The 55687-nt window shown below is 66.2% G+C and carries 55 protein-coding genes, 3 tRNA genes and 1 pseudogene (1 of these 59 cut by a window edge); 30 read left to right on the plus strand and 29 right to left on the minus strand.

Features of this window, described 5'->3' with window-relative positions:
- From KYX69_RS18460 to KYX69_RS18485, 6 genes and pseudogenes are all read left to right on the plus strand, one after another.
- Nucleotides 1-292 (plus strand): annotated as a pseudogene (locus KYX69_RS18460) (hypothetical protein); the annotation flags it as partial.
- Nucleotides 293-298: 6 nt separating this feature from the next.
- Nucleotides 299-979, plus strand: a complete 681-nt coding sequence (trbF, locus tag KYX69_RS18465) for a conjugal transfer protein TrbF (protein ID WP_300499987.1) — start codon at nt 299-301, stop codon at nt 977-979.
- Nucleotides 979-1980 (plus strand): P-type conjugative transfer protein TrbG, encoded by a 1002-nt coding sequence (gene trbG, locus KYX69_RS18470; protein ID WP_300499989.1) that lies wholly within the window; start codon nt 979-981, stop codon nt 1978-1980. The genes trbF and trbG overlap by 1 nt, the downstream gene beginning before the upstream one ends.
- Entirely contained in the window at nt 1977-3185 is a 1209-nt protein-coding gene (locus tag KYX69_RS18475; protein ID WP_300499992.1) for a TrbI/VirB10 family protein, read from the plus strand. The genes trbG and KYX69_RS18475 overlap by 4 nt, the downstream gene beginning before the upstream one ends.
- Nucleotides 3182-3400: a DUF2274 domain-containing protein gene (locus tag KYX69_RS18480; protein WP_300499994.1), complete on the plus strand. Its 219-nt coding sequence runs from the start codon at nt 3182-3184 to the stop codon at nt 3398-3400. The genes KYX69_RS18475 and KYX69_RS18480 overlap by 4 nt, the downstream gene beginning before the upstream one ends.
- A 363-nt stretch (nt 3401-3763) precedes the next feature.
- Complete coding sequence (locus tag KYX69_RS18485) at nt 3764-4363, plus strand: hypothetical protein (protein WP_300499997.1); 600 nt, start codon at nt 3764-3766, stop codon at nt 4361-4363.
- A 25-nt stretch (nt 4364-4388) separates the two neighbouring features.
- Here KYX69_RS18485 and KYX69_RS18490 read toward each other — a convergent pair whose 3' ends face one another.
- Nucleotides 4389-5261, minus strand: a complete 873-nt coding sequence (locus tag KYX69_RS18490; protein WP_300500000.1) for a DUF4238 domain-containing protein — start codon at nt 5259-5261, stop codon at nt 4389-4391.
- 264 nt (nt 5262-5525) lie between these two features.
- On the opposite strand from KYX69_RS18490, the gene KYX69_RS18495 reads away from it, so the two are divergent.
- From KYX69_RS18495 to KYX69_RS18505, 3 genes are all read left to right on the plus strand, one after another.
- A complete protein-coding gene (locus KYX69_RS18495; protein WP_300500003.1) occupies nt 5526-6074 on the plus strand; it encodes a hypothetical protein in 549 nt (182 codons plus the stop codon).
- The gene (locus KYX69_RS18500; protein ID WP_300500005.1) at nt 6074-7390 is read left to right on the plus strand and encodes a CsgG/HfaB family protein; all 1317 of its coding nucleotides are present in this window, start codon (nt 6074-6076) and stop codon (nt 7388-7390) included. Before KYX69_RS18495 ends, KYX69_RS18500 begins: the two co-directional genes overlap by 1 nt.
- Nucleotides 7391-7481: 91 nt before the next feature.
- The gene (locus tag KYX69_RS18505; RefSeq protein WP_300500007.1) at nt 7482-10547 is read left to right on the plus strand and encodes a hypothetical protein; all 3066 of its coding nucleotides are present in this window, start codon (nt 7482-7484) and stop codon (nt 10545-10547) included.
- 99 nt (nt 10548-10646) lie between these two features.
- Here KYX69_RS18505 and KYX69_RS18510 read toward each other — a convergent pair whose 3' ends face one another.
- A complete protein-coding gene (locus KYX69_RS18510; RefSeq protein WP_300500010.1) occupies nt 10647-11546 on the minus strand; it encodes a LysR family transcriptional regulator in 900 nt (299 codons plus the stop codon).
- Between the two features lie 780 nt (nt 11547-12326).
- Between KYX69_RS18510 and KYX69_RS18515 the strand changes: the two genes are divergently transcribed.
- The 4 genes from KYX69_RS18515 to KYX69_RS18530 all read left to right on the plus strand — a co-directional run bounded on the left by KYX69_RS18515 (nt 12327) and on the right by KYX69_RS18530 (nt 19025).
- The gene (locus tag KYX69_RS18515) at nt 12327-12884 is read left to right on the plus strand and encodes a sigma-70 family RNA polymerase sigma factor (protein WP_300500013.1); all 558 of its coding nucleotides are present in this window, start codon (nt 12327-12329) and stop codon (nt 12882-12884) included.
- 41 nt (nt 12885-12925) lie between these two features.
- Entirely contained in the window at nt 12926-13888 is a 963-nt protein-coding gene (locus KYX69_RS18520; protein WP_300500016.1) for a FecR family protein, read from the plus strand.
- A 98-nt stretch (nt 13889-13986) separates the two neighbouring features.
- On the plus strand, nt 13987-16917 hold the full coding sequence (locus KYX69_RS18525) for a TonB-dependent receptor (RefSeq protein ID WP_300500019.1): 2931 nt from the start codon (nt 13987-13989) through the stop codon (nt 16915-16917).
- Entirely contained in the window at nt 16914-19025 is a 2112-nt protein-coding gene (locus tag KYX69_RS18530; protein WP_300500022.1) for an Atxe2 family lasso peptide isopeptidase, read from the plus strand. The genes KYX69_RS18525 and KYX69_RS18530 overlap by 4 nt, the downstream gene beginning before the upstream one ends.
- On the opposite strand, the gene KYX69_RS18535 is transcribed toward KYX69_RS18530, so the two are convergent.
- From KYX69_RS18535 to KYX69_RS18580, 10 genes are all read right to left on the minus strand, one after another.
- The gene (locus KYX69_RS18535; protein WP_300500025.1) at nt 19014-20669 is read right to left on the minus strand and encodes an asparagine synthetase B family protein; all 1656 of its coding nucleotides are present in this window, start codon (nt 20667-20669) and stop codon (nt 19014-19016) included. The two genes, KYX69_RS18530 and KYX69_RS18535, sit on opposite strands and share 12 nt — an antisense overlap.
- Nucleotides 20670-20761: 92 nt before the next feature.
- On the minus strand, nt 20762-21412 hold the full coding sequence (locus tag KYX69_RS18540) for a lasso peptide biosynthesis B2 protein (protein WP_300500028.1): 651 nt from the start codon (nt 21410-21412) through the stop codon (nt 20762-20764).
- Between the two features lie 64 nt (nt 21413-21476).
- Nucleotides 21477-21608 carry a benenodin family lasso peptide gene (locus tag KYX69_RS18545; protein ID WP_300500031.1) on the minus strand — a complete coding sequence of 44 codons (132 nt, stop codon included), beginning with the start codon at nt 21606-21608 and terminating at the stop codon, nt 21477-21479.
- Between the two features lie 60 nt (nt 21609-21668).
- On the minus strand, nt 21669-21800 hold the full coding sequence (locus KYX69_RS18550) for a benenodin family lasso peptide (RefSeq protein ID WP_300500034.1): 132 nt from the start codon (nt 21798-21800) through the stop codon (nt 21669-21671).
- A gap of 79 nt (nt 21801-21879) precedes the next feature.
- On the minus strand, nt 21880-22011 hold the full coding sequence (locus tag KYX69_RS18555) for a benenodin family lasso peptide (protein WP_300500037.1): 132 nt from the start codon (nt 22009-22011) through the stop codon (nt 21880-21882).
- Nucleotides 22012-22104: 93 nt separating this feature from the next.
- Nucleotides 22105-22683 carry a GntR family transcriptional regulator gene (locus KYX69_RS18560; protein ID WP_300500039.1) on the minus strand — a complete coding sequence of 193 codons (579 nt, stop codon included), beginning with the start codon at nt 22681-22683 and terminating at the stop codon, nt 22105-22107.
- Entirely contained in the window at nt 22680-23564 is an 885-nt protein-coding gene (locus KYX69_RS18565) for a phytanoyl-CoA dioxygenase family protein (protein ID WP_300500042.1), read from the minus strand. The genes KYX69_RS18560 and KYX69_RS18565 overlap by 4 nt, the downstream gene beginning before the upstream one ends.
- 9 nt (nt 23565-23573) lie before the next feature.
- Nucleotides 23574-24200: an acyl-homoserine-lactone synthase gene (locus KYX69_RS18570; RefSeq protein WP_300500045.1), complete on the minus strand. Its 627-nt coding sequence runs from the start codon at nt 24198-24200 to the stop codon at nt 23574-23576.
- Between the two features lie 81 nt (nt 24201-24281).
- Complete coding sequence (locus tag KYX69_RS18575; RefSeq protein ID WP_300500048.1) at nt 24282-24968, minus strand: LuxR family transcriptional regulator; 687 nt, start codon at nt 24966-24968, stop codon at nt 24282-24284.
- 703 nt (nt 24969-25671) lie between these two features.
- Nucleotides 25672-25746 (minus strand) — tRNA-Thr (locus KYX69_RS18580).
- Nucleotides 25747-25846: 100 nt separating this feature from the next.
- Between KYX69_RS18580 and KYX69_RS18585 the strand changes: the two genes are divergently transcribed.
- Nucleotides 25847-25984, plus strand: coding sequence for a hypothetical protein (locus KYX69_RS18585; RefSeq protein WP_300500051.1), 138 nt, complete (start codon nt 25847-25849; stop codon nt 25982-25984).
- A 3-nt stretch (nt 25985-25987) separates the two neighbouring features.
- Here KYX69_RS18585 and KYX69_RS18590 read toward each other — a convergent pair whose 3' ends face one another.
- On the minus strand, nt 25988-26359 hold the full coding sequence (locus KYX69_RS18590; protein ID WP_300500053.1) for a VOC family protein: 372 nt from the start codon (nt 26357-26359) through the stop codon (nt 25988-25990).
- Nucleotides 26360-26420: 61 nt separating this feature from the next.
- Nucleotides 26421-28223 carry an aminopeptidase P family protein gene (locus tag KYX69_RS18595; RefSeq protein ID WP_300500056.1) on the minus strand — a complete coding sequence of 601 codons (1803 nt, stop codon included), beginning with the start codon at nt 28221-28223 and terminating at the stop codon, nt 26421-26423.
- Nucleotides 28224-28448: 225 nt separating this feature from the next.
- On the opposite strand from KYX69_RS18595, the gene KYX69_RS18600 reads away from it, so the two are divergent.
- Nucleotides 28449-29135 (plus strand): L,D-transpeptidase family protein, encoded by a 687-nt coding sequence (locus tag KYX69_RS18600; RefSeq protein ID WP_300500059.1) that lies wholly within the window; start codon nt 28449-28451, stop codon nt 29133-29135.
- A 157-nt stretch (nt 29136-29292) separates the two neighbouring features.
- On the opposite strand, the gene KYX69_RS18605 is transcribed toward KYX69_RS18600, so the two are convergent.
- Both KYX69_RS18605 and KYX69_RS18610 read right to left on the minus strand, forming a co-directional pair.
- Nucleotides 29293-29961, minus strand: a complete 669-nt coding sequence (locus KYX69_RS18605; protein ID WP_300500062.1) for an alpha/beta hydrolase — start codon at nt 29959-29961, stop codon at nt 29293-29295.
- A gap of 108 nt (nt 29962-30069) precedes the next feature.
- Nucleotides 30070-32334, minus strand: a complete 2265-nt coding sequence (locus tag KYX69_RS18610; RefSeq protein ID WP_300500065.1) for a penicillin acylase family protein — start codon at nt 32332-32334, stop codon at nt 30070-30072.
- A gap of 86 nt (nt 32335-32420) precedes the next feature.
- Between KYX69_RS18610 and KYX69_RS18615 the strand changes: the two genes are divergently transcribed.
- Nucleotides 32421-34481, plus strand: a complete 2061-nt coding sequence (locus tag KYX69_RS18615) for a S9 family peptidase (protein WP_300500068.1) — start codon at nt 32421-32423, stop codon at nt 34479-34481.
- 103 nt (nt 34482-34584) lie between these two features.
- Nucleotides 34585-35148 (plus strand): thermonuclease family protein, encoded by a 564-nt coding sequence (locus tag KYX69_RS18620; protein ID WP_300500071.1) that lies wholly within the window; start codon nt 34585-34587, stop codon nt 35146-35148.
- 7 nt (nt 35149-35155) lie between these two features.
- Here the strand turns inward: KYX69_RS18620 and KYX69_RS18625 are convergent, their stop codons facing one another.
- Nucleotides 35156-35491 (minus strand): hypothetical protein, encoded by a 336-nt coding sequence (locus tag KYX69_RS18625; protein ID WP_300500074.1) that lies wholly within the window; start codon nt 35489-35491, stop codon nt 35156-35158.
- Nucleotides 35492-35655: 164 nt separating this feature from the next.
- On the opposite strand from KYX69_RS18625, the gene KYX69_RS18630 reads away from it, so the two are divergent.
- The 8 genes from KYX69_RS18630 (at nt 35656) to KYX69_RS18665 (ending at nt 44378) form a co-directional block, all read left to right on the plus strand.
- Nucleotides 35656-36861 (plus strand): hypothetical protein, encoded by a 1206-nt coding sequence (locus KYX69_RS18630; protein WP_300500077.1) that lies wholly within the window; start codon nt 35656-35658, stop codon nt 36859-36861.
- Nucleotides 36862-37091: 230 nt separating this feature from the next.
- Nucleotides 37092-39398, plus strand: coding sequence for a TonB-dependent receptor (locus tag KYX69_RS18635; protein ID WP_300500080.1), 2307 nt, complete (start codon nt 37092-37094; stop codon nt 39396-39398).
- 470 nt (nt 39399-39868) lie between these two features.
- Complete coding sequence (locus tag KYX69_RS18640) at nt 39869-41803, plus strand: ribonucleoside-diphosphate reductase subunit alpha (RefSeq protein WP_300500082.1); 1935 nt, start codon at nt 39869-39871, stop codon at nt 41801-41803.
- 55 nt (nt 41804-41858) lie between these two features.
- Entirely contained in the window at nt 41859-42173 is a 315-nt protein-coding gene (locus KYX69_RS18645) for a hypothetical protein (RefSeq protein ID WP_300500085.1), read from the plus strand.
- On the plus strand, nt 42170-42361 hold the full coding sequence (locus KYX69_RS18650; protein WP_300500088.1) for a hypothetical protein: 192 nt from the start codon (nt 42170-42172) through the stop codon (nt 42359-42361). The genes KYX69_RS18645 and KYX69_RS18650 overlap by 4 nt, the downstream gene beginning before the upstream one ends.
- Nucleotides 42358-42564, plus strand: a complete 207-nt coding sequence (locus KYX69_RS18655) for a hypothetical protein (protein ID WP_300500091.1) — start codon at nt 42358-42360, stop codon at nt 42562-42564. Before KYX69_RS18650 ends, KYX69_RS18655 begins: the two co-directional genes overlap by 4 nt.
- Before the next feature lie 21 nt (nt 42565-42585).
- Nucleotides 42586-43638 carry a ribonucleotide-diphosphate reductase subunit beta gene (locus KYX69_RS18660; RefSeq protein WP_300500093.1) on the plus strand — a complete coding sequence of 351 codons (1053 nt, stop codon included), beginning with the start codon at nt 42586-42588 and terminating at the stop codon, nt 43636-43638.
- The gene (locus KYX69_RS18665) at nt 43635-44378 is read left to right on the plus strand and encodes a DUF3800 domain-containing protein (protein ID WP_300500096.1); all 744 of its coding nucleotides are present in this window, start codon (nt 43635-43637) and stop codon (nt 44376-44378) included. The genes KYX69_RS18660 and KYX69_RS18665 overlap by 4 nt, the downstream gene beginning before the upstream one ends.
- Here KYX69_RS18665 and KYX69_RS18670 read toward each other — a convergent pair.
- Together KYX69_RS18670 and KYX69_RS18675 are read right to left on the minus strand one after the other, a co-directional pair.
- Nucleotides 44375-44695: a type II toxin-antitoxin system RelE/ParE family toxin gene (locus tag KYX69_RS18670; protein WP_300500099.1), complete on the minus strand. Its 321-nt coding sequence runs from the start codon at nt 44693-44695 to the stop codon at nt 44375-44377. The genes KYX69_RS18665 and KYX69_RS18670 overlap by 4 nt on opposite strands.
- Nucleotides 44658-44834 carry a CopG family transcriptional regulator gene (locus tag KYX69_RS18675; protein WP_300500102.1) on the minus strand — a complete coding sequence of 59 codons (177 nt, stop codon included), beginning with the start codon at nt 44832-44834 and terminating at the stop codon, nt 44658-44660. Before KYX69_RS18675 ends, KYX69_RS18670 begins: the two co-directional genes overlap by 38 nt.
- A 111-nt stretch (nt 44835-44945) precedes the next feature.
- Between KYX69_RS18675 and KYX69_RS18680 the strand changes: the two genes are divergently transcribed.
- Both KYX69_RS18680 and KYX69_RS18685 read left to right on the plus strand, forming a co-directional pair.
- A complete protein-coding gene (locus tag KYX69_RS18680) occupies nt 44946-45263 on the plus strand; it encodes a LysR family transcriptional regulator (protein WP_300500104.1) in 318 nt (105 codons plus the stop codon).
- A 383-nt stretch (nt 45264-45646) separates the two neighbouring features.
- Nucleotides 45647-45970, plus strand: a complete 324-nt coding sequence (locus KYX69_RS18685; RefSeq protein ID WP_300500107.1) for a hypothetical protein — start codon at nt 45647-45649, stop codon at nt 45968-45970.
- 6 nt (nt 45971-45976) lie between these two features.
- Here the strand turns inward: KYX69_RS18685 and KYX69_RS18690 are convergent, their stop codons facing one another.
- The 4 genes from KYX69_RS18690 to KYX69_RS18705 are packed head-to-tail and all read right to left on the minus strand — an operon-like array spanning nt 45977 to nt 49956.
- Nucleotides 45977-47584: an NAD(P)/FAD-dependent oxidoreductase gene (locus tag KYX69_RS18690; RefSeq protein ID WP_300500110.1), complete on the minus strand. Its 1608-nt coding sequence runs from the start codon at nt 47582-47584 to the stop codon at nt 45977-45979.
- Nucleotides 47581-48423, minus strand: a complete 843-nt coding sequence (fghA, locus tag KYX69_RS18695; RefSeq protein ID WP_300500113.1) for an S-formylglutathione hydrolase — start codon at nt 48421-48423, stop codon at nt 47581-47583. The genes KYX69_RS18690 and fghA overlap by 4 nt, the downstream gene beginning before the upstream one ends.
- A 6-nt stretch (nt 48424-48429) precedes the next feature.
- The gene (locus KYX69_RS18700) at nt 48430-48819 is read right to left on the minus strand and encodes a VOC family protein (protein ID WP_300500116.1); all 390 of its coding nucleotides are present in this window, start codon (nt 48817-48819) and stop codon (nt 48430-48432) included.
- A gap of 24 nt (nt 48820-48843) precedes the next feature.
- Nucleotides 48844-49956 (minus strand): S-(hydroxymethyl)glutathione dehydrogenase/class III alcohol dehydrogenase, encoded by a 1113-nt coding sequence (locus KYX69_RS18705; protein WP_300500119.1) that lies wholly within the window; start codon nt 49954-49956, stop codon nt 48844-48846.
- A gap of 113 nt (nt 49957-50069) precedes the next feature.
- Between KYX69_RS18705 and KYX69_RS18710 the strand changes: the two genes are divergently transcribed.
- Nucleotides 50070-51764: an ABC transporter ATP-binding protein gene (locus KYX69_RS18710; RefSeq protein ID WP_300500121.1), complete on the plus strand. Its 1695-nt coding sequence runs from the start codon at nt 50070-50072 to the stop codon at nt 51762-51764.
- A 136-nt stretch (nt 51765-51900) separates the two neighbouring features.
- On the opposite strand, the gene KYX69_RS18715 is transcribed toward KYX69_RS18710, so the two are convergent.
- On the minus strand, nt 51901-52524 hold the full coding sequence (locus KYX69_RS18715; protein ID WP_300500124.1) for a DNA-3-methyladenine glycosylase 2 family protein: 624 nt from the start codon (nt 52522-52524) through the stop codon (nt 51901-51903).
- Nucleotides 52525-52587: 63 nt separating this feature from the next.
- Here KYX69_RS18715 and KYX69_RS18720 point away from each other — a divergent pair, with 63 nt between their 5' ends.
- Nucleotides 52588-52905 (plus strand): 2Fe-2S iron-sulfur cluster-binding protein, encoded by a 318-nt coding sequence (locus KYX69_RS18720; protein ID WP_066682426.1) that lies wholly within the window; start codon nt 52588-52590, stop codon nt 52903-52905.
- A gap of 22 nt (nt 52906-52927) precedes the next feature.
- Here KYX69_RS18720 and KYX69_RS18725 read toward each other — a convergent pair whose 3' ends face one another.
- Both KYX69_RS18725 and rlmB read right to left on the minus strand, forming a co-directional pair.
- Nucleotides 52928-53695, minus strand: coding sequence for a hypothetical protein (locus KYX69_RS18725; RefSeq protein ID WP_300500127.1), 768 nt, complete (start codon nt 53693-53695; stop codon nt 52928-52930).
- A gap of 33 nt (nt 53696-53728) precedes the next feature.
- Entirely contained in the window at nt 53729-54487 is a 759-nt protein-coding gene (gene rlmB, locus KYX69_RS18730) for a 23S rRNA (guanosine(2251)-2'-O)-methyltransferase RlmB (RefSeq protein ID WP_300500130.1), read from the minus strand.
- A 94-nt stretch (nt 54488-54581) separates the two neighbouring features.
- Between rlmB and KYX69_RS18735 the strand changes: the two genes are divergently transcribed.
- Nucleotides 54582-54667 (plus strand) — tRNA-Tyr (locus KYX69_RS18735).
- Nucleotides 54668-54686: 19 nt separating this feature from the next.
- Here KYX69_RS18735 and KYX69_RS18740 read toward each other — a convergent pair.
- The 3 genes from KYX69_RS18740 to KYX69_RS18750 all read right to left on the minus strand — a co-directional run.
- Complete coding sequence (locus KYX69_RS18740; RefSeq protein ID WP_300500133.1) at nt 54687-54911, minus strand: hypothetical protein; 225 nt, start codon at nt 54909-54911, stop codon at nt 54687-54689.
- 85 nt (nt 54912-54996) lie between these two features.
- A tRNA-Gly gene (locus tag KYX69_RS18745) sits at nt 54997-55070 on the minus strand.
- Between the two features lie 95 nt (nt 55071-55165).
- Nucleotides 55166-55687: the 3' portion of a tRNA (guanosine(46)-N(7))-methyltransferase TrmB gene (locus KYX69_RS18750; protein WP_300500135.1), read on the minus strand. Its footprint extends 159 nt past the window's final position; 522 of the gene's 681 nt are visible here — the last part of the coding sequence; its start codon lies off the right edge, out of view; the stop codon is at nt 55166-55168.

The raw sequence follows: 55687 nt of genomic DNA on the forward strand, positions 1-55687 counted from the left end.
GGATTCGGGCGGCGTGCCCAAGCCGCAGACCGGCACCGGGCCGGTCGAGCGCGACAGCGGCGGGGTCCCCAAGCCGCAGGCCGAGACGCCGCAGCCGGCAGCCGCGCCGGCTTCCGAGGAGGCATCGGCGACCGCGCCAGCCGAGGCGCCGCGCAGCGAGCCCCCGGCCTGGGCCAAGTCGATGCGGCGCCATCAGGCGATGGTCCACGGCGCGACCGTCGCGACCCATACGCTGCGCGGCGGCGACAGCCGGGGTCCCGGCGCTTCCGTCAGCGTGACCGACAAGGAGTGAGTTGCAATGTTCCGACGATCGACTGTGCGCTACGGCGCGACGCCCGAGCCCGAGACGCCCTATCAGCGCGCCGGGCAGGAATGGGATGACCGGATCGGCTCGGCCCGCGTCCAGGCACAAAGCTGGCGGCTGGCCTGTTTCGCGGCGCTGGCGCTCCTCGCGCTCTCGATCTCCGGCCTGATCGGCATGGCGATGCGCGGGACGATCACGCCGTGGATAGTGCAGGTCGACAAGCTCGGCGAGGCCCAGGCGGTCGCGCCGGCCGATGCCGCCTATCATCCAAGCGACCCGCAGATCGCCTATCACCTCGCGCGCTTCATCGAGAATGTCCGCACCATTCCGGCCGACCCGGTGGTGCTGCGCCAGAGCTGGCTGCGCGCCTATGACTTCACCACCGCCAAGGGCGCGCTCGCGCTCAACGATTACGCCCGCAACAGCGACCCGTTCACCCAGGTCGGCAAGGTCCAGGTTTCGATCGAGGTGTCGAGCGTGATCCGCGCCTCGGACAACAGCTTCCGCATCTCGTGGACCGAACGCCGCTACCAGGACGGCAGCCTCGCCGCGACCGAACGCTGGTCGGCGATCGCCACCATCGTGATCCAGACCCCCCGCACGCCCGATGCCCTGCGCAAGAACCCGCTCGGCGTCTTCGTGAATGCCCTCAACTGGTCGAAGGAGCTCTCGTAATGATCCCTTATCGCCGGGCCATATGGCCCCTGCTGTGCGCGGCACTGCCGCTCGCCGCCTGCTCGCCATCGCATGCGCAGGTCCCCGCGCGCGGGTTCGACGCGGCGCCGGCCGCGGTGCCCGAGCCCGACCAGCCTCGCCCGGTCGAGATCGTCCGGATTCCCGACCCCCTGCCATTGCCCGGCCAGCTGAAGCCGTTGCCGGCGCCGGTATCCCCCGAAGCCGCCGATCCGAAGACGCGGGTGGGCACGGCGAACGCCGCGGCGCGCATGCAGCCGGTCCGCGAGGGTTTCCTCAACGCGATCCAGCTCTACCCCTGGGCCGAAGGCGCGCTCTATCAGCTCTATGCTGCACCAGGCCAAGTGACCGACATCGCCCTGCAGGAGGGCGAGCAGCTGGTCGGACCCGGCCCGGTGGCCGCAGGCGATACCGTCCGGTGGATCATCGGCGACACGGTGAGCGGCGCAGGCGCAGGCCAGCGGGTCCACATCCTCGTGAAGCCGACCCGGAGCGGTCTCGTCACCAACCTGGTCATCAACACCGACCGCCGCACCTATCATGTCGAGCTGCGCTCGACGCCCGACACCTATATGGCGTCGGTGTCCTGGACCTATCCACAGGATGCGCTGATCGCGCTCGCGGCGCGCAACCGGGAAGCGGCGGCGGTGGTGCCGGGGGTGTCGGGCGTCGATATCGACGCGCTCAATTTTCGCTACGCGATCGAAGGCGACCGTCCCGCCTGGCGTCCTCTGCGCGCCTTCGACGATGGCCGGCAGGTGTTCATCGAACTCCCGCCGACGATTGGCCAGAGCGATCTGCCACCGCTGTTCATCGCCGGAGCGAAGGGGCAGGGCGAGCTGGTCAACTACCGTGTCCGTGGCCGCTATCTCGTCGTGGATCGCCTGTTCGACGGCGCCGAGCTGCGCCTCGCCGCCGGCAAGTCCGAGCAGCGCGTGCGCATCCTCCGCCAGGTCGGGACGCGCCGGGAGAAGTCGAAATGAGCGCGCCTGCCGAGCCCGCTCCGCTGGGTGCGGCCGATCTGCGCCTGCGCGGCGACCCGCCGCGCGTGATGCGATTGTCGCGCAAGGCGCTGGCCGGGGTCGGGCTGGTGGCAACTGCCGGCATCGGCGGCGCGCTGATCTACGCGCTCCAGCCGTCGGCGCCCAAGACCCAGACCGAGCTCTACGCGACCGACAATCGCACAACCTCGGACAGCCTTGCCGGTGCGCCCAAGGACTATTCGCAGGTTCCCAAGCTCGGGCCACCGCTTCCCGGCGACCTGGGCCGGCCGATCCTGTCGGCGCAGCAGCGCGGCGTCGATGTTCAGCCGCCGCCTATGGGAGCGCCGTCTCCGGCCCCCGCGTCCGGCGCGAACGCGGCACAGTCGGCAAGGGAGCGCGTGCGGCAGGAACGCGATGCGGCGCGCACCAGCAAGGTATTCATAGGCGGCGAAAGCACCACCGCGGCGACCGCTACCGGTGCCGCGCCGCCCTTGGCACTGGCTTCAGCCGCTACCGCCGTCTCGCCGCCTGCGCCATCGGCTGCCGCCGGCACCGACCAGGCCGCGAAGCGGGATTTCCTGCGCCCCTCCGACAGGGGCGCGACCGAGAGCAGCTACCGCGTATCGCAGCCCGGCTCGCCTTATACCGTCCAGGCGGGAAGCATCATTGCCGCCGCGTTGATCACCGGCATCCGATCGGACTTGCCGGGTACGATCACGGCCCAGGTCACACAGAACGTGTATGACAGCGTGACCGGCAGTCACCTGCTCATCCCGCAGGGCAGCAGGCTCATGGGCGAATATGACTCGCAGGTCTCGTTCGGCCAGAACCGCGTGCTGCTTGCCTGGGATCGTCTCATCCTGCCCGACGGCCGATCGCTCCAGCTCGACCGATTGCCCGGCGCCGACGCCGCCGGCTATTCGGGGCTTGAGGACCGCGTGAACCAGCATTGGGGCGGCATGCTTCGCGCCGCGCTGATCTCGACATTGCTCAGTGTCGGCACCGAGGTCGGAAGCAGTGACGATGACGATCTCGTCCGGGCGCTGCGGCAGGGCAGCTCGCAGTCGATCGGGCGGACCGGTCAGGACCTTGTCCGCCGCCAGATGGGCGTGCAGCCGACGTTGACCATCCGGCCCGGGGCCCAGCTGCGCGTGCTCGTGACTCGCGACATCGTGTTTTCCTCGGGCGATGGAGGCTCGAAATGACGTTGAGATTGGGACCGATCGCCGACGACAAGCCGGTCAAGCTGTCGATCGACATGCCCGCCGACGTCTATCGCGACCTGACCGCCTATGCCGAGGCCCATGCCGCGCAGACCGGCCAGGCATCGCAAGGCCCTGCCAAGCTGATCGTGCCGATGCTCGCCCAGTTCATGGCGGCCGACCGCGAATTCGCGAAGATCAAGCAGGCGGCGCGCTGACCTTTGGTCCCTACTGTGTGTCTGGGACGGCATAGGCCCATGACGGAATGATCCTCGCCCATCCGTCGTGAACGTCGCTCACGACGAACACCCGGTCCCGATGGACTTCGACCCAATCCGCATTTCGGTCCGGCCTGTATTTCAGATTGCCACGAACGAGGATCGCGGCGCGCCGGCTTTCCAAATTCTTGATGTCGGTCGTTCGTCAGATCGATGAGCCGGTTCATATGCGTGGCCCGGCTCGACGAAATATGCTCGAAGGCGAAATAGTCTTCGGCGAAGGGCGGCAGCTCGGCGGGCAATGGCAGGGCCAGCAGCGAACTGGCGCTGCGCTTCTCAGATCTCGATGCTGCGCTTGAGGCGATGGCGCGCGCGGCAGCGGCACCGCGCCGCGCCTCGGTCAGCATGCAGTACCGCAATATCGATCGCGGCGAGGAGGGCGACACTGGGGTAAAGGGCGCCAAGAGTTTCTCGGCCGACCTGTGCCTGATCGTCGACCCGATGCTCGACGGCATCTCGCTGGGGCGGCGCGTCACGCTCGTCCAGGCAAAGCGGCTACACCGCAACAAGAAGGCCAAGGAGCAGCCGGCCTGGCAGGCCTCGTTCGCGATCGACCGCAAGCAGCGGCTGGCGCTTCAGGCACAGACGGAATGGAGCGTTTACTTCTTCCATGCACCGCCCCTGGGCGGGCGCGGCGTTCCCGTGATCCCGACCCAGCTGGTCGCCGACCTTTCCGAGCACAAGGGAACCGGCACCCGGCTGCGCATGGAGGTCGTCGCCGCGGCGTCGCGTTCGCTTGCCGATTGGCTGACCTATGACGCGCTCTCGCTCCGGGTCGGCGACCCCTATGCGGCGCTTGTCGAGAAGGCCGAGGGCGAGCCCGGTTGCCTGCCGCGGCGGCCATTGGACCTGCCCACCGTCGAGGTGCGGGTCGGCCTGACGCCGCGCAGCGGAGATCGCTGACCTGGGCGTCGGCTGCCTGCGGCACTCACGCGGCCGGCATGATCGACCCGAACGGCGTGACATTGGCGCCCATGATATCGAGATTGGCCTCGATCATCGCCAGCGCTTCGGGCCCGTTTGAGGCCCAGAGCCTGTCGGTCGATGCGGCGATCGAGGTCCGGTTGATCCGCGCGATCAGGTCGGCGGCGGGCAACTGATCGAGAAACTGCTCGGTGGCGGCCGACCGAGCGCCGAAAAAGACCCGGTGAGGTCCGACAGGCAGCTGGATCATGAAGCCCGGCTGGTGAAAGCCGCCTTCCCAGTGAATCGGCAAATCCGACAGAAGCAGGCTGGGATCCGCCGGATCGAACTCCCGGAACCACCAGCGCAGCCCGGCGAACGCATCCATCACGCCGTCCTGGCGGATCATGCCCGGCAGCCAGTGGAGCAAAGGCGCCGCATCGAGCGCGCCGGGGAAATGCTCGGCGAACCATGCCTCGGTCGATGGCCAACCTTCCGGCAGCGTATCCTTGTCGCGCTCCGCAAGGACTGATTTCAGCAGTGCGAGGCCTTGCTTGCGCAAATGCGCCAGCACGTCGGGCTGTCGGATGCGGAGCGAACTGAGGAAGAGCGTCCAGGCACGATGATCGTCGGCGCTGATCTCGGCATGCTGCTCGAACTTTTCGAGCACCTTGGCGGCATTATTGTCGATCGGGCTGAAGAAGCTGCGCTCGAGATGATCGGGCGAGAGCCCCAGCGAGGCCGCGACGATGGCGTAGAGCCCGTTCTCGTACCCGGTATATTCGGGCGTCCTCGCGCTGCACACGACACGACCGTAGCGGACGCTGAGATTCTGCACCTTGCCCTGGGCATTCGCCCAACGCCGCAGCAGAAATTGAGGAACATAATGGTGCTTCACACCGCGAGGATGACGACCCGTCCATCGTCTCGCAAGCGGGGGCCGCAGCGGGACCGATAGTGACTGCGACTCGCGGCGCGTGCCACTTGGTACCGCGCCTGATGCGCAACTGCCCGAGGCGTTCGCGCCCGCGTCGCCCCGCCGCGGCTTTCTACTTCCACGCCAGGGTACGACCGGTGCCGAAAGCTGTTGCGGCTCCGGATTTCCGTCCTCTTTTCCTTGCCCCCGACGCCGCGCTTCCGCGCCGGCAAAAGGAGCATCGTCATGTTGAAGGGGTTCGATTTCTTGGTTCGGCGCCGGCTGCGCCTGGGTGCAGCTGCAATGCTGCTCGCCTCGCTGGCCGCAACGCCGGCATTGGCGCAGGAGGTCGGCGAGAACCGAGCCTGGCAGTTCGAGGCACCCCAGGATCTGGCCGCGCGGGCCGCCGTGGCCGACCTGATCGCCCGGGCCCGCGGGGGACTCTACGCGGCCCCCGTCTACAACACGACGATCGCACGTCAGTATAATTGTTCGGTGGCGGCGAGCGCGGTGGGCAACAGCGGCGCGCAGAGCGCAGTCGCCAAATCTCCCACGGTGACCGGCGCCACTTCGGCCGCGACCGGCAACCAGAATTCCGCCTCTGCCGGGGATCGCGCCGATCTCGCGCTCGATCAGCGCAACCTCGGCCCGGTCGCCTCGACTGCGATCGGGTCCACCGCCGCGACCGCCGACGGACCTGCCTGGCAGGCGCTCAACTCCTCGCAGTCCAATTCGGGCGACCAGCGCGCGAGCGTCCAGGACAGCACCGCGTGCGGCTTTGGGGCGATCAACTGATGCCCGCGCATCCTGCCCGCGCGCGCAGCCGTTCGCGCTTCCTGATCTCAAGCCTGCTGCTTCCAGCGCTGGGCGGCTGCGTCAGCCTGACCCAGCAACGCCTGGCGCCCGGCGAAGAGCCCGTGCTGACCGGTGCCGCCGCACGGGACAACCGCACGCCGATGGACCCGGCGTTCGCGTGCTTCAATGCCCAGCTCTCGGCAGCTTCGCGGCCCCGTCTGGTAATCGCGGTCGGCGACGTCCGCGACTTCACCGGCAAATATTCGGTCAACGAAGGCACCGCGATCACCCAGGGCGGCGCGCTCATGGTCTCCTCGGCGCTGGGCAAGCTGGCCGGCCCGGTGACGCTGGCTGAGCGCTTCGATCCGACGATCGGCGAACGCGAGCTTGGCTATACCGATCGCCGCCAGCTCGGCGACGGCAGCGCTCATGCGGTGCGCGGCGCGGACGGCGCATCGAGCGTGCCGTGGTTGCCCTATTATGGCGGGAGCATCGCCGCCTCTGACTATTACATCGTCGGCGGCATCACTGAGCTCAACTACAATATCCGCTCGGGCGGCGCGGAAGTGCGTGTGGGACAGGTCGGCCCCAAGCTGCGCACCTATACCCAATCGGTCGCGATCGATTTGCGCATCGTCGATACCCGTTCGCTGCTGGTCGCCAGGACAGTCAGCCTGACCAAGCAATTCACCGGCTATGAAGTCGGCTTCAACACCTTCCGCTTCTTCGGCTCCGAGCTGTTCGACGTGAATGTTGGCGCCAAGGGGCAGGAACCGTTGCAGCTCGGTATCCGCACCGTGCTCGAGGAAGCGACGATGCGGCTGGTGGGCGCGGTCGCCGGCGTCGATCCTGCGGGCTGCATCGCGATGCAGTCATGGAACCCGTCGGTCACGCTTCCGCCGATCCGCTTCGCGGAGCGATCCGCGCCGCCCTCCGGCGGCGCGGCCGAAGGCGCCGCGCTCAATAGCGCGGCGCGGTCGAGGCCGGGAAGCGGCGAGGGCGTTGCGCTCATGTTCGAGCCCGGATCGTCGGTCCTCGGCGGCGCGGCGCTGGCCGCGCTCGACCGCGCCGCCGGGGCAGCCCGTGCGGCCCCGGTCGAACTTAGTATTTCCGGGCGGGACATCGAAGTGCTCGAGCCGGCCAAGCGCGATGCCCTGACCGACCAGCGAATCGCTGCGGTCGTCGACGCGCTTGCCGCGCGCGGCATCGCCCGGGATCGCGTCGCACTGCGCTGGCGGCCCGCGCCGTCCGACACGAGCGTCCATCCCGGCGATCCCGGCGCGCAGGACCTGGCGCGGTTGCGCGTCGGCGGCTGAGCCAAGCCACCCCTCGAACCCGGGAGGCGCCGACACCGCAGCCGATTTCCCCGACCGAATGCCTTCCCCCAAGAAAAGCCGGAGTATCCTCATGTCCCACATTTCCCGTTCGCGCACCTCGCTGATGCTGGGTGGCGCCACCTTCGCCCTCGCCGCCATGCTGGCGGTCTCGCCTGCCGCCGCCCAGTCCGCCGACCAGGTCAACGGCACTCGCGTCGCCACCACCCATCAGCGCGCCGACCATAGCCGCGCGCTCTCCGACACCAGCGGGTTCGAAATCGTGATGGCCGCCCCAGCGGCCGAGGCGTCCGACACCGCACTGAGCGCGAACAACGTCAGCGCGTCGGTCCGCGCCAATCGCGCAGCCAGCGACCTCGAGATCGACGCGGCCGATCCGAGCAGCGGGCCCATCGCCACGCATCTAGCTTCCGAGAACAGCGGCATCACCGCCGATGGCGACGCTCTGCTGATCACCACGCAGCGCGGCGCCTCGTCGATCGCCAGCGCCATCAGCATCGGCGGCATGCTCGGTCTCAACACCGACACCAGCCGTGGCAGCAGCGCCGTGGTTTCCGACAACCGTCTCGACGCGCAGGCGCTCGGCAACGATGCCACGGCGTCATTGTCGCTGGGCGGCCTCGAGGCGCCGGCCGCAGGCGGCATCCTCGGCTTCCAGTCGAACGACAGTCGGTCGGCGGTCACGGCGACCGACCTCGCCGCGGTCCGGATCGGCGTCGGCGCAGCCACCGGCAGCGACATTGCGATGACCGGCAACCTCGTCCGGGCGCTCGGCTATGGCAATGCCTTCGCCAGCGACTTCGCGGTGACCGGCGCGACTGCCCCCGCCACGGGGAGCGGCGGAGCCGCCTCGCTGGTCCCGAGCCCGGCCACCGGTGACCCGGCTGTGTCGGCGACCTTCGCGACTCTCAGCCACCAGGAACAGGGCGGCACGGTCACGGTCCGCGCCGGTGACGATGAGGGGTCGGACCCGTTCCATCTGGTGGTCAATGGCGCGCTCACCCAGTCGAGCGCCCGGCACGAGGGCGATACCCTCCTGGCCGGTGGCTATGGCAACCATTCCGCCAACGCCATGTCGCTGCGGATCGGCTCCGTGTCGGGGACCGGCGCCGTCGCCAACCTGACCAGCGTGCAGCGCGCCGGCGATGCCGATGTCGAGGCGGGCACGGTCGGAGGCATCCGCACCAACATCCTCGGCGTCGCATCGGATTCGCAAGCGTCACTGTCGGACAATGCGGCGCGCGCCGTGGCGATCGCCAACCTCGCCGAGAGCAACCAGCTGGGCGTCGAGGCGGCTGCGATCGACACGTTCGGCCTGCCGGGATCGGGGCCCGTCGGTACCGCTTCGACCGGGTTCGACAACAGCGTCAGCGTCACCGCCGCGTTCGGCGTCCAGAATGTCCAGGACTTCGGGCAATCGCGCATCGGCGCCGTCTCGACGAGTGCGCTCAAGCTCGGCGTGCTCGGTCCCGTCGAGCGCTCGGCGCTCACTGCCGACGGCAATTCGGTGAGCGCGGCCGCGACCGGCAACGGCGCGACCAACACGCTCGGCCTCGCAGCGTCGGCGCTGCGCACCAGCGCCGATCTCAACAATGTCCAGAGCGGCAATGGCGAGATCCAGGTCAAGGCGGGTAACGCGGATACGCCGCTCGGGGTCGTGATCGCGCTGCCGGCGACCGTGCGCGACTCCGACCTGTCGGTTCGGGACAACGGGCTCTCCGGAACCGCGATCGGCGATTCGGCGTCGAACGCGATGACCGTGAACGGCACCCTCTTCGCCAATGGCAGCGGCCATGACGACGCGGTCGCGGGGCCACTGCCGGAAGGCTATGGCGCCGCCGCCGATTATGCGCTCGCCAGCAGCCAGACGCTCGGCCTGTCCGGATCGCAGGCCGATGCGGTCGGCATCAACAGCGCCGTGTCGGGCCGGTTCGGCATGCTCGGCGACTTCCGCACCTATGGGTCGCGCTACGTCGTCGAGGGCAATGACCTCGCCTCGACGATCATGGGCAACACCGCCGCCAATCGCCTGTCGCTGGAAGCGGTCGGTCTCGGCGGAACCGATGTCCGTGCGCCGGGGGCGGCGCTGTCCTCGGCGCAATATGGCCAGGTGATCGGGCGGGCTGCGGCCGACCAGGCCCTCGTCGCCCCGGGTTCGCTGTCCGGCTCGAGCGTATCGCTCAAGGACAACAGCAACCAGGCCTATGCCGGCATCAACGAAGCCGACAATCGGCTCTCGGTCGATGCGGCCTCCTCGGGCGCGCTGACCGGGCGGAGCGCGCGGGTCTCGATCGTCAGCAGTCCTGGAATCTCGGGCGACTTCGTCCTCGGCAACCTCCAGTTCGCCGGCGGCAGCATCGCCGCCGACGCCACCACCATGATCTCGAACGGCGATGCCGGGATCGGGCTGGCCGCGTCGCGCTTCGAGATCGGCGAGAATATGACCGTCGCCGAAGCCGTGGCGAACCGGGCTGCGAACCAGGTCGAAATCGATACGGTCGGCGGCGAAGGTGTGGCGGGCGGCCTCGGCAGCATGCAGATGAACACGGCGGGGGTCGCGGCGACCGCGTCGCTCGACGCCGGCTATCGCGCCTCGTCGCTTCCTGCGACGATCGATGGTTCGTCGCTCTCGATCACCGACAACGCAGCCCGCGCGCTGGCGAGCGGCAATGTCGCCGACAATGTGCTGGACGTGCGCGGGACCATCCTGCTCGCCGGACCCGCAACGGCCGAGGCAAGCCGGTTCGAGATCTGGGCGGAGGCGGGCGCGCCGCTGCTCAACGCCCAGACCAACTATGGCAGCGTGACCGCCGTGTCGCACGGCCTGACCGGCGCCGCGTTCAACGGGCCGCTCGCCGGCATGAGCCAGGCATCGATGACGATCGACGGCAACAGCGTGACGGCGGCGGCCACGGGCAACAATGCGACCAACACGCTCGGTGTGTCGCCGGGGAGTCCCGCCAGTGCGGCGATCGTCAGCAGCCAGGTCAACTACGGCCCGGTGTCGGCAATCGCGACGGGCAGCCTCACCATGCCGCTGACCGCGATGTCCGGCAGTCGCTTCGCGCTCACCGGCAATCAGGTGAGTGCGATCGCCGTCGGCAACCAGGCGACCAGCACGATCACCAGCCTTCGCTGATCCGCTCCGGCCGTCCCGCGCCCCCTGGGACGGCCGGCAAGCGGGAAGGGTCGCCGCGCTTCCCCCCTGCGCGGCGGCCCTTCGAACATCTGGCGCCATTCAGTGCGCCGGCAGCGGCCTTCCATAGCGGCGCGCCAGCATCTCGAGAAAGTGCCTGAGGGCAGCGCTGTTATTGTCGCGGCGCCAGTGGATCGCCTGCTCGAGATAGGTGGGGCCGAATGCGTCGTGCACCGGGCGCAGCATCAACTCCTCGTCCTGGCGCGCGACGCCGGTCGTGACGATCACGCAGCCATTTCCGGCGAAGGAGAAGAGGTTTTCGCGGCGAACGTCCTGGACCTTGACGCTGGGCCCGAAGCCGGCCCCCGAAAGCCGCGATGCGACCAGATCATTGAGGAAGGGCCCGGGATCGACCTTGCTGACGATGAAGGTCGCGCCGCGCAGGTCAGTCCAATAGAGCGGATCCCGCGCGCAAAGCGGATCGCTGCGATCGAGCCCGATCATTACCTGCTCGCTCCAGAAGGACAGCGAGCGGATTCCGGGCCGTTGCGCCTGGCCGCTGATGACCGCGACGTCGAGCTGGTCGCGCTCCACGGCGCGGAGCAGCCGCGACCGGCTTCGCTCACGCGCCGCCAGCTCGACGTCGGGCCAGGCCGCGCGAAAATCGCGAATGACCGCCGAAAGGTCGCCGCTGCCAAGCGATCCGTGGAATCCAAACCGCAATTGGCCGGCCGCACCGCGCGCGATCGCCGCGCAGTCGCGGTCGAGCGCGTCGATATCCTCGACGATCTGGCGGGCCTTGCGGAGAATGCTGAGGCCCGGGTCGGTCGGCACCACACCACGGCTCGAACGGCGGAACAGCGCGACGCCGAGCCGGTCCTCCAGATACAGGATGTGCTTGCTGAGCGTCGATTGCTTTACGCCGAACCGTCCCGCGGCCTGGCTGAAGCTGCCGCTGTCGGCCGCCGCCAGCGCATAGCGAAGCAAATGAACTTCGATCATCCCCGCTCCCGCGCGCGCCGATGGACCGTGCTCCGGCTGGCGATCGCGCAAACGCTACAATCCGGCGTGTAGCGTCATGAAGCCATTCCAAGAAATGGGGTGGTTATGTGCCTGGATCAGTCGCTTGAGGACCGGCCACTTCAGCATGGTCAGGCCGGTCAGCGGAAATCTGCCACGTTCTTGCTCGCCTTGCCATGCCTGAACCTTCTCAAGGTCGATGCAATTCAACACTGCTCGGTGGAACGCGGGAGACCAGCGGTGCGTGCTCCGCGCCTTCTTGCAAAGGCGTCGGGGTCCGCGCGCTTTTTGGGCCCGCGTGGCACGCTTGCGATCGGCCGGAGGTCACGGCGGCGGCTGGCCCACAGGCCCGCGCGCACGCCGCCGCGACGGCCGTCCGCCTGCAAGGGTGCATCCCTTTCTCAATGCCTTCGGCGCGGGCGACCTGACGGTCGCCATGACGGGGCAGATTTGTCCGAAGTGGTTGCGATTGTTGGATTTCCCAATTGGCTTGCCTTTTGAACCGTTCCAATCCTAGTCTTGGAACGCGCCGCTGAAAGTGCGGCGCCGAGGCGTGAGAACCTCGTTTGAGATCCCTATCCAGGCACTCGCGGCCGGGTGGTCGACGCGCATGTTCAGGCCGTTCGCGGCTAAAGGCGTCGGCGCAAGTCCTCAAACTTGTTCTCAACACCCGGCTTTTGCCGGACCGCTTCGCATTCGAGGAACGGGGCGTGGTGCCATGGCTGAGCGGAGCGATGAAAACTTGGGATGCCGGGGGGACTGATGTCGCCGCCCAGCCCCTCGAACCTGCCTGCGCACGGCGACACCGACGGGGGTAGCGCGGCGCCGCTCGCGCTCGAGATGATCTACCGCAATGAGCGCCACGCGCTGGTCCGGTTCATCACCCGCTTCCGGTCCAACCCGGACGATGCCGGCGACCTTGCCCAGGAGGCCTTTCTACGCCTGGCCCAGAGCGAGCAGTCGCGCAGCGAGCCGATCGCGCGTCCGCGCGCCTTTTTGCGTCAGGTGGCTCGCAACCTGCTGCGCGACCGTGCAAAGAGCGCGTTCGGCCGGGGCGAGCTGCTGCATGTTCCGTTTGATGAAGACGCCATTTCGGCGGCAAATGAAGTGGCCCGACTTGAAGCTCGCGATAGTCTCGCGCGCGTCGAGGCGGTAATGCGTCGGATGAAGCCCAAGACTCGGGAAATATTCATGGCGCATCGCCTGGACGGTCTAAGCTATAACGAGATTGCCGAACGGACGGGAATGTCCGTATCGGGTGTCGAGAAACAGATGGCCAAGGCAATGACGATGCTTCTTCAGCACGCGGGCAAGGACTGATGCCTAGTCCGGGAACGGAGGATAGCCTCAGCGTAGCGGACATGAAGCAAGCCGGGATCTGGTTCGCGCGGATGCGCAGCCCCGACGCGGAGAAGTTTCGCGCCGAGTTCGAGCGCTGGCACGCGGCTCATCCAGCACATGCCAGGGCCTATGAGGAGGCCGGCGCGCGCTGGCTGACTGCAGGCGGGATCGCCGACACGGAGATGGGGCGTAATCGCCGGCTTCCCGAACGGCGGCCCCCGATTTGGGAGATGCCAGGAGCCCGCCCAGCCTTTGCGGCGATCGCATTGGTCCTCGTCGTCCTTGGTGGCCTGTGGTTCTTCCGCTCACCCAATGAGGGTGGGGATACCCCGCAGATGGCGGCAGCCCAGCCTCAGTCGACACGGGTCGGCGAGATCCGCAGCGTGAAGCTTGCCGACGGAACGACAGTGACGCTCGACACGGACAGCGCAATCGAGGTGCGCCTGACGAAGGATTTGCGCCAGGTCCGGCTGGTGCGCGGACGCGCGCGCTTCGATGTCGCGCACGACGCCGCGCGCCCGTTCCGGGTCGAGGCAGCCGGTCGGACCGTCACTGCGCTCGGGACGATGTTCGATGTCGGGTTCGAGCCGGGAGGAGTGCGGGTCAGCCTGCTTCGCGGTTCGGTCGAAGTCCGCGGCATCGCGCCCGCGGGGGGCGTCGCCGCGGTCACGCGGCTCGCGCCCGGCGAGTGCTTCACCGACCGCGCGCGCCGCGCGGAGGTGGTCAAGGCATCGCCCGGGCTACAGCAATGGGTCTCCGGGATGCTCGACTTTGACGGCGTGCCGCTGGGCGACGTGCTCGAACAGACCAACCGCTACTCCCAGCGCAAGATCCGCCTGGGCGACCCTTCGCTGGCCGCGCAGCGCTTGACCGGCGGGTTCCGGCCGCTGCCCGTCGACGAACTCGCCGCCGCCCTCGCCGCAGCCTTTTCGCTGCGGGTCGAGCAATCGCCGCAAGGTGATCTGATCCTCCGGCGCGCATGATCGTCATCGCCACGAAATAATTTCGGGCGGGTTTTCCGCGCAACCTCGTCTCGCACCCCAGACCGCCCAATCGGCGGCGCATGAATGGGGAGCGATACATGAGAGTGGGGAAATTGGGTGCGCTGGCGCTTGCCGGCACGGCGATGGTGATGATCGTGCCGTCGGCGCTCGCGCAGGAGGACGCCCGTGACTTCGACATGCCGAGCCAGGACCTCGGCATCGCCTTGCGGGCAGTCGCGCAGCAATCGGGCACCCAGGTCATCGTGCCGACTGAGCTGGTCGCCGGGCTTCGCGCGCCCGCGCTGAAGGGCCGTTACCGAGCCGATCAGGCGGTGTCGCAGCTGCTGCGCGGCAGCCGCTTGCGGGTGGTCCTGGTCGGGACCACGCTGGTCGTGCAACGAGATGATGTCGGCCAGGAGGGAAACGAACCCACTGAAGGTGGTGGCGAAATTCTCGTCACCGGCACGCGAATCCGCGGCCAGGGCCCGGTGGGGGTTCCGGTAATCACGGTCGATCGCAAGGCGATGGCCGACAATGGCTTTTCCACCACGCAGCAGATCGTCCAGTCGATCCCGCAGAACTTCAGCGGCGGCGCCATTGAGGGAATGAGCGGGCTGATCACCGGCGCCGGCAATGGGAATGTCAGCCGCGGAGTCGGCGTCAATCTGCGCGGTCTTGGTCAGGGTTCGACCCTCGTCCTCATCAACGGGGACAGGCCGCCACTGGGCGGGTTTTCGGGCACCTTTTCCGACCTTTCCGTCATCCCCGCCTCGGCGATCGAGCGCGTCGAAATCGTGCCGGACGGCTCTTCGGCGATCTACGGCTCCGATGCAGTGGCTGGCGTAGTCAACGTCGTCACCCGCGACAATTTCCGCGGTGCCGAAACCAGCTTCCGGATCGGGACTGCCGACGGCGACGCGCAGGAATATCAGTTCAGCCAGCTGTTCGGGGTCAAATGGTCCAGCGGACGTGCGGTGGTCGCGTATGAATTCTACCGTCGCGACAACCTCTCCGCCGACGACCGGCCCTATATCACCGACGATCTGCGGCCCTTCGGCGGCGGGGACTATCGCGGCAATTATGCGAGCCCTGGCACGATCGTCGCGGGCGGCGTCAACTTCGCGATCCCGCGCGGGCAGTTCGGCAACGGCCTCACCCCGGCGCAGCTGACACGGGGGGCGATCAATCGCGGCGATGGGTGGGACGGGGTCGACATTCTCCCGGAGCAAGAGCGTCACTCGTTGTTCGTGTCGCTCAGCCAGAATCTGACCAGCAACCTGCGCTTCTACGTGCGAGGGCTCGCGACCTTGCGCAATTTCGACGTCGCGGTCCGCAGCGGAACCGATACGCGCCGCACGGTCCCGGTCACCAACCCTTACTACGTCGATCCGATCGGGACGCATCTGCCGATCGGCGTCAACTACAGCTTCGTTCGGGACCTCGGCAACGAGCGCTATCGCGGCGACGTGCGTGCTTATGGCGGGACCGCGGGCCTTGAACTCACGCTGGGGACCTGGTCGGTCGACGGCCATGCGACCTGGGGCAAGCAGGACGAGCGCTACGACTATCTGAACCGCGTCAACTCGGCGCGCCTCGCGCTGGCGCTGGCAGACACCAATCCGGCGACGGCCTATAATCTGTTGGGCGACGGACCCTCGACCAATCCGGCAACGATCGAGTCGATCCGGGGCTACACCAAGCGTCGCTGGGACGCCGTGGTCTGGTCGGCGGCGGTGCGCGCAGACGGGCCGCTCTTCGCCCTGCCGGCGGGTGACGTGCGTCTCGCCGTAGGCGGGGAGTATCGCGAGGATCGCTACCGCGACCGCGAGAATATCTCCTACACCTCGACACTGGCGCCTCGCGCCAATGCGCTGACTCCGCTTCCCGGGCCCCGGATCGTCAAAGGCGCCTATGCCGAACTGCGGATCCCGGTATTCGCGGAGGCGATGTCGGTGCCGCTGTTCCGCCGCCTCGATCTGTCGGCGGCGGTTCGGACCGAGCATTACAGCGATTTCGGCAGCACGACGAACCCGAAGGTCAGCATGGCCTGGGAGCCGCTCGGTGGCGTCACGCTGCGCGGCAGCTTCGGCAAGTCCTTCCGCGCGCCTGGAGTCACCGAGTTGCGCCAGGACCCGGATACCTTTGGTCAGTTCGCCTATCCGGTGGTCGATCCCCAATCGCCAACCGGCATGTCCAACATCATGGTCATCCGCGGCAACGACCCCGACCTAGGGCCCGAGCGCGCAACCACCTGGACGCTGGGCGCGGACCTGAAACCTGCGGCATTGCCGGGGCTGCGGGCAGGCGTCACCTGGTTCAGCGTAAATTACCGCGACCGGATCGCGTCGGTCGCGTCGAGCGTGACCAACTATCTCATCAACCGAGACATCTATGCGCCGATCCTGACCTTCAACCCGCCGGCGGCGCGGATCGCCGAGCTGTTCGCCTCGCCCTATTATCTCGACCTGACCGGCATCCCGAGCACCGCGCCGATTGTTGCGATCGCGGACGCGCGGACGCGCAACCTGTCGATCGTGAAGCAGTCGGGGCTCGACCTCGACCTGCAATATGATTTCGGTCTCGGCGGCGGGAACGCCTCGGTCGGCGCGAACGCGACCTACATCTTCGGGATCAATCAGCAGCTGACGGCGACATCGGCGCCGGTCGATGTTGTCGATACGGTCGGCAATCCAATCGATCTCAGGGTTCGGGGGCATGCGACCTGGAACAAGGGCGGCTTCGGCGCGGCGCTGTTCGTCAACTATGCCGATGGATATCAGAACCGGACCGTAACCCCGGCGCAGCGCGTCTCGTCCTGGACGACGTTCGACCTCAACCTGAGCTACACCTTCCAGCAGCCCTCGGGTCCGTTCAAGGGGCTTCGGGTCGCGCTCAATGCGAGCAACCTGTTCGATTCCGACCCGCCATATGTGAGCTATGTCGTGGGCACCCTCGCGGTTGGCTTCGATGGCGAGAATGCGAATCCGATGGGCCGCTTCGTCGCGCTGCAGGTCACCAAGTCGTGGTGAAGCACCTGATCGGCTCGGCCGCGCTTGGCCTGATCTCCTGCTGGACCATGGCGGCGCACGCAACGCCCATGGCCTGCAGCGAGCGCCTGTTGCCGCCTCCCCCCGAGGCGGCAACAGGCCAAAGGCCGATCGCCGCCCGCGATCTGATCGAGTTGCGCGACTTCGGGATGATGTTCGACACCGCCAAACGGCCATCCTTCAGCGTCTCGCCGGATGGTCGTTATGCCGCGCTGATCTTGCGGCGCGCCGATCCAGAGAGCGACAGCTATTGTTTCGGCGTGATGCTGGTGCCTCTGGACGGGCGAACGCGGGCAAGGCTGCTCGACGTCGGGGGTGAGTTCATCCAGGCGATGACCGATCCTTACGGCGTAACCGGCGTGCCCTCGGGCCTTCCGGTCACCGAGCCGCCGGTCTGGTCGCCCGACGGATCCTCGCTTGCCTATCTGCGCCGGGACAAGGGTCAGACCCAGATCTGGCAGGTCGGACTGGATGGTGGGCCTGCAAAGCAGGTTACGAATCTCACGACCGAGCCGCGCAGCCTCGCCTGGAGCAAAGACGGAAGAAGCCTGCTGTTCACGACGCGCAGGATGTTCGATGCCCAGGTCGCCGAGATCGATCGCGAAGGCCGGTCCGGCTATCTCTATGACGACCGCTTCTGGTCGGTCGCCTATGCGCGTCCGACACCCCGGCTGCCGCTGGCGACCGAGATCAACGCCCTCGATCTCGCTAGCGGCAAGAGCCGGATTGTCACGAGCGATGACGCCGCCGCGATGAAGGGCGAGGCCGCGGCACGATTTCCCGAGGACGCCGGGGCGACCGCGATCTCCCCGACCGGAGGACGCGCATGGGTGGCAAGCGAGCATGCCGATATGCCCCGCGGCCCGACCTTGCTGCGCGTCGAGGTAGGCGGCAAGAAAATAGTGTGCTCAGGCGAAGCGTGCCGTGAGCCGATCGCCGGGCTCTGGTGGACCGGGCAGGATACGCTCTTCATCCTGCGCGGCGGCAACGCGGACAATGGCGGCCGCACCGCGCTTTATCGGTGGCGCCCCGGCGTCGAGCCGGGCCCGCGCCGGCTATTCGAGACCGAGGACTTTCTGCCCGGATGTGGGCTTGCGGCCGCGGCGCTCATCTGTGCGCGAGAAACTGCTACGGGGCCTCGCGTCCTTGTCCGCTTCGATCCGGCCACAGGCCGCAACGCCGTGGTCTTCGATCCCAACCCGGAATTCGCTCAGGTGCAGCTGGGCAAGGTCGAGCGGCTGACCTGGACCGATCGCGACGGCGTCCGGACCTATGGCGATCTGACACTGCCGCCGGACCACAGGGCCGGTGAGCGCCATCCCCTCATCATCGTCCAATACATCTCACGTGGGTTTCAGCGCGGCGGACAGGGCGACGAATATCCGATCCAGCTGCTCGCGGCGCGCGGCTATGCCGTCCTCAATTTCCAGTGGCCGGCCGAAGCTCCCGAGGCCGCGGCCAAGGCCAGCGACGATGCCGCCCAGCGCGTCAAGGTCAGAAACTGGTCTGGACGGCGCCGGATCTTCACGGCACTCGACGCCGGGATCGACACCGCCATCGCAAAAGGGGTCGTGAACCCCGAGCTGGTCGGCATCACCGGCCTGAGCGATGGGGCGAGCACGGTCCAGTTTGCGCTCAACAATTCGACGCGCTTCAAGGCCGCGATCATCTCGACTTGCTGCGATGATCCCAACGTCGTGTTCAATGCCGGCCCCGGCTATGGCAATACCGTGGTGAACGGTGTGGGCTACCCACCGGCGGGCGCAGATGGTCGCGAATTCTGGCGAGCCCAGTCGCTCGCGGTCAACGCGGTTCACCTTCGGGTGCCGCTGCTGATGAATTTGCCGGATGGCGAATTCCGGATCGCCCAGGAGGCCTTTGCTGCGCTGAAGGCGCATAACGCACCGGTCGAGATGTATGTCTATCCGGACGAGTGGCACACCAAGAACCATCCGGCGCATCGCCTGGCCATTTACGGGCGGAACATCGCCTGGTTCGATTTCTGGCTGCTCGGCCTTGAATCGGACGATCCCTCGCGCGCTGCCGAGATCGCGCGGTGGAGGGCTTTGCGGGCAGCGTCAGCCAAGTGACCGTCCTTCCCAGTGGCGGACCCATGCCTCGACTTCCACGAGCGCCATCACTTCTGGGAGCGCCTCGCTGTCCGCCATCGTTCCCTCAAGAAATCTCGTGATGCGCTCCCGATCGAGCAGCCCTTCCCGCGCGAGCGCGCCGTCGAGGAGCATTTCGCGAATGATGGTCATGTTCGCCCGGATCATCCGGTAGGCGAGGCTGCTGAACGAGACTTTGGTGCGGCGGTCGATAACGGATGCGGGCAGCCGATCCCGAAACGCTTCGCGCGCTACGGTACGGTTGTTGCCGCCGGCGCACCAGAACCAGGTCGGGATGGAGATGCAGATCTCCGCGATAGGCTGCGACATCAAAGGCGCGAGCAACGGCGCCATCGCTTCGCGGCCATAGCCTTCGAGCTGGTTCTGGATTCCAATGATCGACCAGACGTGCTTGCACTTGCCCGGCGGAATTCCGGCGGGAGCCGCGAGCCAAGGATTTCCCTCGGGCCATGGCAGGCAGTCTCGCACATGGGGTGCCAGAAACGCATTGGTCATCGGCTTGGGCATGGCGGAGTGATTTCGGGGCCAGCGCCGGGCAGCGGCCGCGAATACCTTCCAGACGTTGGTCCGCGTCATCTGGGCGATGTCGCCAGCGGTTTCGAACACACCCTTGCCAAGACCTTCGGCAGCGAGGCGATCAATCAAAGGAAATGCCGAATGGGTGAGACAGAACATGCTGTCCCCGCCACCGCCGCCGAAAAAGGCATCGGTGCGGAGCTCGGCGGCCAGCACCTGGATCGGCCGATCGAGCGCTTGGGAGAATGAGCGCGCGCATGGTCTCGGCAAATCCTGCGCATCGCTGTGGCGGATGTCGACGGTGGCGGCGTCGGCGACCAGTTCGGTAAGGGGATATCCCAGGAGCTCAGCGACCGCCCGCGCCCAGGGCAGCTCGCTCGCGTCGCCGGGGGCTGGGCCGAAGGTGAGACAATGCGCTTCCGATTGCCCTGTGCGCATCCCGGCGGCAACGATCGAGGAATCGAGGCCGCCGGAAATCTCGATCAGCGGCCGTTCAAAGCATCCGGCCCACGCCCCGAGCGTCGTCGATGCCACATCGCGAAGCAACGCGATCGCGTCGGCCCTATCGGTGACGCGCACCGCAGGCTCGGCGAATGTCCAGGGCGACCAGGCGCAATGCGTCGAAGCGCCACGATCGTTCAGATCGAACACAATCCCAGGGAGAACTTCGCTGATACCGCGAAGGCAAGTGCGCGCCGGCCGGAAGTCTCGGAATACCAGCGACTGGGTGACGATCGTCCAGTCGATGACAGGTTCGAGTAGCGCTGGGCCAAACAGCAGATTCGGCCGGGACGTGAGGACATGCACACCCTCGATCTCGGCGTAATAGCAAGGGACTGTCCCCGAGGGATCGCGAATGACCTCGACCCGGTCGCCCAGCGCCCGGATCGCGACGTAGCCGCCCCAATAGGATTTCACGAGTTCCGACGCCGAGAGTTGGCCAAGCTTCGCTGGTTCGATGACTCGCGCGCTACTCTCCCGGTCGAACAGATGCCCGAATAGGATGCCGCCGCCATTCGGCAGGACTACATGCGCAGCTCTGGCATCTCCGATCACGAGAAGGCCCGGTCCCTCGACCAGGTCGACCATCGCATGCGATCGCAGCCTTTCGGCGAGACCGCGCGCGCGCTCATTTGCCTCCGGGCCCGGGACTACCACGCACGCCAGATAAGCCCCTCTGTTCATATCGCGAGGATCGGCGTGAAGCCCGATACATGATCGAAGCTGTCGTTGAGGATGGTATCGGCCGTCTGGAGCCAGCAATGGGCCGCGAACGGTTCAGGCGCGATGCCGAACACGATCTGCGACCCAATACCCCTCCGCGCGAGCCACTGTTCGAGCGCAAGCGAATCGAGCAGGCAGTTTCGTGCGATCGGGACCATCCGCCGGGCACGCTCGAACGCCTGGGCCTCGATGAGGGCCGCCGGACCACGCCGGGGCAGAGGGCCCCGCGTTCGGATGCCGGTCAGTATATGGTTCAGCGAGAAGACGCGCAGCGACAGTCGCATGCCCGCAACACTCACCGCGACCCGAACGGGATGTTCCTTCCCAGCTGCGGGCGCGTCGGTTTGCGCGAGACTGGTCGGGATCGTCACGCGCTCCTTGAGCACGTTGGTCGGCTCCGGATCGCCCTGTCGCAAGATGCGCGCGCGGACCAGCGTGTCGGTCACGGTCTGGGGAACGACGCCCGCATAGTTCCGATTGAGCCAGGCCAGCATCTCCCCGGCGGAAGCGGCGGGCACGCGAAAATAGCGGTCCTGCCGGATATCCAGCAAGAACAGCGCTTCGGATGCGACGCAGGCCGTCGCGTGTGGCAAGATTCGCCAGAGCATTCCGGATGCCGGATCCCTTCGGTGGTGCGGCGCCAGCTCGCTCGGAGCCGGCCGCCGCGGGCGGTCAGTTGTCCGAAAGGCCTTCGGGCAGGATGTACCCGACGATTTCGAACATGCCGGTGCAACTGCCCTGCGTCTCGACGCTGGCCGCGCCAAGATCGATCAGGTCAGCGACCTGCGCCTCTTCGCTTTTCATAATGGCTCTCCGTCTTGGTGGATGGCTGGCCCGGCGCGCAGCCGGGCCGCCGGCTGCGGATCAGTCGTCCGACAACCCATCGTGCTCGATGAGTCCGATGACGTCGAAGCTGCCGGTCATCGCGCCCTGGGTCTCGGTGCTGGCCGCGCCGAGATCGACGAGATCGACCGCCTGGTCGTGTTCGGTTTGCATGGGAGTCACTCCGTCTTGCGTTGGCTTGGGGTGATCGAGTTGCGCCGGCCCGGCGCGGAGCCGGGCCGGCGCTCTCGGATCAGTCGTCCGACAGGCCTTCGCGCGGGATGAGGCCGACGACGTCATACTTGCCGTCGAGGGCGCCCTGGGTCTCGACGCTGGCGACGCCGAGATCGATCAGGTCGATGGATTCGTTGGGTTCGCGGTCCATGGTCATTCTCCTGTCGCGAGATGCGACCAAGAGAAGATTCGCCAAGCCGGCGGTTATAAGAAGTTTATAATCGGATTATAATCGAACGGCCGATCAAATGGCTTCCCGCCGCCGGATTAGCTCTGCGACCGCCTTCATCCTGCGAAGATGATAGCGCCGAATTGCTTGGGGGAGCGCGCTGTCGAAGACGGAAAGCTCGTCGAGTTCTCCGATGATGGGCTCAAGAACCTCCGACTCGATGAATCGGAACGGATGCAGACGGTCGCCAACGCTCGAAATCGCCAGACGGATCTCGCGGTTCGGTGCCATCTCGCCGATTCGTTCGAACAGCAGCGCCGTTCTTCCGGCGATCGTTTCATCGTCCGGCTCGTCGATCACGAGCGGGTTTCGCGCGGTCCGCACCGCCATGAGCACCAGTGCGGAATGCCACTCGTAAAGGTCGCGCAGCCCCGCTTCACTGAGCCGCGGAACATGGAACCCCTCGCCGGCGCTTGCCTCGACGAGGTGCTCGCCGACCAGCCGTTGCAGGACGTCGCGTACCGGCGTCATGCTGACGCCCAGCTCCTCTGCGAGCCGATTGGCTTCCAGGCGCGCGCCCGGTGCATACCGGCCCTCGCGCAGCATGCGCTTCAACGTCGCGTAGCTGCGCTCCATCGCCTGGAGCGGACTCATGCGTCGACCTCCTGGCCGAGCCGGTGGGCCGTGACGGCCTCGGCCTGGTCGGGCCGGAGCGCGTCCACCGCGCCGATGTGCTCGGGGAGGTTGCCGGTAAGGAGGAGGGACGGGCATACGCCCTCATAGTTGCCGAGGTTGGGGCGGTGCTGACGGTAGCCGACCAGGGCGGCGAGCTCCGGCGCGAAGCCGCGCGCGACAGCGGGGGGATAGGCGAGCCACTGGTTTTCATAGGGCTTGAGCCATCCGAGGCAGTAGCTGACTACGACCGCCTTGCGGATCTCGTCGCTCCGATTGGCGCCGGCGCCGTGGAGCGTCGAGCCGAGGAACAGGAACGCGTCCCCGGGTCCGAATTCGGCGACGACCGAGCGCTCGGGCATCGTTTCGTTCAGCGCCTCGCGCCCGTGGCTGCCAGGATAGAGGACCGTGCCGCCATTCTCGACTGTGAAGGGTGTCAGCGGCCACATGACGTTGACCAGATACTCGACCTCGCCCTTCACACCCTGCCACATATCCTGATCGCGGTGCGGAAATTGGGCGGGCGCCCCGGGATGCAGCGCGATGGCCTGCATCAGGTTCAGCTGAATCGTATCGCACCACGGCGAGAGCGTGCGATCGGCGACGGCCAAGATCAGCGGTTCGAGAGCGAGGTCGGCGGCGTGTGGCGAGCGCTTCAACAGGCTCCCGAACCGCTTGGTGCGACCGCCATAGAAATCGCCCTCGCAAAAGGGCGTCGCCTCATAGGTCGGCGCGAGATCGGCGGCGAGCGCCTCGATTGTGTCGCGCGGCAAGGCATTGGGGATCGCGCACCACCCCTGAGTCCTAAGCAATTCGAGGGCGGCGTCACAGCCGGCGGGCGTGGCGGTCGGATCTTCGGTCATGGCAGTACCTCAGGCGTTGGCGGCGCGGCGCGCCGGCATTTCGTGCGCGATGATCGGCGACCACACGCCGCCCGCCGCAAGCTCGGCCGGCGTCGCCGGCGTGATCGTGATCTCGAGGGCTCCGAGCAGCGATCGCCCGCTGGGTAGGGGTTCGCCCAGCGCCCGGCATTGCCAGCCAAAGCCCAGTATCTGCTGGAGCCAGGCCATCTCGGCGACGCCGGTATAGGTATCGATCCCGGTCTCGAGGGCGTGCGTTGCCAGGGCCGAGACAAGCTGGTTGCGCCTATGGCGCCGCTCCGGAGCGCGCAGCTGCCGGCCCAGGCAGAAGCGGGTAATCTCCCAGACGCGCGGCCCGCGCGGGACATTACCGTCGCAGAGCGCGGGGAACAGCGAGTCCAGGATGTGCGGCCGGGTCGTGGGCAACAGCCTCGCCGAGGCCAGATGCTCATGGTCGAGGTCAGTCAGGATTAGGTAGCGGGCATGCTCGTCATCGAACTGGTCGATTTCGAATCGGCCGTCCAGGGCCGGCAGGTCCCATTTGAGCAGATCGATGAAGACGCTTTTCCGGGCGGCGAACATCGACTGGAAGACCATGTCGCCGATGCTGTTGACGGTGGAGTCGACGAGAAGAACCATGGAGCAAACCCCTCGAGGTGACGAGGGGACAAGCATCCCGATCAGGCACTCGGCGGGGTATTCCAAGAAATGGGGATAGCGTCAGTGCCGCAGGATGTCGGAGAAGCTGATCAGACCGTCGAACAGGGCGCGGACGGCCAGCAAGGCGCGCTTTTGGACGCCGTACCGTTCCCGCGCATGCTTCAGGTGCTGGATGACCGTTTCGTGCCCCACGCCCAGGATGACCGATATTTCCCAGTCGGTCTTCCCGCGCGCCGCCCAGAGCACGCAATCGCGCTGCCGGTCGGTCAGGATCGGTGCGCTCTCTACCGCGAAGTCACGCGCGCCGGACAGCCGCCTCGCAGCCTCGAAGGCGAAACCGCCGATTAGCTGGCAGACGAACTGGAATTCCTCTGGAAAGGCGTCGCCGGCGCCAACGGCGAACGAGCAGGAGCCGAGCGTCTCGCCGGGTATGCTCGACGGGATCGTGAATCCGTCACCGATGCCGACGCGGTACGCCTCATCCAGGACGATGCGGTCCTCGGGTGTCATCCTGATCATGTCGGGGACGTTCGCCCAGGCAAAGCCTACGCTGGCGAGGTGGCAGGCGCGATGAATTGGGTCGCATTTTCCCAGGCCGTTCGCGTCGAACCAATCCTGCCAGCTGGAAGGGTAGTTGTGGATTCGAACTGCGGCGCCGTCCTCGCGGCGAAAGTCGATATGGTGGGTCAGCGCGAAGTACCGAATGCCCATCGCCTCGCAGCAGTCGATCAGCGCGCCGCGGAGCACATCGACACTCGTTGCGGAGCGCGCGCTTTCCACGAATGTTTCGGCAATCGCGAACCTAGGCATACCCACCCCCGCCGATGCGGAAATGGGGTCCTCAACCCGCCAGTTCGCAACGCGGCGCTACAGGGCTCGTGGGCGAACTACTTCTCAAGGAAGTCACCTGAGCTGATATGAGCGAGTTTTCACCAAATTCTACGACGAATGTCAAATCTCGCTTTGTATTCAACACTTAGTGCGTTTGTCGTAATCTTCGCACTCTGTGCATTACTGCATAATTTACCTTCGCAAGGGGCGGGCTTCGTCTCGTTGGACTCTCAATAGTCCCCTAACGGGATGGGCATTTCTCCAATCCGGAATGAGACATCTTCCAAATGCCGAATATTCGATCCGTGCTGGTCACGTGGCGCCCAAAGTTGAATGGTTGGCCGCTGCGTCGATCGACCGAAGGAGGCGTCGTCGCGCGATGAACTTCCAGGCATTGGATGCTGCCAGTGCCGCGGCCCGAATCGGGGGATCCTGTCGCGGGGTGCCTCGGCCCCATCGGACCCTGCACGTTCCGAAAATGTCCCCGGGACGGCCGCCGGGCCTACGCCAGAGCAGGGAAACTTTCGCCGCCCGCTGCTTCCGATATGCTTCCAAATTCGCCAATGACCCGCGACGCCCCCTGAGGGGTGGCGCTAAGTCATTGTTTTCTATCGGGGAATGGTGCTGCCGGTGAGGATTGAACTCACGACCTCAGCCTTACCAAGGATGCGCTCTACCACTGAGCTACGGCAGCACTCGGCGCGGGCGGAAGGTCCGTTCCACGCTGGGAGGCGGCCCTTTCGCGCGGGAGCGCCCCATTGTCAAGGCGCAGCGACCCGGTTTATCGCCGCGCCATGACCGACGCCGACAAAAAGGCCCGCCTCGCCGCCGCGCTCCGTGAGAATCTGCGCAAGCGCAAGGCGCAGGCACGGCAGGCGGCGGACCTGCCCGCGCCGCCACCGGCCCCGCCATCGCCCGACTCCGGCAACTGAGCGTTACCCCTTCATGATGAAGGCATTGAGCTTGTTCCCGTCCGGATCGCGGAAATAGGCGGCGTAGAAGCTGTCACCGCGCGGTCCCGGTGCGCCTTCGCAACTCCCGCCCTGTTCCAGCGCGATCGCGTGGAGCCGGTCGACCTGCGCCTCGTCCTTCGCCTCGAACGCGACCATCACGCCATTGCCGACGCTCGCGGCATTGCCGTCGAACGGCTTCATCAACGCGACCCCCGCACCGCCGCCCGGCGTGCCCCAGGCGATCGCGCCATCCCATTCCATCATCCGCGCGGTGCCAAGCTCCGCCGCGATGGCATCGTAAAATACCGCCCCCCGTGCGAGATCATTGGTCCCCAGCGTCACATAGCCGATCATATCGTCCTCCCGAATCGTTACGGATGGAACATATTGCGAACATCGCGGCGCTGCAAGCGCGTCAGCGCGCGTTGATCGGCCGGCACTTGCCCTCCAGCCACACCCGCTCCTCGGGCGACAGCTGCGGGCCGAGGATCTCCAGCACGCGCGCATGATAGGCGTCGAGCCAGCGGCGCTCGTCCTCGGTCAGCAACCCCGGCTCGATCAGGTCGCGCTCGATCGGGCAGAAGGTCAGCGTCTCGAATCCCAGCATCACCGATTCGGCGCCGGGAATGTCCTTCTCGACCACCAGCACCAGATTCTCGATCCGGATGCCGAACTCGCCCGCCTTATAGTAACCCGGCTCGTTCGACAGGAACATGCCCGCGCGTAAGGGTTCGGCCGGGCCGCCGCCGGGATAGTTGGGAGCGGCAATCCGCTGCGGTCCTTCATGCACCGACAGATAGGCGCCGACGCCATGCCCGGTGCCATGGCCATAGTCGCAGCCGACTTCCCATAGCGGGCGGCGCGCAAAGGCGTCGATCTGCCCACCGGTGGTCCCCGCCGGAAACACCGCCGTCGCGATCGCGATATGGCCCTTCAGCACGCGGGTGAAGCGGTCGCGCATCTCCTGCGTCGGCTCGCCCACCGGGATCACGCGGGTGACGTCGGTCGTGCCATCCGCATATTGCCCGCCCGAATCGACGAGATAGAGCTGGCCCTGCTCGATGGGCAGGCTCGACTCCTGGGTCACCTTGTAATGCGGGATCGCACCATTCGGGCCGGTGCCCGAAATTGTGTCAAAGCTCAGGTCGCGCAGCACGCCCGTTTCCTCGCGGAACGCCTGCAGCCGCGCGGCGGCCGACCATTCGGTCACCCCGCCCTTGGGCATCTCCGCCTCGGCCCATTTCAGGAACCGCGCGAGCGCCGCACCGTCACGCGCCTGTGCCGCCTTGTGTCCGGAAATCTCCACCTCGTTCTTGATTGCCTTGGCCAGCACCACCGGATCGCGCGTCGCCAGGATCGTCGCGCCACCGCTATCCAGCGCATCGAAGATCGCCGCGACCGACCCGGCCGGATCGGCGGCGACCCGCTTGCCCGCAAACTGCTCCAGCGCCGGGGCAAAGGCCGCGCGGTCATGCACCCGCACCGCATTGCCGAGATGCTGGGCGACATCGTCCCCTACCTTGTCCTTCGCCACGAACAGATCGGCAGTGCCGTCGGCATTGACGATGGCATAGGCGAGCGCGACCGGCGTGTGGCTGACATCCGCCCCGCGCACGTTGAACACCCAGGCGATCGAATCGAGCGCGGAGAGCACCACGGCATCCGCCTTGCGCTCGGCCAGCCAGTCGGCGATCTCGGCGCGCTTGCTCGCGCTGGTCCGGCCGGCGGCATCGTCGCGCTGCACGATCAGCTTGGCGTCAGACGGCGCGGGCTGGTCGTCCCACACCGCGTCTATCGGATTGCGGCTGACCGCGACGAGCTCTGCACCGCGCTCGGCTAGCGCCTTGCGCGCCTCCTCGACCCAGCCGCGCGTGTGCAGCCAGGGGTCGTACCCGATCCGCCCGCCCTGCGGCGCATGGTCGCGCAGCCAGTCGGCGATGCTGACCTGCGGGACCGGGACATAGTCCCAGTTCGCCCCATCGACCTGCTGGCGCACCTGAATCGTATAGCGTCCATCGGTGAAGATCGCGGCAGCCTCCGGCAGCACCACCGCGCTCCCCGCGCTCCCCTGAAACCCGGTCAGCCAGCCGAGCCGCTGAGCATAGCCGCCGACATATTCGCTCATATGCTCATCGGTCAGCGGCACGACGAACCCGTCGAGCTGGTCGCGGGAGAGCTGCTCGCGCAGGGCCTGAAGGCGGGCGGCATGGGTCGACATGGGATCGGTCCTCGAATGCAATGGGGCAGCAACTCCGCCCGATATGGGAAGCGGATCGCGCGCCGATAAGCCGCTCTCGTGGCGCAACTGGGCGGGGTTGAAAAGGGGTGACGGCGCAGAGGTTAACAACCCCGCGCCCTGTCCCACCCCGATACGCGGTCAAATCGAGGGGTGGTCAGATGCGGCCCGATCCACGATCTGGCGTTGATGAACTGGAGGAGATTGATGCGCGCAGGCGGATGGATGGTGCGGACGGGAATCGTGGCGGCGCTTGGCGTCGGTGCGATGGCTGCAGCGGCGCTGATCCCCGCGCCCGAACCGGCCCGCAGTGCTGCCCCGGTGACAGCGGCGCCCGCGCCCGCGCCCAAGCCGGTGGTCGCACCTGCACCCGCGCCCGCCCCAGCTCCCGCCGCTGCGGCACTCCCGCCCGCCGCCCCGGCGCTGGAGGCGATGACGGTCAAGCGCATCCTCGACATTCCCGGCCCGATCAGCTTCGGCACCTATTACTGGAACACCGACGGCGTTCCCGCCGACGGCCCGCTCGTCATCACCGTCGATCTGGAAGCGCAGACCATGTCGGTGTTCCGCGACGGGTACGAGATCGGCGCGACCGCGATCCTCTATGGCATGGACGACAAGCCGACCCCGCTCGGCGTGCATGAGATCAAGCAGAAAAAGGTCCACCACATCTCGAACCTCTACGGTGCACCGATGCCGTACATGATGCGCCTCACCTGGGACGGCGTCGCGATCCACGGGTCGGAGGTGGAGGAGGGCCGCGCCACGCATGGCTGCATCGGCGTGCCGACGGCGTTCGCCAAGCTCGTGTTCGCGCAGGCCAAGCTCGGCGACAAGGTAATCATCACCCGCGGCAAGCGGCTCGGCATGGGCGGCGTGGTTACGCCGGATTAAGACTTTCCTCCCCCGCCAGGGGGAGGTGGCACGCGCAGCGTGACGGAGGGGGAGGGCGGCTGCGTCCCCACGGCTCTAGCGACGGTGCTTCCTCCCCCTCCGTCGCCTTCGGCGCCACCTCCCCCTTGCGGGGGAGGATTAGGGGCGATCCGGCACCCTACTCCCGCCCCAGATAATGCCGCTGCGCCGCATCCGAGGCATTCACCGCCAGCAATGCATGCCGCTCCACCGGCCGCGGCCGCCCGTGCCGGTCGCTCGCCGCGTCCAGCACCCGGTCGAGCATCCGCTGACCCTCGCTCCACCAGCCCAGATCGCTGTCGGCGTTGAGATGCCCTTGCGCGCCCGCATCGACGAACACGCTGCCCCAATTGGCGGCCAGGTTGCGCGAATGGTCGATATGCGCCCAGGGATCGTCGCTGCTCGCGACCAGGATCGACGGAAAGGGCAGGGGTTTGGACGGCGACGGGGCAAAGGCGCTCAGCGCCCCATGCGTCCCGCCATCGACATCCGCCGGCGCGACCAGCAGCGCACCCGCCACCGGCGTGCCATAGGTCTGCCCCGCCAGTTCCGCCCACCAGGCGACCGCGAGGCAACCGAGGCTATGCGCGGCCAGCACCACCGGCCCCTGCACCGCGCGGATCGCCTGATCCAGCTTGGTAACCCAGGCGTTACGGTGCGGCGTATTCCACATCCCCAGCTCGACCCGCTGGGTGTCGGGACGCGATACCTCCCACAGGCTCTGCCAGTGTGACGGCCCCGACCCACCCAGGCCGGGCACGGTCAGAACGATGGGCGATCGCGCGTCATGCGGTGAGAACATGGACATGCAGTGTCTCCAGCGACGGCGGCTCCCTTGCTGTCCAATTTATTCCTACTCATTTAGTATGCAATAGGCTTGCGGCGAAGCGAACGCGGCGCGCGCCCGGTCGCCGGGTTACTCGCGAATCGTCACCGCCTCCCCGACCTTCGCCGCTGCAATCTGCGCCGGGGTGAACGGGAAGCGCACCCACTCCTTGCGCGAATACAACCGCGTCTGATCGCCATACCAGGGCGATTGCGGGTCGGGCGATTGCGAGTAGGACAGGATCGTATCCGCCACCGGCCCTGCATCATCGAACCCCACCACCTGCACATAGCTCGACCCGTGGCGCGGCGTGACCCCGCCCGGTGCCGGCACCATCATCTGCACGTTGAGCACGCCCAGCGCGCCGTCGCCGCCATGGATCGGGATGCGATCCGTGATCCGCCGGGCAAAGGCGACATCGCCCCAGCGCGCGTCGAGCGCGATCCCTGCCTTGGTCACCTCGTCCGCCGCAGCCTTGAGCGCCGCGATCAGCTTGTCGCCCGTGTCGCCGCCGGTGACCAGATCGCGGGGGGTCTGGATCGGGTCCTTGGCATCGAACGGCACCGCCCAGATGCCCGGCACACTCCGCGCCTTCATCCAGAAGCGGTCGAACAGCCACGCCGCGCGGCTGTCGAGGTCGTAGCGCCCGTCCCACTTCCCCAGCGCCGCGCACGCCTCGGCCACCTCTGCCTTGCCCGCGCACAGGGCGAGCAGGGGTTTCAGCGCCAGTTCGCCCGCATGGCTCTTGTTGGCGAACGTCATCGCCTTCGCCCGCTCGTGATCGACCTTGCCGCCCGCAATCAGCGCGCGGGTCTCGATAAAGCCCGACCGGGTGCGCAAGGACACTGGCTTTTCCGCCTCGCCCAGGATCGGCGACAGCACGGCATGGGGATGGTCGGCATTGCTCAGCCAATAGCTGTCATTCATGTTCGCGACGTAATCGCGCCGCGCCTGCACCGCCTGATCGCTGGCGGGCATCAGCCCCGGCACCGGCGTCCCCGCCGCCGCATCCCACGCACAGGCTGATTTCGACCCGTCGAGCAGGATCGCGGTGCGCGCCACCACCGGCGACAGCGGCGTCGCGCACGCCTTCGCCTTGTCCGCCGACACGTTTGGCACGGCGGTTACATCGGCGTGCAGCGCGTCGCCATGCCGGTCGGCGACGATCGTATTGACCCATGGAATGCCCAGCGTCTCGCTGACCGCCGCGCGCACCTCACCAACGTTCCTTGCCGTCGCGATCCGCACCCAGGTGCCGATCCCGCGCTGGTTGCCCGCATTGGCGTCGCGCATCGCAAAGGCGGTGGTCTTGCTCCACGTCGCCATCGCCTGCGGGATCACGATGACCTGACCAAAGCGGGTCGAATACAGCGTCCGCGTCACCGGCGCCGCGCCATCGGGCATCGGCACGGTGACGGTCTTCGCGACCATCTTCTCCGACTTGCCGTCGACCAGATAGGCGGTCGGATCATTCGGATCGAGCGTCAGCTGATACAGCGTAAAGTGCCGCGCCGCCGTAACGGTATGCGTCCAGGCAATGTCCTTGTTAAAGCCAAGCGTGGGGAAGGGCGACCCGGCAATCCCGACTCCTGCCGTGTCCATCTTGCCCGGAATCGTCACGTGCATCTGCCAGAAGCGGCTTGGCCCGTGCCACGGGAAGTGCGGGTTGCCGATCACCATCCCCTTGCCATTGGCGGTGACATCGCCGCCGAATGCCCAGCCATTGCTGGCCACCTCGAACTTCGCGGGATCGGGGAGTGCCATGCTCACCTTTGCCGCCGGTTCGGCCCCGGGCGGCACCGCATTCGCGATGGCGGGCGCGAAGTTGAGCGAACTGGCGAGCAGCATCTGCTTCTCGTTCAGCCGCAGCATGTCGTCGGCGGTGATTGGCCGCACCCACGCCTTGCCGCGACATTCTGCCGGCACCTTGTCCGGCCCGAGATCCTTGAGATAGCGATTATACCCCGCAACCCATCCCGCAGTCAGCGCCAGCGCAGCCGCCCCCTGCGCCGTCGCCCCGCGCCGCAGGGCTGGCAAGTCGATCGCCGAGCGAAAGAACAGGTCCGACGACAGATTGTCTACGTTCTGGAAACCGATCGTCGAGTTGTTCTTCGGCCCGAAATGCAGCGAGCGCTCGCCTGCCACCGTCGCAAACTCCTCGGCGATCATGCACAGATTGTCCTGCGCATAGGCGTACCCCACGCCATAGCCCGCCCCGCGCCAGTCCTGCGCGACGATATGCGGCACGCCGTGTGCCGTCCGGGTGATCGTCGCGGCGTAACGATACTTCGCATCCGCCGCCCCGCCCCACAGCATCGCTACGCCCACAGCCGCCAACAGTATCGCCTTGCCCATCCGGTCCTCCCGTTTTCGCAACCCTAGCGCGGCTTACGTCCACGGCAACCGTTTGCGCCGCCGCGCCGCTCGGCTAGAGCGATGCGATGAGCCAGACCAAGCCCCCCGTCGCCGCCACCCGTCCCTATAGCTTCGAGCGCCACGGCGTGACCATCGAAGACCCGTGGCACTGGTTGCGCGACCCCGGCTACCCGGAGGTCAAGGACAAGGACGTGCTCGCCTATCTCGAGGCGGAGAACGCCTATTATGAAGGCGTGATCGAGCCGCTCAAGCCGCTCTCCGAAACGCTGTTTCAGGAGATGCGCGGCCGCATCAAGGAGGACGACGCGACGGTCCCGCAAAAGGACGGCGCCTATCTCTACTGGACCGACCACGAAACCGGCGGCGAATATCGCCGCTGGTGGCGGAGGCCCGTTGCTGGCGGTGACGCCGAACTGATCCTCGATGAGCCCAAGCTGGCCGAGGGCAAGGAGTATTTCGTCCTCGGCGGCTTCTCTATCAGCCCCGACGACCGCTATCTCGCCTATGCCTTCGACGACAATGGCTCGGAACGGTTCGAGGTGCGGGTCAAGGACCTTACGACCGGCGAGCTGCTGGCCGACACCATCCCCGGCGTCCTCTCCGACCTCGTCTGGACCTCGGACTCAAAGGGCTTTCTCTACGGCGTCGCCAACGACCAGTGGCGCACCGACAATGCCCGCTGGCACAAGCTCGGCGACCCGGTCGAAAGCGATATCGAACTCTATCACGAGGATGACGAAGGCTATCGCGTCGGCGTCGGCGAAACCCAGTCGCGCAAGTGGCTGGTCATCTCGACCGGCGACCATGTCACCAGCGAAATTCGCCTGCTCCCCGCCGACAATCCGCTCGCCGAACCGATCCTCGTCGCCCCGCGTCAGACCGGTCGCGAATATGATGTCGAGGAGCATGACGGCACGCTCTACATCCATACCAACGACACCCACACCAACTGGCGCCTCGTCACCGCCCGCCTCGACGCGCCGGGCGAATGGCACGAGCGGATCGCCCCGTCCGAAACCTTCTACATGACCGGCGTCACCACCTTCGCCGACTATTTCGTGGTCGAGGGGCGCGAGGCCGGGCTCGATCAGATCGAGATCCACCAATATGCCGACGGTCCCGGCAAGCGCATCGCCTTCCCCGAGGCAAGCTATGTCGCCAGCCTTGGCGACAACCCCGAATATGCGATGGCCAAGCTGCGCATCGGTTATGAATCGATGGTTACGCCCGGCACCGTCTATGATTACGACGTCGCCACCGGCACGCTCGAGACGCTCAAGGTCCAGATCATCCCCTCGGGCTATGACGCCAGCAAGTACGCGACCGAGCGGCTGCACATCGCCGCGCGCGACGGCACCGACATCCCCTGCTCGATCGTCTACCCCAAGGACTTCCCGCGAGACGGCACGGGGAAGGTCTATCTCTACGCCTATGGCGCCTATGGCTACGCCATCCCGCCCGGCTTCTCGACCGCGCGCATGTCGTTCCTCGATCGCGGCGTCGCCTTCGCCATCGCGCATATCCGCGGCGGCGACGATCTTGGCCAGCAATGGTATCTCGACGGCAAGCTCGAAAAGCGCACCAACACGTTCAACGATTTCGTCGATGTGGCGAAAGGGCTGATCGATCGCGGCTACACCCACAAGGGCGGCATCGCCATCGCCGGGCGCAGCGCGGGCGGCGAACTGATGGGCGCGGTGATCAACTCCGACCCCGACCTGTGGGGCGTGGTCGTCGCCGATGTGCCGTTCGTCGACGTGCTCAACACCATGCTCGACGACAGCCTGCCGCTGACACCGGGCGAATGGCCCGAATGGGGTAACCCGATCACCGACAAGGCCGCGTTCGACCTGATCCGCAGCTACAGCCCCTACGACAACGTCAAGCCGCAGGATTACCCGCCGCTGTTCATCTCCGGCGGCCTCAACGACCCCCGCGTCACCTATTGGGAACCCGCCAAATGGGCGGCCAAGCTCCGCGCGACCAAGACCGATTCCAACGTCCTCGTCCTCAAGACCAATATGGGCGCAGGGCATGGCGGCAAGTCCGGCCGCTGGGAAAGCCTGCGCGAAGCGGCGGACGAAAACGCCTTCATCCTGTGGCAGCTCGGCCTCGCCAACGCCTGACCGCATCGCTCCATTATGGCGGGACTCCCCGCCACGCCGGATTCAGTCCTTAAGGATTTGATCAGCAGCGCCTTTTACCCTCGTCTCCTAAGGAGACGCTGGCGTGAAACATCCTCTGGACCTGCATCGCGATCGGCGCACCTGGCACGGGTGGAAGCAGGAGCGGGGGCTGCGCCGTCGCCGGTCGTCGGCCCGTTTCGGGCGCAACGAACTGGCCGGGACGCTTCTCGCCGGGATCGTCGGCGGGCTGGCATGGACGATGCTTCCCGCCGCAACGTCTGCACCCGCACCCGCAGCACCCCTGGCCGCAGCAGCCACCAGCTTCGGCTTCTGCCACCGCGGCGGCGGCACCAATTGCGTGGTGGACGGCGACACCTTCTGGATGGCCGGGGAAAAGATCCGCATCGCCGATATCGACACCCCCGAAACCCACCCCGCGCGCTGCCCGGAAGAAGCCCGGCTCGGCGCGGCGGCGACGCAGCGGCTTCAAGCGTTGCTCAACAGCGGCACAGTGACCCTCCACCCGATCGACCGCGACACTGACCGCTATGGCCGCAAGCTGCGCCGCGTCGAAGTGGACGGCCGCGGCGTCGGCGACACGTTGGTCGCCGAGGGACTGGCCCGCCCTTATCGTGGCCGCCGTACGGGGTGGTGCGACCAGAGCTGAGTGCCGATCACGGCTTGCGCCGCGCGCTCGCAATGCTCCGCAACGCCTCGATCCGCGTCTGCAGTCCCGCACGCTCGGACTCGGACAGGCCGTCGCGGGCATAGCGTTCCTCCAGCGCCGCGATCCGCCGGCCCTCGCGCCGCAACTCCCGCGCCTCCTTGCGCGACAATTTGTCGGCATCGCGCGCATCGCGGATCGACTGGTCAACCTGATGCAGCTCGCGCGCCACCCCGGGCAGCGCCGGTCGCGGCGCGGGCCAGCCGACATTGCTCCCGGCAGGATCGCGAATCTGCGCGGCGGCGGGGGTGGCAAGCAGGATAACGGCGATCATGAACAGGCGCATGGAACGTCTCCTCGCCGTTCTTTCGATGCGCAAGCCTGTCTATTTGCTGAATTCTCTGTATCTCAACAGGGCGGGATAATCTGTTGCAATCGCGCGACGACCTGGGTCACATTGTGTTTCGCTGGCCGGTCACGCCATCGGCCCTAGCGTGCAAGGGGGCTGCCATGGCGAAAAGCGACCGCGTCAACACGGTGACGAAGCCAAGCGAAATCTACGTCTTCAGCCATACCGGACAGGTCAAAGGGGCGCATCGGTGGAGCGATACCCATGTGTCCAGCTCCGGCGGCGGCGGCTGGGTCGGGCCGCACGGCGGCAGAGTCGAGGCAGCTCAGGTCCACTCCAACGTTGTTCAGCGCGGCAAGTTCTTCCTGTGTGAGGACAACGGTGCCGAACATGAAATCCATTCGCTCTTCGGTGTGCGGGATGGCCAGCGGGTGATCGCTGCATGGGGCGGCGACACCCATAGTCGGCGCGGCTATCTGATGGGCCTCCACAATCTCGCAACGGGCGAGCGGCTCATCATGGATCGCGAGGTCCGCCGCCTCACGGCATCCTTCGGCGGCTGTGCGCTGGCGATTGCCGCTCTGGTTGCTGCGGGTGTCGGGGCGATGGTGCTGGGGTCGCTGCTCATGGGCATGATGACCGGTGCCGACGTCGATCTGCTGGGGGCCAAGGGCGGGCTGTTCTTCCTGTTCGGCGGCGCCGTGATCGGCGCTGCGCCACTCGTCTATCTGCTCGTTCGGCATCAGCAGCGCGCAAGCTGGATCACCGATGCGACGCGGCGGGTGCTGAACTCGGAACTCGATTCGGCCATTGCTGCAGAACGCGGACAGGTTGCACCTCCGGCACCGTCGATCGACGACAATCCACCCGCGGCCACGACCGCGCTTGTCGCAGCCGTGGCATGTGCGGTGCTCGGCGTCGTCCTGGCGTTTCAGGGGGCGGGGGCCCAGAACGCGGTCGGCCCCGACAATCTTGTGCCGACCAGCAAGCTCGCTCCGTTTCTTCCGGCCGAGGTTGACGGGGCAACCCAGACGAATCAGCGCGTCGGTGCCAATTACTGCACGGCGGACGGATGCTATGAACTCCTGATCGCCGACATGGGCCTCCAGGCCAAGACGCAGCGCTATGGCAGCTACGAAACGAAGGATGGCTGCAGCTACGAAAAAGTGCGGATCGAAAACGATGTGCGCACGCAGGAACTGTATAACTGCTACAAAAAAGAGCTCGAATATGCCGAAATTTCCGGCCGGCGCATGATGATCGGAGCGGTCAGCAAGGACTTGCCGCTCGCGACGCTCAAGGCTGCGGTGCGGGCGGTCGATGCAGAGGCCGTGTTGGCGGCTTCAAAGGACTATCGGGTAGAATAACGCGGTCGGTTCGTCGGCAACCGGCGACATCTGAACGCTGCTATTCTCGACCGCTGTGCGATAACAGTCGCGCAGCGCGTCAGCTAATGGCGGCGTAACGACTCGCACCCCACCGTCCCCAAATCGTCACCAAACTCTCCCCGCTCCGTCATCGAAATCGCGTCGCCGTGCAACAGATCGGGGGCAGGGGGCGTGCACCACAAACCACGTCCATCGGGGGAATCCAGATCATGGCATCGCGCCTTTCCGGCGTCGCAATCGCGGCGCTGCTCACCACCGTGTCCGGCACCGCGCTCGCACAGGAAGCGCCCGCACCACGCGCGGCGGTCGAGGACGGCAACGGCGACATCATCGTCACCGCGCAAAAGAGCGAGCAGCGCGCTGTCGACGTGCCGATCACGATCAGCGCCAATAGCGGGGAGCGGATGCGTGAGCTGGGCGTGCAGGATCTGGACGAGCTGTCCAACTATGTCCCCGGCCTCAACGTGCAGGAGCAGAGCGCGAACAACCCCGGCATCGTGATCCGCGGCATCACCTCGGACTCGGGTTCGGCGCAACAGGGGCCGCGCGTCTCGCTCTATTATAACGGCGTGGATATCTCGCGCTCGCGCGGCTCGTACCAGGCGATCTACGATCTCGAGCGCGTCGAAGTGATCAAGGGTCCGCAGGCGACGCTGTTCGGCACCGCCTCGACGATCGGCGCGATCAGCCTGATCTCGGCGCGTCCGGAAGCCGGCTTCTCGGGTGAGCTGACCGGCAGCTACGGCAATTTCGACGCGTGGCGCGTCGCCGGTTTCGTCAACGCCGGCAACGACGTGTTCGGTGGCCGCATCGCGTTCGAAGTGAAGAAGCGTGATGGTTATGTCGAAAATCTCGCCCCCAATCAGGACGATCTCTATGCGCAGGACCAGGTTGGCGTGCGCGGCTCGCTGCGCTGGACGCCGAGCGATGCGTTCACCGCCGACCTGATCCTGACCTATGACCAGCAGCGCAACAGCGGCACGCCGTTCATCTCGCGCGCCCTCCCGACCACGGCCGGCCCGGGCAATCCGTTCGGCGTCGCGCATCTCGGCGGCTCGCCTGTCTCGGCGACGGCGCTGGGGATGGACAAGCTCGGGCTCAACCGTGAAGTCTATGACGCCAACCTCACGCTCAGCTGGGACATCACCGATCGCTGGTCGCTGACCCTGGTCAATGGCTATCGTGAGTTCGACAGCCTTGAGGTGTTCGACGCCGACGGTTCGGCCGCCTGGTATCTGGAGTTTGCCGAGTACGCCAAGGGCTGGCAGGCGAGCCAGGAAAGCCGTTTCGCCTACACCAGCGACCGGTTCCGCGGCTCGTTCGGCTTCAACGTCTTCGCCGAAGACAATTTCCAGAACGTGCCCTTCTCGTCGGAAGAGGGCATTTTCCTGCAGTGCGCGGCGAACATCATCCCCGGCCTGGGTTGCATCAACGCGGCGGGTGTCGTGACCGCGGCACAGGCGACGTCGATCGCCACCGGCGGCCTGCTGACCGCCGTCCCCTACAGCTCGGTGTTCGAAAATCAGGGCCGCAACGACAGCTATTCGCTGTTCGCCGACGGCACCTGGATCCCGTTCGAACAGCTTGAGCTGACCGCCGGCGTGCGCTGGCTCACCGAAACCCGCCGCTCGGGCTATTTCGCCCGCGTGCCGCGTTCGCAGCTGTCGGGCGGCGCATCGCTGATCCCGGGTCAGGTCGATACCGCCGGCCGCACGCTCCATGCCGAAGACAGCTTCGACGCCGTGCTGCCGCGCTTCAACATCCTCTATCGCGCGATCGACGACATCAACGTCTTCGCCACGGTGTCAAAGGGTCGCCGCTCGCCGGTGGTTCAGCTCTCGGCACGCGCGACTGCCGCCGGTCCGGTCGAAAACCTCAGCCTCGTCGCTGACGAAAAGGTGTGGAACTATGAAGCCGGACTCAAGGGCCGCGTTGGCCCGGTCTCGGGCACGCTCGGGGTCTATTACCAGAAATATGACGGCTTCCAGGTCAGCGTGGTCCAGTCGAACGGCACCACCGTGACGCAGAGCGCGGGCAAGGCGAGCAACTTCGGTGTCGAAGCCGAGGTCAGCGTCCGCGCCACTCCATGGCTGACCGTCTTCGCCAATGGCGCCTATATCGATGCGAAGATCGAAAAGGGCAATTCGGTCGCACCCGCCTTTTCCGGCGCGCGCTTCCGGCTCCAGCCCGAAGTGCAGGCGGCGGGCGGTTTCACGCTCAACACGCAGCTGGGCGGAGTCCGCGTCTTCGCGACCCCGACCGTGACCTATCGTTCGCAGATCTTCTTCGAGATCCCGAACAGCGCGGCGATCAGCCAGCCGGGCGTCACCCTGTTCAACGCGCGCGCGGGCGTGTCCTTCGCCGACGATCGCTACGAACTCGCGCTGTTCGGCCGCAACCTGTCGAACGAGGATTATCTGCTCGACGGCGGCAACACCGGCGGCGCGTTCGGTATCCCCACCTTCATCCCGGCCGAGCCGCGCTTCTACGGGATCGAACTGACCGGCCGCTTCTGATCGCGAATCCGGTTCCTTGTGCATCCCCGTCCGGCGTGCCGGGCGGGGATCACTATATCTGGGGCCCTCGACTTTCAGAAAGCTGTGGATGAATCGCCCCGCGAAAAAATTCCCGCGTTCGCGCGTCGTTCTCTTGCATTCTGAAAAGGCGAGGAAGGTCCGCGCGTCGCGGCATCTGCGCGGTGGTTAGCGTGCCATGAACCGAGTCATATCAGCGACGAACCGAGTCCCTTAACTGTCATTTACGGTATTGCCTCCGCTGTCGGATTGGCACAATCTCTAGTGGTCACACAGGGGGACAAGCCCAAGCACTGGTGGAGCATCGCTCGCGATCCTATATCGCGGGGTGTCTTTCTGTCGCTTGGATGGTGCGGATGGACATGTTTTGTTCTCTCCGTATCGGATGCTAAGGTGCTAGGATCGGTGCCGCCCCCCGAGTCGTGACGATTGGACGTGGCAGGGGACGACCGATGGACTTCAGAGACAGCCAGGAAACGAGCGTGAGTGAAACTGTGACCGATACCGTCGAACCGCCCGTTGCGCCCAAGGTGGCTGCGCCCGAAAAGGCTGTGAAGGCCAAGAAGAAGCTCGATTCGAAGACCGTCGCTCCGCGCATCTACCCGGTCGAGGTGGATCATTCGCGCGACGCGCTGCTGACCGAATTCGGCAAGGACACGCTGCGCGACCGCTATCTGCTGCCGGGTGAGAATTTCCAGGACCTGTTCGTCCGCGTCGCGTCGGCCTATGCCGACGATGCCGCGCATGCCCAGCGCATCTACGACTATATCTCGCGCCTGTGGTTCATGCCCGCCACCCCCGTGCTGTCGAATGGCGGCACCGGTCGCGGTCTGCCGATCAGCTGCTTCCTCAACTCCGTGCCCGACAGCCTCAATGGCATCGTCGACACCTGGAACGAAAATGTCTGGCTCGCCTCGCGCGGCGGCGGCATCGGCACCTATTGGGGCAATGTCCGCGGCATCGGTGAGCCGGTCGGCCTCAACGGCAAGACCTCGGGCATCATCCCGTTCGTCCGCGTGATGGATTCGCTGACCCTCGCGATCAGCCAGGGCAGCCTGCGTCGCGGCTCGGCCGCCTGCTATCTCGACATCAGCCACCCGGAGATCGAGGAGTTCCTCGAAATCCGCAAGCCCAGCGGCGACTTCAACCGCAAGGCGCTGAACCTCCATCACGGCGTGCTGATCCCCGACGCGTTCATGGAAGCGGTGCGCAATGGCGAGGAGTGGGACCTCAAATCGCCCAAGGACGGCAGCGTCCGCGGCACCGTCAACGCCCGCGCCTTGTTCCAGAAGCTGGTCGAAACCCGCCTCGCGACCGGTGAGCCGTACATCGTGTTCGCCGATCACGTGAACAACAACATGCCCAAGCATCACCGCGATCTGGGCCTCAAGGTCTCGACCTCGAACCTCTGCTCGGAAATCACCCTGCCGACCGGCAAGGACCATCTGGGCAATGAGCGCACCGCGGTCTGCTGCCTCTCATCGCTCAACCTCGAAACCTGGGACGAGTGGAAGAACGAGAAGGGCTTTATCGAGGACGTCATGCGCTTCCTCGACAATGTTCTTCAGGACTATATCGACCGCGCCGAGCCGGGCATGGAAAAGGCCGCCTATTCGGCCGCGCGCGAACGCAGCGTGGGGCTCGGCGTGATGGGCTTCCACAGCTTCCTCCAGGCGCGCGGCCTGCCCTTCGAAGGCGCGATGGCCAAGACCTGGAACAGCAAGATTTTCAAGCACATCAAGGCGCAGGTCGACGAAGCCTCGATGCAGCTGGCGGTCGAGCGTGGCCCGTGCCCCGACGCCGCCGACATGGGCGTGATGGAGCGGTTCAGCTGCAAGATGGCGATCGCGCCGACCGCGTCGATCAGCATCATCTGCGGCGGCACCAGCGCGTGCATCGAACCGATCCCGGCCAACATCTACACCCACAAGACGCTGTCGGGCAGCTTCTCGGTCAAGAACCCGTATCTTGAGAAGATCCTGATCGAAAAGTCGAAGAACAGCGACAATGTCTGGAACTCGATCCTCGAGCGCGGCGGGTCCGTCCAGCATCTCGACTTCCTCAGCCAGGAGGAAAAGGACGTGTTCAAGACGTCGTTCGAAATCGACCAGCGCTGGCTGCTCGAACTCGCCGGCGACCGCTCGCCCTATATCGACCAGGCCCAGTCGCTGAACCTGTTCATCCCGGCCGACGTCGAAAAGTGGGACCTGCTGATGCTCCACTTCCGCGCATGGGAGCTCGGCATCAAGTCGCTCTATTACCTCCGCAGCAAATCGGTGCAGCGCGCCGGCTTCGCGGGCGGGGTGGAAGCCGACAACACGATCGACGCGCCGCAATTCAACCTGGGTGAATCGACCGATTATGACGAGTGTCTGGCTTGCCAGTAAGCCGCGCCGGCATGTGAGCGCCCTCCGTGCGGGGAGCGCGACAAAGGAGAGTCCCATGACCCGTTCCTTCCGTCTCCTCCCCCTGCTGGGCCTCACACTTCTTGCTGCGTGCGCGCAGCAGGTCGGCACGGCGGTTGAGCCCGGCGCGCCCGGCTTCCTGCTCGGGCTGTGGCACGGCTTCATCTTCCCGGTCGCCTGGGTGCTCTCGCTCTTCGTCCCCGACGTCGCGGTCTATGCCGTGCCCAACAATGGCGGCTGGTATGATTTCGGCTATTTCCTCGGCATCTGCGTGTTCGGCGTCGGTGCGCATCGGGGCAAGAAGGTCGTGATCAAGGAGCGCGTGGTGGTGAAGGACCGCGACGCCCTGTGAACCGCGCGCTCGCCATTCAGGCCGGCATCGGCATCGCGTCGGGCGTGGCGGGCCTCACCCTGCTGCGCCGCCGCGCCGCCTCGCCCGAAGGCACCTACGCCCTGCGCATCGCCGGCACGATGCTGGTCGCGCTCTGCCTGTTCCTCACCGGCTTCGCGCTGGTGGCCAGCATGGTGGTGGGGGCATGACTAGGGGACTTGCGACCGGCTGGGCGTTGTTCTGGCTGAGCTTCCTGCTCGTGCTGTTTCCGCATCTCGCTGCGCGCATTGATGACCGCAATCTCGTGCGCTGGATCGCGGTTCCCGTTCTCATCGTGTCGGCCGTCGGGCTGGCCGATCATTATTTCGGCCTCGGCCTGTCGACCCTTCCCCCGCCGTCCACGGCGGGTTGAATCCAGTTTAGGAGTAACCCCATGCCTCTTCTCGAAGCCCGCAAGACCTACAAGCCGTTCGAATATCCCTGGGCCTATGAGTTCTGGAAGCGTCAGCAGCAGATCCACTGGCTGCCCGAAGAGGTGCCGCTGGGAGAGGATTGCCGCGACTGGGCGCAAAAGCTCACCGATCACGAACGCAATCTGCTCACGCAGATATTCCGCTTCTTCACCCAGGCGGATGTCGAGGTGCAGGATTGCTACCACGAAAAATACGGCCGCGTGTTCAAGCCGACCGAGATCAAGATGATGCTCGCCGCGTTCAGCAACATGGAAACGGTGCACATCGCGGCCTACAGCCACCTGCTCGACACGATCGGCATGCCCGAAAGCGAGTACGGCATGTTCCTCGAATATGCCGAGATGAAGGACAAGCACGACTACCTTCAGCAGTTCGGCGTCGATAATGACGAGGATATCGCCAAGACCCTCGCCATGTTCGGCGGGTTCACCGAGGGGCTTCAGCTGTTCGCGTCGTTCGCGATGCTGATGAACTTCCCGCGCTTCAACAAGATGAAGGGCATGGGCCAGATCGTCAGCTGGTCGGTGCGCGACGAATCGCTGCATTGCGAAGGCATCACCCGCCTGTTCCACGCCTTCACCAAGGAACGCGACTGCCTGACCAAGGCGGTGAAGGACGACATCATGGACGTGTGCCAGACCACCGTGCGGCTGGAGGACGCGTTCATCGACCTGGCGTTCGAACAGGGCCCGGTCCCCGGCATGACGCCCAAGGAGATCAAGAAGTATATCCGCTACATCGCCGACTGGCGCCTGAACCAGCTGGGCCTGAAGCCGATCTACATGATCGACGAACACCCCCTGCCGTGGCTCACGCCGCTGCTGAACGGCGTCGAACACGCCAACTTCTTCGAAACCCGCGCGACCGAATATTCGAAGGGCGCGACGCGCGGCAACTGGAACGAAGTGTGGGATTCGTTCGACAAGCGCCAGAAGGCGAAGGCCGTGCCGGCAGCGAACGAGGATGCCGCTGAGGGCGGGTTGTTCGATGGGGCTGGGGTCGCGGCGGAGTGAGGTTTATTTACTTCGACGAGGTAAAATATCAGCCTCCAAGACAGCCTAAGCACTGGATCGGCGCGCTGTCTGTATTGGACAGCGCGATTCCCGAAATCGAGGCTCAGATCAATGAAATTGCGCTAGGCTTCTTCGGGTCAAGAGAGCTAACGCACGCTACTGAGTTTCATGCGGTTGATATGGTGCAAGGCGCAGCCCACTTTAAGGGGCGGGCGATAGCAGATCGTCTTGAAGCGCTTGAGAAGCTGCTTTCGATCGCAAATGATGATCGGGTTAGGCGAATCAGCGTGTGCGTGGTGCCCGAATTGATGGTCGCTAGCGCAGAGAGTGCGCCGGACAAGGCGTTTACCTTTTTTGTCGAGAGATCTCAGATTGACCTTTCTAAGACTAAAGAAGATGGAATTCTAATTGGTGACCTAGATGGGCAATATGCCGATCAAAGTGTGAGCAATTTATCTGAATATCGCGAAAAGGGTACGCCATACTTCTTTGGAAGATCAATCGACCGGATTATCGATAGCGTGTATTTTATCCCGTCTCATCACAGTCGAATGGTTCAACTCGCTGACGCTTACACGTACGCACTACAATTGCTGGATAGCCCGCCAGAGGGAGATAAATATCCCAAAAAGCGTATTCGAGAATTCTTGAAAAGTAAGACTAATCTTGGCTGGGCAAACTCTTACAAAATCTGGCCGTCCAATGAAAGTTGGGCCTTGGGCAACTCAGTGGCAGCTTAGCGACCCTTTTCCTCATCCCGCGCCCCATGCCTGATCCGCAGGATAACCACCCGGTCGCCCTCGACCCGATACCGCAGCACATACGGCCAGACCGTCGTCATCTCGCGCCGCCCGTCGCCGACGTCGCGACCGCGCTCGGAAAACTCGGCCAGACTGTCCGCCACCGCGATCAGCCGCTCGCCCAATCGGACAGCAGCCGCAGGATTGAATGCAGAGATATAGGCGATGATCGCCTCAAGATGCGCAACCGCTTCGTCCGTCCAGACGATGCGCCGCAATTCAGTCGCCGATGTTCGGTCGCGGAAGCGGGCGCTCACTCCCCCACGAGGCGACCCAGCGCTTGACGGCCTCATGGCTCACGACCCGCCCCGCCGCCGCATCGGCATCCGCGCGCGCGTCGGCGGCCGCCTCAGCCGTCGGGTCGCTGGAATCGAACAGGGCGCGTTCGGAGCTCATGCGGCGTAAGCTACCGCATCCACGTTCGGTAGCCAAGACTCGCTGAAACCCCTTTCCTACACGAACCAAATAGGTCAACTGAATCGACTCCAACCAACCGGAGTAGATCCTATGCCCGACCAACCCAACCCCGCCGCGCGGCCAGCGCGCAGTCACTGGACTCCCGCCAAGCAACGCGCCTTCCTCACCGCGCTCGTCGAAACCGGCAGCGTCGCCTGCGCGGCGCGTGCCGCCGGCATGTCGCGCTCCAGTGCCCATGCGTTGCGCGCCCGCCTGACCGGCACGCCGTTCGACCACCATTGGAGCCACGCGCTCAAGCTCCACGCCGCGCGGCTCGCCGATCCGTTCGCGCCCGATCCGCTGGCGCCGCGTAAGGCACCCGGCGACTCGCCCCGTCGCGCGCCCATCGCTTCGGCGTCGCGTCCATGACGCAACCCGGTCGCCTCGCCGCCAGTACCCGTCGCGCACCATTCGCCCCGGTGTCGCGTGCCTATCGCGCCCCTGTCGCGTCACAGGTGTCCGCCGGTCGCTTCGCGGTCGCTTCCCCGGCGATTCGCCCCGCAACACGCCCCGGATTGTCCGTTTCGTCGGACAGGTCGTCCGCCACCCGTCCGCAACGGCGCGGCCAGATGCGACGAGCCGCATGGTTAATCTGCCGATCCGCAAAACCCCCGACTTGTCGGCCGACCCACTTCACGCATAGTCTTGTGCATGTCCGGAGGGGTGAATCCGGCGTTCCACACTCTTTGGAGCCTTCAGGTCATGGCCTGCGCCGTATCTTCACCCCCCGCCGTTGCGGGGCTGCGTTTCTGATGTCGGGCATTCGTCCGTCGCTATCGCTCCCCAGTTCCAATGATGCCTGTGCCGCGATCGGCGACGTGTTCCTCGTCGGCGGGATCGTCGGCCCGGCGCATGAACTGACGCTGGAAGAAGTCCGCGCCGAACGTCCGCGGACGACGTTTGCCGCGTGGCGCATGCCCTATTCGATGTATCTGCGCGGTCCCGCCGGCACGGCGCTGCCCCAGGGGCTCTACTGGCTGTCGCACCACAGCTTCGGCCGCATGTGCCTGTTCCTGGTCCCGCGCAGCCGCGAACCGGTGACCGGCGCGGTGCGGTATGAGGCGGTGTTCGACTGAGGGAGCTTACTTCCGCAGCAACCTTCCGAACACGCTGCGGTCCTTCAGGATTTCCCGCGCCGCATTATGCCCCGGGGCACCGGTCACCCCGCCGCCGGGATGGGTGCCCGCGCCGCACAGATACAGGCCGCTGATCGGGCTGCGGTAATCGCCATGCCCCAGCACCGGCCGCGCCGCCCAGAGCTGGTCGAGCGACATGCGGCCGTGAAAAATGTCGCCATCGACCAGCCCGAACTTGCGGTCGAGGTCGGTGGGGGAGTGGATCTGGGTAGCGATGATCGAGTCGCGGAAATTGGGGGCGTGCTGCGTGACCGTGTCGATAATGTCGTCCGCCGCCGCCTCCCGCTCATCGTCCCAGCTACGGCCATTGGGCAAAATGGGAGCGAAATGCTGGCAGAACAGGCTGGCGACATGGCAGCCCGGCGGGGCGAGGGTGGAGTCGACGGTGGAGGGAATCGTCATCTCCACCACTGGCGCGTTGGACCAGCCATAGCGGACCGCGTCGTCATGGGCCTTGTCCATATAGTCCATGGTCGGCGCGATGATGATGCCGCTGCGGTGATGTTCTTCGTCCTTGCCGGGAAGGACAGTGAAATCGGGAAGTTCGGACAGGGCGACGTTCATCCGGAAACTGCCCGATCCGGTCTTGAAGCCATTGATCCGCCGCCGGAAATCCTGCGGCAAATCGGAAGGATCGACCAGGTGCCGGAACAGCAGGGCAGGGCCGACATTGGCGACCACCGTCTTCGCCGCAATCTTCTCGCCGCTGCTCAGCTTGACGCCGACCGCGCGACCCTTGTCGGCCAGTACCCGGTCGACCGGAGCCTCCAGCCGGATCACCGCCCCGGCCTGGGTCGCCGCCTCGGCCATCATCCGGGTGATGCTCCCCATTCCTCCGACCGGATGGCCCCACGCCCCCTTCTTGCCGTTCACCTCGCCGAAAACGTGGTGCAGCAGGACATAGGCCGACCCCGGAGCCGACGGACCGGCATAGTTGCCGACCACTGCATCGAACGCGAACGCCGCCTTGACGTGATCATTCTCGAACCACTGATCGAGAAATTCGCGAGCAGACTGGACGAACAGGGCGAGGGCATCCCGCTGCCCCTCGATCGACAGCGAAGCAACCGCCCGGCCCTGCGCCGCAGCAGCCAGCAGTGCAGCGATCCCACCCCCGGCATTGGGCGGTGTCTTCAGCGCCATGCTCCGCAACAGATCCGCCACCCGCTCCAGCGCTGCCTCATAGCCGTTCAGCGCTGCCGCATCCTTGGCAGAAAAGCGCGCAAACTCGGCCCGGGTCCGCTCCGCCCCGCCGCCTAGCTTCAGATAGTCGCCATCCAGCGGAAAGAAGTTCGACACCGGCCGCTCGATCACCCGATAGCCGCGCTCGACCAGCTTCATGTCAGCGATGACCTTGGGCTGGAGCAGGCTGACGGTGTAGCTGGCGGCGGAATTGCGGAAGCCGGGATGAAACTCCTCGGTCACCGCCGCCCCGCCGACCACGTCCCGCCGCTCGACCACACAGACCTTCAGGCCGGCGCGGGCAAGGTAGAAAGCGCAGGTCAGCCCATTGTGCCCCGCCCCGATGACGACCGCGTCGAAGCGCTGCGTCACCGCTTCAGCCGCTCGGCATGCCAGGCGACATGGTCGGCCATGAAGCTGGAGATGAAGTAATAGCTATGGTCGTACCCCGGCTGCATCCGCAGCGTGAGGTCGATCCCGGCGTCACGACATGCCGCCGCCAGCAGTTCGGGCTTGAGCTGCTCGGTCAGGAACGCATCGCCCTCGCCCTGATCGACCAGCAATTCGGGCAGTCGCGCTCCATCCGCGATCAGCGCCACTGCATCATGCAACCGCCACGCCGCCCGATCCTGACCCAGATAGCCGCCCAGCGCCTTCTCACCCCACGGGCATTGCGACGGCGCGACGATCGGCGCGAACGCGCTGACCGAGCGGAAGCGATCCGGATTGCGCAGCCCGATGGTGAGGGCGCCATGCCCGCCCATCGAATGGCCGGTGATCCCCTGCCGCGTCAGGTCCGCCATCGGAAACTCGCGCAGGATCAGTCCGGGCAGCTCATCCTCGATGTACGACCGCATCCGGTAATGCCCGGCCCAAGGTTCCTGCGTCGCATCGACATAGAAACCCGCGCCCTTGCCGAAATCATAGGCGTCGTCATCCGGCACATCATCGCCGCGCGGCGAGGTGTCCGGGGCAATGAAGATCACGCCATGTTCGGCACAGGCCGCGCGATACTCACCTTTCTCGGTGACATTGGCATGGGTGCAGGTGAGGCCGGAGAGATACCACAGCACCGGCAGCTTCGCCCCCTCCGCATGGTCGGGGATGAAGACCGAAAAGGTCATCGGCGTGCCGGTCGCGGTGGACTGGTGGCGATAGACGCCCTGCACCCCGCCATGCGCGCGATTGGTCGAGACCGTCTCCATCCCCATGCGCCGTTAGCCTTCCTTGGGCACGCGATACATCGCGCAGACCTTGTTCCCCGCCGGATCGCGCAGATAGGCGAGGTAGAGCGCGCCGAACGCATTTTCCCGAATGCCAGGCGGGTCTTCGATCGCGGTGCCGCCATGGGCAAGGCCGGCGGCGTGCCACGCGTCGACCATCTCCGGGCTGGTCGCGGCAAAGCCGACCGTGCCGCCATTGGCGTGACAGGCGGGCTGACCGTCCAGCGGCTTGCTCAGCATGAAGATGCCGCCATTGTGCATGTAGAAGGCGCGGCCCTTGGGATCGACGCTCCCGGCGCGGGCACCCAATGCGCCCAGCGTCGCATCGTAGAATGCCTTGGACGCATCGACGTCATTGGCGCCGAGCATGATGTGGCTGAACATGGCTTCCTCTCCCCTGTTATGATTTCAGAACACGACGACGCTGCGGATGCTCTCGCCCGCATGCATCAGGTCGAACCCCTTGTTGATGTCTTCCAGCCCCATGACATGGGTGATCATCGGGTCGATCTCGATCTTGCCGGTCATGTACATGTCGACGATCTTCGGCACGTCGGTGCGGCCCTTCGCCCCGCCGAACGCGGTGCCGCGCCAGTTGCGGCCGGTGACCAGCTGGAACGGGCGGGTGGCGATTTCCTTGCCGGCCTCGGCCACGCCGATGATGATGCTGGTGCCCCAGCCGCGATGGCATGCCTCCAGCGCGATGCGCATGACCTCAGTGTTTCCGGTGGCGTCGAAGGTATAGTCCGCGCCGCCATCGGTCATCGCGACGATCCGCGCCACCACATCCTCGCGGCTCATGCCCTTCGAATTGAGGAAGTCGGTCATGCCGAAGCGGCGGCCCCATTCCTCGCGGTCCGGGTTGATGTCGACGCCGATGATCTGCTTCGCCCCGGCCAGCCGTGCGCCCTGGATCACGTTGAGCCCGATCCCGCCAAGGCCGAACACGACAACAGTGTCGCCGACCTGCACCTTGGCGGTGTTGATGACCGCGCCGACCCCGGTGGTGACGCCGCAGCCGATGTAACAGCTGGTCTGGAACGGCGCGTCCTCGCGGATCTTGGCGACCGCAATCTCGGGCAGCACGGTAAAGTTCGAGAAGGTCGAGCAGCCCATGTAATGAAAGATCGGCTGCCCCTTGTAGCTGAAGCGCGTGGTGCCATCGGGCATCAGCCCCTTGCCCTGGGTCGCGCGGATCGCGGTGCACAAATTGGTTTTGCCGCTGAGGCACGACTTACACTGGCGGCATTCCGGCGTGTAGAGCGGGATGACGTGATCGCCCGGCGTCACGCTGGTCACGCCCGCACCGACTTCGCGCACGATCCCAGCGCCCTCATGCCCCAGCACGCTCGGGAAGATTCCCTCGCTGTCGAACCCGTCAAGCGTATAGGCGTCGGTGTGGCAGATGCCGGTCGCCATGATCTCGACCAGCACCTCGCCCGCTTTCGGCCCCTCCAGATCCAACTCGACGATCTCGAGCGGCTTCTTGGCTTCGAATGCGACGGCGGCACGGGTCTTCATGGGTCTGCATCTCCGGTTGGCGTGCCCCCTATTGGCGCAGTGTAGCGCCGGTTTCCAGTCCGCGCCGTGCAAAGTCGGTTGCCCTTTGCGCAAAGCGCGGCACAAGCACCGGCATGAGCGTTTCCGCACCGCCCACCGCAGCCTCCGCCGGACGGCAGGCGATCGCCTTTGCTGCCAGCCTGGTCCGTCAGGCGGGACGCAGCGGAGCGGTCGCCGTCTTCTGGGTCGCGGCAGGCGCGGTGCTGGAGGGGTTGGGCCTCGCGCTGCTGGTTCCGCTGATCGGGCTGATTCTTGCGCCGGGCAATGCGCTGGCTTGGCTTCCCGGCTGGTTGGGCAGCGATCCGAACGCACGGCTCGCCGGGCTGGTCGCGGTGTTCGTGGCGGTGATGGTGGTGCGCGCACTGGTGCTGCGCCAGCGCGACATGAAGCTGTTCGACGTCCAGACGGCCTATACCCTCGATCTGCGCGGCAAGGTGGTCAATACGCTGGCGTCGGCGCCGTGGGAGCGGCTGGCGGGGGTTGAACATGCGCGGATCACCAGCCTGCTGACCAGCGATATCGGGCGGATCGGCGTCGCGGCGCACTATATCTCGATGTCGCTGGTGGCGGTCGCGATGCTGTTCATCCAGCTGGTCGTGGCGCTGGCGCTGGCGCCGCTGTTCGCGATTGCGGCGCTCGGCGGGCTCGGCTTGCTCGCCCTGCTGATCAATCGCCGCAGCGGCGACAGCGCCGCGCTGGGCGCGCGTACGGTTGACAAGAACCGCGCGCTGATGGGCAGCTCGACCTCGTTCCTCAGCGGGCTGAAGGCTTCGGCGGCGCAAGATGCCAGCCTCGGATTCGCTTCCGAATTCGACTCGGCACAGCGCGCAGCGGCCGGGGAGCAGCGCGGCTTCATGGTCGCGCAGTCCACCGCCCGGACTTGGTTCGGCATCGGCACCGCCTTTGCCGCGGCTGGCGTGCTGACCGGCGGCGTGCTGCTACAGGTTCCGCCAACCACCCTGGTGGTGCTCGCGCTGATCTTCTCGCGCATGGCCCCGCTCGTGATGCAGTTGCAGCAATCGGCGCAGCAGCTGCTGCATCTGGGCGCAAGCTATGGTGCGGTGCAGGCGGCACTGACCGAACTGGGCAGCGCGCATGACGCGCGCGCCGGCGCGGTGGCGCTGCCGCCGGGGCCGATTGTGCTCGATTCGGTCAGCTACCGCCATCCATCGGGCGCGGGGCTGGCCGATGTGTCGCTGGAGATCGCGCAGGGCGAACTGGTCGGCATCGCTGGACCCTCAGGCGGCGGCAAGACCACGCTGATCGACCTAATCTCTGGCCTGCTCGTCCCGCAATCCGGTGCGGTAACGGTCGGCGGCGTCGCGCTTCCCCCCGGCGGTTGGGGCACGGCGATCGGCTATGTGCCGCAGGACGCATTCCTGTTTCACGACAGCGTCCGCCGCAATCTCGACTGGGGCGACACCGCGATCGACGACGCGATGCTGATGGAGGCGTTGACCATCGCCGGCGCGGCCGAGCGGGTCGCCGCCATGCCGCGTGGCATCGACACGATCATCGGTGAGCGCGGCGCGCTTCTGTCCGGCGGCGAGCGCCAGCGGCTGGCGATTGCGCGCGCAATCCTGCGCCGTCCGCGCCTGCTGGTCCTCGACGAAGCGACCGCCGCGCTCGATCCTGCGAGCGAGGCGGCGGTGCTCGACCGGCTCGCCGCACTGGAGCCGCGCCCGACGATCCTGATCGTCGCGCACCGCATGGAAACCCTGTCCCGCTGCCCCCGCGCCCTGCAGGTCGAGGGCGGAAAGCTGGTCTAGCGTTGGTTTCAGCCAAGCTGAAACGGCTGCGGCACCGGCCCGCTCCCCCACCCGGCCACCCAACGCCAGTGTATTCTATGGGTGGCCGGGTGGGGGAGCGGGCCGGTGCCGCCATTCAGCGCAGCTGAATCCAACGCTAAATCGCCGACATATCCGCCTTGTAATGGTGCCACGCCAGGATCGCGGCGGCCCCGCGATGCGGGCGCCAGGCTTCGGCGATCTCGCGGGTCTGCTTTTCCGACGGGCGCTCGTCATGGCCCATGATCCGGCCAATCTCGATCTGCACGGCCAGGTCGCCCGCGGGCCAGATGTCGCGCCGCCCCTCGGCGAACAGCAGGTAGATTTCCGCCGACCAGCGCCCAATCCCCTTGACCCGCACCAGTTGCGCAATCGCGTCCTCGTCATCGGCGGGCAGGGCGGTCAGGTCGAGCCGACCGCTCGATACTTCCTCGGCAAGACTACGCGCATAGCTTGCTTTCTGGCGTGACAGGCCAGCGGCGCGGAGCGCGTCGTCGGGTGCTGCCGCGACGATATCGGGTTTGGTCAGGTCGCCGACCCCGGCCTCCAGCTTGGTCCAGATCGACGCCGCCGCCGCGACGCTCACCTGCTGGCCAACGATCGTCCGCAGCAGCGTTTCATACCCCGGCTCGCGAATGCGCGGCTCGGGATAGCCGACGCGGGCCACCGCCGCTGCCATCAGCGGCTCGCGCGCCGCAATTGCATCGAGCGATTCGCGCAGCTGTTCGGCGGTCAGGCCCATATTTCGAATCCTTGAAAGCCGCGCCGATCCCCGGCATGGGCGCAAAACACGGAGGAGAACATCATGCCCAAGCTTATCGTCGTCACGCGCGCAGGAGAAGAACGCGAAGTGGAGGGCGAAGTGGGCCTGAGCGTCATGGAAGTGATCCGGGACAACGGGTTCGACGAACTGCTCGCCTTGTGCGGCGGCTGCTGCTCGTGCGCGACCTGCCACATCCATGTCGACCCGGAATTTGCGGCCAAACTTCCGCCGATGAGCGAGGACGAGAATGACCTGCTCGACAGCTCATCCGACCGCACTGACACCTCACGCCTGTCGTGCCAGATCCAGTTCACGTCCGCGCTGGACGGGCTGAAGGTGACGATCGCGGCCGAGGATTGAGGGGGAGGGCGCCGCGGCCGGGTTAGGGCTTCGGCGCGACCTTCACCACTGCCATCGGTGCGTCCTTGCTCAGCGGGGTCGCCTTCCAGGTGATGGTGCGGCGATTACCCTCGGTCTTCGCGCCATCCTCGTTGTTCTGGCTGACCAGTTCCCCATCGGTGATGAGGGTGAAAGTGCCGTCGAGCTTGGCGTTGGCCGAGTCCGACTTGCCCTTCCCCGCCGAATCGCTGTCGCCAAAGGCGGGTGCCTTGACCCGCACCACGTCCGCCCCCCGCAGTTCGACGACGACAAAGGGGAAGATCACCTCGGCATCGACGTTGAACGGCCACAGAAAGCCATGGGTCAGCGAGCCGCTGATCTGATAGTCGATCACGAACACGCCGTCGCCCTTGTAGACGACCGAGCGATAGCCCGCTTCCTTGGTCAGCGCCTCGGCGATGGCCTTGAACTTGGCTTCCTTCTTGGCTGCCTCTTCAGCATCGTCCTTGGCACCGTCGCCGTCTGCGGCGCTGCCCTCTTCCTGCGAGGACGCGTCGCGCAGCCAGGCGGTGGTTGTCTTCTTTTTTTTGTCGTCCTCGTCGTCGCCCAGCCCCTTGAACGCGTCGCCCATGCCCTTGGCCATCTCGCTCGCGAGATCGACCGCGATCACCTCTCCCTGATAGCTGTAGGTGAAGCTGCGATCGGCTAGAATGGTGAGGGTGGAGGTGAACTTGCCCGGACTGAACGCGCATCCGACCAGCAACACCGGGGCCAGAATCGCCAGCGCAATTCCCTTGAACCGGTCGAACATGGCCTTACTCCCCCGTTTGCGCGCCCGTCCGGGTCAGCGCGAGATGGCTGCGTATAGCGCGATGGCTGCCGCGTTGGATACGTTCAGGCTCTCGACCCTCGGCGAAATCGGCAGGCGGGCGAGTTCATCGCAATGCGCCGCGGTATTGTGGCGCATGCCTTCGCCCTCGGCACCGAGCACCAGCGCCGGGCGCGTGTCGCCCATCACTTCGGCCAGCGTTCCCTTGGCCTCGCCCGCCAGCCCGATGCGCCAGAAACCCGCCTCGCCGATCTCGTCGAGCGCGCGGGCGAGGTTGACCACCCGCACCCACGGCACCAGCTCCAGCGCACCTGACGCCGCGCGCGCCAGCGAGCCCGATTCGGGGGGGGCATGGCGATCCTGCGTCACGATGCCGAGCGCGTCGAACGCCGCGGCCGAGCGCAGGATCGCGCCGACATTGTGCGGATCGGTGACATGGTCGAGCACCAGCAGCGGGCGGCGATCGTTCGCACCCTGCTCCAGCAAATCGCCGAGCCAGATTTCCTCCAGCGGATCGACTTCGATGACGATGCCCTGATGCGGTGCATCCGACGGCACCATGCGCGCGAGGTCGGCGACATCGGCATAGGTGATCGGCAACACCGGGGGCAGTTCCAGCGCCGCCAGCGCCTCGCGCGTCCCCCAGATCTTGCGCACGCGCCGCTCGGGATTGGCCAGCGCCGCCGTCACGGCGTGGCGGCCCCAGAACCGGGGGCGGTTGTTGCTGCCGGTATTGCCCGATGGGCGATGTCCGCGTCGAAGACCCTTGCTCATCGGAAAACGCTAGGCGGCACAATTCGGCTGCGCAAGGCGTTGACAGCGCCGCGTCGCTTCGGCATTGGCCCGCACTCGCTTTGGCGTGCCGCATGGAAGGGTGGCCGAGTGGTTAAAGGCAGCAGACTGTAAATCTGCCCGCGTGAGCGTACACTGGTTCGAATCCAGTCCCTTCCACCACCTCCCCGCGATCAGGCGATCAGACCTGGTCGTCGCCGGGCTGGTGGGTCAGGCGCCGGACCTGCGGCCGCAGCATCAGCCAGTCCCACACGCGTTGCCGCGCCAGGCGGCGCACGCGCCGCTTGTCCCGCCGGATGCGCCGCTCACGAGCGCGCCATGCCAGAATGACGAGCACGGTGGCAAAGGCCGCCACCAGCGCCAGCCATCGTCCATAGGACGCGATCAAGTCGCCAAAATTCGCCATGTCTCAGATCCCCCCGAATCGCCATCGCGGGTATCGCGCTGCGCCGTCAGCGTAAATCCGCACATTTACCGAATCATGTAAGGGCTGGAGCGGGTAGCGGGAATCGAACCCGCGTATTCAGCTTGGAAGGCTGCTGCACTACCATTGTGCTATACCCGCCCGCTCTGGCCGCATGGCCGCCATCGAAGGCCCCCGGACGAGCCGGGTGAGCGCGCGCAGTGCCACGACTGGACGCCGCCGGTCAAGCGGGGCGGTTACACGCGCAGGTAGCGGAAGTACCACACCTCATGCCCCTGCCGCCGCGCCTTGCGCTCATAGCGCGTTTCCGGCCAGTCGGTGGGGCGGGTCAGGAAATCCTTGGCTTCCTTTGCCTGCCACGCAAAATCGCGGCGCTGGTTCATCACCATCATCGACCAGCGGCAATAGGTGGGATCGTCGGTGCCCAGCCGGAACTCTGCGCCGGGCTTGAGCTTGGCCGCGATCAGGTCGAGCGGGCCGTGATTGACCATGCGGCGCTTGGCATGGCGCGCCTTTCGCCACGGATCGGGGTGAAGCAGATAGACCCGGTCGAGGCTTGCATCGGGCAGCCGCTCGATCACGTCGAGCGCATCACCCATGTGCAGCCGGACATTGGTGAGGCCGTCGTCGCGGATATGGCCCAGCGCGCCGACCACGCCGTTCAGGAACGGCTCGCACCCGATGAAGCCGCGATCGGGGCGCATCGCCGCCTGACCGGCCAGATGCTCGCCCGCGCCAAAGCCGATCTCGACTTCCAG

This window comes from Sphingomonas sp. (assembly GCF_030145815.1).
Taxonomy (GTDB): domain Bacteria; phylum Pseudomonadota; class Alphaproteobacteria; order Sphingomonadales; family Sphingomonadaceae; genus Sphingomonas.

Coding starts and splice junctions, on each gene's coding strand:
- trbF (WP_300499987.1), top strand. CDS start 299: ATGTTCCGACGATCGACTGTGCGCTACGGCGCGACGCCCGAGCCCGAG.
- trbG (WP_300499989.1), top strand. CDS start 979: ATGATCCCTTATCGCCGGGCCATATGGCCCCTGCTGTGCGCGGCACTG.
- KYX69_RS18475 (WP_300499992.1), top strand. CDS start 1,977: ATGAGCGCGCCTGCCGAGCCCGCTCCGCTGGGTGCGGCCGATCTGCGC.
- KYX69_RS18480 (WP_300499994.1), top strand. CDS start 3,182: ATGACGTTGAGATTGGGACCGATCGCCGACGACAAGCCGGTCAAGCTG.
- KYX69_RS18485 (WP_300499997.1), top strand. CDS start 3,764: ATGGCGCGCGCGGCAGCGGCACCGCGCCGCGCCTCGGTCAGCATGCAG.
- KYX69_RS18495 (WP_300500003.1), top strand. CDS start 5,526: ATGTTGAAGGGGTTCGATTTCTTGGTTCGGCGCCGGCTGCGCCTGGGT.
- KYX69_RS18500 (WP_300500005.1), top strand. CDS start 6,074: ATGCCCGCGCATCCTGCCCGCGCGCGCAGCCGTTCGCGCTTCCTGATC.
- KYX69_RS18505 (WP_300500007.1), top strand. CDS start 7,482: ATGTCCCACATTTCCCGTTCGCGCACCTCGCTGATGCTGGGTGGCGCC.
- KYX69_RS18510 (WP_300500010.1), bottom strand. CDS start 11,546: ATGATCGAAGTTCATTTGCTTCGCTATGCGCTGGCGGCGGCCGACAGC.
- KYX69_RS18515 (WP_300500013.1), top strand. CDS start 12,327: ATGTCGCCGCCCAGCCCCTCGAACCTGCCTGCGCACGGCGACACCGAC.
- KYX69_RS18520 (WP_300500016.1), top strand. CDS start 12,926: ATGAAGCAAGCCGGGATCTGGTTCGCGCGGATGCGCAGCCCCGACGCG.
- KYX69_RS18525 (WP_300500019.1), top strand. CDS start 13,987: ATGAGAGTGGGGAAATTGGGTGCGCTGGCGCTTGCCGGCACGGCGATG.
- KYX69_RS18535 (WP_300500025.1), bottom strand. CDS start 20,669: ATGGTCGACCTGGTCGAGGGACCGGGCCTTCTCGTGATCGGAGATGCC.
- KYX69_RS18540 (WP_300500028.1), bottom strand. CDS start 21,412: ATGCTCTGGCGAATCTTGCCACACGCGACGGCCTGCGTCGCATCCGAA.
- KYX69_RS18545 (WP_300500031.1), bottom strand. CDS start 21,608: ATGAAAAGCGAAGAGGCGCAGGTCGCTGACCTGATCGATCTTGGCGCG.
- KYX69_RS18550 (WP_300500034.1), bottom strand. CDS start 21,800: ATGCAAACCGAACACGACCAGGCGGTCGATCTCGTCGATCTCGGCGCG.
- KYX69_RS18555 (WP_300500037.1), bottom strand. CDS start 22,011: ATGGACCGCGAACCCAACGAATCCATCGACCTGATCGATCTCGGCGTC.
- KYX69_RS18560 (WP_300500039.1), bottom strand. CDS start 22,683: ATGAGTCCGCTCCAGGCGATGGAGCGCAGCTACGCGACGTTGAAGCGC.
- KYX69_RS18565 (WP_300500042.1), bottom strand. CDS start 23,564: ATGACCGAAGATCCGACCGCCACGCCCGCCGGCTGTGACGCCGCCCTC.
- KYX69_RS18570 (WP_300500045.1), bottom strand. CDS start 24,200: ATGGTTCTTCTCGTCGACTCCACCGTCAACAGCATCGGCGACATGGTC.
- KYX69_RS18585 (WP_300500051.1), top strand. CDS start 25,847: ATGACCGACGCCGACAAAAAGGCCCGCCTCGCCGCCGCGCTCCGTGAG.
- KYX69_RS18590 (WP_300500053.1), bottom strand. CDS start 26,359: ATGATCGGCTATGTGACGCTGGGGACCAATGATCTCGCACGGGGGGCG.
- KYX69_RS18595 (WP_300500056.1), bottom strand. CDS start 28,223: ATGTCGACCCATGCCGCCCGCCTTCAGGCCCTGCGCGAGCAGCTCTCC.
- KYX69_RS18600 (WP_300500059.1), top strand. CDS start 28,449: ATGCGCGCAGGCGGATGGATGGTGCGGACGGGAATCGTGGCGGCGCTT.
- KYX69_RS18605 (WP_300500062.1), bottom strand. CDS start 29,961: ATGTCCATGTTCTCACCGCATGACGCGCGATCGCCCATCGTTCTGACC.
- KYX69_RS18610 (WP_300500065.1), bottom strand. CDS start 32,334: ATGGGCAAGGCGATACTGTTGGCGGCTGTGGGCGTAGCGATGCTGTGG.
- KYX69_RS18615 (WP_300500068.1), top strand. CDS start 32,421: ATGAGCCAGACCAAGCCCCCCGTCGCCGCCACCCGTCCCTATAGCTTC.
- KYX69_RS18625 (WP_300500074.1), bottom strand. CDS start 35,491: ATGCGCCTGTTCATGATCGCCGTTATCCTGCTTGCCACCCCCGCCGCC.
- KYX69_RS18630 (WP_300500077.1), top strand. CDS start 35,656: ATGGCGAAAAGCGACCGCGTCAACACGGTGACGAAGCCAAGCGAAATC.
- KYX69_RS18635 (WP_300500080.1), top strand. CDS start 37,092: ATGGCATCGCGCCTTTCCGGCGTCGCAATCGCGGCGCTGCTCACCACC.
- KYX69_RS18640 (WP_300500082.1), top strand. CDS start 39,869: ATGGACTTCAGAGACAGCCAGGAAACGAGCGTGAGTGAAACTGTGACC.
- KYX69_RS18645 (WP_300500085.1), top strand. CDS start 41,859: ATGACCCGTTCCTTCCGTCTCCTCCCCCTGCTGGGCCTCACACTTCTT.
- KYX69_RS18655 (WP_300500091.1), top strand. CDS start 42,358: ATGACTAGGGGACTTGCGACCGGCTGGGCGTTGTTCTGGCTGAGCTTC.
- KYX69_RS18660 (WP_300500093.1), top strand. CDS start 42,586: ATGCCTCTTCTCGAAGCCCGCAAGACCTACAAGCCGTTCGAATATCCC.
- KYX69_RS18675 (WP_300500102.1), bottom strand. CDS start 44,834: ATGAGCTCCGAACGCGCCCTGTTCGATTCCAGCGACCCGACGGCTGAG.
- KYX69_RS18680 (WP_300500104.1), top strand. CDS start 44,946: ATGCCCGACCAACCCAACCCCGCCGCGCGGCCAGCGCGCAGTCACTGG.
- KYX69_RS18685 (WP_300500107.1), top strand. CDS start 45,647: ATGTCGGGCATTCGTCCGTCGCTATCGCTCCCCAGTTCCAATGATGCC.
- fghA (WP_300500113.1), bottom strand. CDS start 48,423: ATGGGGATGGAGACGGTCTCGACCAATCGCGCGCATGGCGGGGTGCAG.
- KYX69_RS18700 (WP_300500116.1), bottom strand. CDS start 48,819: ATGTTCAGCCACATCATGCTCGGCGCCAATGACGTCGATGCGTCCAAG.
- KYX69_RS18705 (WP_300500119.1), bottom strand. CDS start 49,956: ATGAAGACCCGTGCCGCCGTCGCATTCGAAGCCAAGAAGCCGCTCGAG.
- KYX69_RS18710 (WP_300500121.1), top strand. CDS start 50,070: ATGAGCGTTTCCGCACCGCCCACCGCAGCCTCCGCCGGACGGCAGGCG.
- KYX69_RS18715 (WP_300500124.1), bottom strand. CDS start 52,524: ATGGGCCTGACCGCCGAACAGCTGCGCGAATCGCTCGATGCAATTGCG.
- KYX69_RS18720 (WP_066682426.1), top strand. CDS start 52,588: ATGCCCAAGCTTATCGTCGTCACGCGCGCAGGAGAAGAACGCGAAGTG.
- KYX69_RS18725 (WP_300500127.1), bottom strand. CDS start 53,695: ATGTTCGACCGGTTCAAGGGAATTGCGCTGGCGATTCTGGCCCCGGTG.
- rlmB (WP_300500130.1), bottom strand. CDS start 54,487: ATGAGCAAGGGTCTTCGACGCGGACATCGCCCATCGGGCAATACCGGC.
- KYX69_RS18740 (WP_300500133.1), bottom strand. CDS start 54,911: ATGGCGAATTTTGGCGACTTGATCGCGTCCTATGGACGATGGCTGGCG.